This window comes from Enterococcus sp. R12 (assembly GCF_058135755.1).
In genome coordinates, this window is sequence record NZ_CM176874.1 from 57,672 (window position 1) to 115,342 (window position 57,671).

Here is a 57,671-nt window from a genome sequence, read left to right on the forward strand (position 1 = left end):
GGATACGCAATGCGGTCTTTTCGCTATTGGGAAAGTCTTGCGCCGTTTCAAGGTACCTTTCACCTATGTCAAAAATTCTGATATTGATTCACCAGAATTTGCCCGCGGCTTGCAAGACTTTATCAAAGTCTGCAATGTCGTCAAGACCTTCAAACAAACACGAATCTTGCAAGTTGGCCCACGCCCCTTTGATTTTTGGACCGTGATCTGCAACGAAGGCGAACTATTGGAGCGTTTCAATATCTCGCTATCACCAGTACCGATCCAAGAAGTGGTGCAAGAAATCAAGAAAGTCAAAGAACAGCAGCCAGATAAATTGAAAGCAGTCATTGATTATTTCGAAACCAATACGGAAGTCCAAATTTCGGCGAAAGATTTGGAGATGGTGGCAGCCCTTAAAGTGGCCTTGCAAAACTTATGTGAAAGCTACGGCTGCAATGCAGGAGTCATCCAGTGTTGGACGGCCTTACAAGACGAAATCGGTATTTTACCGTATGCCTCCTTGTCGCTGTTACAAGAAGAAGGCTTGCCTTTTGTCTGTGAGACGGATGTCCATGGGGCGATCTCGGAACTGTTGGTCGAAGCCGCTTCGTTGGGGGAACACCGTGCGATCTTTGCGGATGTCAATTGCCGCCATCCAGAAAACGAGAATGGCGAATTGCTGCAGCACTTAGGAGTTTTTGCTTATTCCACCGCGGAGACCAAACCAATTTTGCCGCAACGACATTTTGTTTTTGACTATCCAGGATCAGTCGCTTTTCGGGCAATCAAAGACGAGTATACGCTGTGTCGCTTTGATGGGGACAACGGCGAGTACTCACTGCTGATGGGTACTGGTAAAGGGATCGATGGCCCATACAATCAAGGGACCTATCTCTACCTGGAATTTGCGAATTTGAATCGCTTGGAATTCAAACTCGTTGAAGGCCCTTATATTCATCATGTTGCGGCGGTCAGAAAAAATGTGGTGCCGATCTTGTACGAAGCGTGCAAATACATCGGTGTGCAGCCAGATTTTTATGATCCAATCGAAGAAGACGTCAAAGCATACTTGAGAGGGGATCAATCATGGAAATAAACGAGCTGGAGATGAAGGCTTTAACGATTCGAAAATCCGTGTTAGAGCTGATCTATCAAGCAAAAACGGGTCATACTGGTTCGGATCTTTCTTGTACCGATATTTTAGTGGCCTTGTATTATCGGATAATGAATGTCGATGCGAAAGATCCTCAAAAGCAAGATCGTGACCAGTATATCCAAAGTAAAGGACATGCTGCAGAAGTATTATGGGCCGTTTTAGCGGACAAAGGTTTTTTGCCGAAAGAAGAATTAGCCACCTTTTCGCAATTTGGTTCAAGACTGATCGGTCATCCAAACAATAAAGTAGCTGGTGTTGAGATGAATACTGGTTCGCTAGGTCACGGCTTACCCGTCGCAGTAGGGATCGCCTTGGCAGGCAAACTGGATCACCGCACGTATCAAACCTATACGTTGTTGGGAGATGGCGAATTAGCAGAAGGCTCGGTATGGGAAGGAGCCATGGCGGCTGCCAACTACCAGCTGGACAATTTGACCGCCATCATTGATCGCAACGGCTTGCAGATCACTGGAGCCTCGGAAGATGTGATGGCAGTGGAGCCGCTAGATGAAAAATGGCGTGCCTTTGGTTGGGATGTGCATATCGTTGATGGCAATGATATGGCTGCCTTGGTGGCTGCATTAGAAAAACCGCATCAGCCCAATCAACCGAAGCTGATCATTGCTAAAACCATCAAAGGCAAAGGCTATTCTGCAGCCGAAAATCAAGCGCAATGGCATCATAAAGTGCCAACGGCAGAAGAGCTTGCACAAGCCATTGCCGAACTTGATCAGCAAATGGAGGTTTTGACTCATGGGAAAAAATAATATTGCCAATCGCCAAGCGATGTGCGACGTATTGATTGAAGAAGGAAAAAAGAATCCTGCGATCACGGTGTTGACCAGTGATTCTCGTGGTTCCGCTTCGTTAGCACCTTTTGCCAAGGAATTACCGACACAATTGGTGGAAGTAGGGATCGCAGAGCAAAACATCGTCAGTATTGCGGCTGGCTTAGCCCATATGGGCAAACGCCCTTTCGTTGCCTCCCCTGCTTGTTTTCTCAGCATGCGCAGTATCGAGCAGATCAAAGTCGATGTCGCGTATTCGAATAAGAATGTCAAACTCGTAGGCATCAGCGGCGGTGTCAGTTATGGGGCATTAGGCATGAGTCATCATTCCTTGCAAGACATCGCAGTGGCACGAGCGATCCCTAATTTGCAAGTGCTGTTGCCAGCAGATCGCTTTGAAACGATCCAAATGTTTAAAACCTTAGCGGCATCTAATGAACCAGCCTATATCCGTCTCGGTCGCAATCCTGTTGAAGATTGCTATGATTCTGCAGATTATCCTTTTGAGATCGGCAAAGCCATTGAGCTGAGAAGCGGCCAAGATGTCGCATTGATCGCCACCGGTGAAACCGTGCGCCAAGCGTTGGATGCTGCTGAGCTATTGGAAAAACAAGGTATCACTGCTACCGTTTTAAATGTTCATTCCTTGAAGCCTTTTGATTCAGAAACGGTCAAACGAGTGGCGAAAGAAACAGGCACCGTGATCACTGTGGAAGAACACAGCCAATACAACGGCTTAGGAGCTGCCGTGGCGGAAACACTGACAGAAGAAACGGACATTCGACAAAAAATCATTGCTTTTCCGGATGAAGCCTTGATTACTGGTTCTTCGTCAGAACTGTTTGCCCATTATGGATTAGACGGTGCCTCCATAGCGAAAACAGCGGTTGCGTTTCTAGGAGCTTAAGATGGACAAGACCTATCAGCTGGTTTTAGATCAGAGTACATCCGGTACCAAGCTCTTACTGTTTCAAGAAGGGAAAATCCTGCAGCGTTACGATAAAAAACATCGCCAAATTTATCCAAAAGTCGGGTGGGTCGAACATGATCCCCTCGAGATTTGGCAAAATGTCCAAGAATTGCTGGCACAAGTGTTTCAAGAACAAGCGATCACTGCAGGTCAAATCGTTTCCTTGTCCTTGACCAATCAGCGAGAAACGATCGTTGCATGGGACCGATTGACTGGTAATCCCTTGTACAATGCGATCGTGTGGCAATGCAACCGCAGCGCCGCGATTTGTGAAGAATTGACGGCACAAGGCTGGGAAAGGACGATCAATCAAAAGACCGGTTTACGCTTAGACCCGTATTTTTCTGGCACCAAAGTGAAATGGCTGGCACAAGAATTATCGGCTATCAAGGAAAAGTCGGGAACTGGCGAGTTGGCGATCGGTACGATGGACAGCTGGCTGTTGTGGAATTTAACGCAAGGGAAGGTATTTGCGACAGAAGCCAGCAACGCTTGCCGAACATTGTTTTACAATATTGAAGAGGGCCGTTGGGATGCAGAACTCGTCAAACTTTTTGGCATCCATTTAGCAGACTTGCCAGCGATCAAACCTGCTGATACGGTTTTCGGTAACTATCACGGAATCCCTATCAAAGGAATCTTAGCCGATTCACAAGCGGCATTATTCGGGGAAGGTTGTCAAAGCCTTGGGGATGTAAAAATCACGATGGGTACCGGTTGTTCGATCATGATGCAAGTGCAGCAGGAGCAGACGTTGCGAGATCGCCGCATTTTGACGACGGTCGGCTGGCAAACTAGCCAGGAAACAGCGTTTGCGCTAGAAGGCATCATCCGTTCCTGTGGTGACGCCATCAACTGGTTCAGTGAGCAAGTGGCTCCGCTGCCAGATGTAGCTGAGATTTGTCAAGAAGTGCTGACCAATGACAGTCAAGAAGACATCTATTTTATCCCAGCATTGCAAGGAATGGGTGCCCCTTTTTGGGATAATACGATGACTGCCAGCTTTGTCGGCATGAAACGCACAACGACGACTCATGAGCTGTTGAAAGCCGTTTTAGAAAGCATCATTTTTCAAATCAAAGCAGTGATCGATGTGATGGAAGAAGTCGCTGAACGACTGATCAATCAAGTAATGATCGATGGCGGTGTTTCGAAAAACCGCGCCTTGATGAGCTTATTGGCGACTTTGATCAATAAACCCGTCATCGTCAGCGAAGTCGAAGAATTTTCAGCCATCGGCACGATGCTTGTTGCTAATCCAACTATGAATGAACCAGCTATTCAGCAAACCACGATCGTTCCGCAAGCCGAACAGGCCGTGATCCGTTTGAAATATGAAAAATGGAAACGGTTCATTGAGAAGTCAGCTGCTTTTAGTGAAGGATAAAGGAAAATTATAGGAACAGGATGCCTCGTTTTGCTTTTTCGAAATGAACAGGATGGCTGAATTTTTAATAAAGCAAGACACTATTTTTGTAAGAAAAGGAGATGATAACAATGAATAACAAAGCCAGAACAATTATAACAACCGACGGTGAAGTCGATGATATGAATTCATTTTTACGCTATTTACTTTATAGCGACTGTTTTGATACCGAGGGGATTGTCCTGACAAGTTCAGTTTATCATTATGCGGGCGATCCAGCTAAAGACATTGAACCGTATCGGTGGACAGGAACTGAGTGGATCAATGAATTTATTGATCTTTATGCTAAGGTATATCCGAACTTGAAAATACACGCTGCGGATTATCCTTCTCCCGAATACTTAAAAAGTATTTACTATATCGGCAACATTGATTCACCGGGAGAAATGACCAAAGAAACCGAAGGCTCCAAATTCATTGAGGATTATTTGATGAATGATGAGGATCCACGCAAACTATACATTCAAACGTGGGGAGGAACGAATACAACGGCTAGGGCATTGAAGTCAATTGAGGAAAAATATGCCCATCAGCCAGATTGGCAGGCAATCAAAGAGCGAATTGAAAAAAAGGTGATTATTTATATCATTTTAGATCAGGATGTCACCTATAGCGAATACATTGAGAAAAATTGGTCGATTGAAGTCATCAATGATCGTTTCAATTTCTGGTATTTTGCCTATGCTTGGAAAATGGTTGAGTCTCAGCTAGCTACACGGTTACAGCCTAAATGGCAATTGAATCTAAGAGACAATCACGGTCCGCTATTAAAAAAATATGCATTGATCGGAGATGGCAATGTTTTAGAAGGCGAGCTTGAAGAAGAACAGCGTGGGATCGATCGCTATTTAGAAAAAAATCCAGACTATGCGCGCTTTGATTTTATCTCAGAAGGAGATTCCCCTTCTTACTTCTATTTCTTAAACAATGGGCTGCGAAATAGTGATGATCCTAGCTATGGCGGTTGGGGCGGCCGCTTTGAAAAAGTGGCTGGTGCCCGCAAGTACATCAATAGTGCAATGGACTATAATCCTTATAACCAAAGGTATGAAGCACAATATACCTTAACGAGATGGTTCGATGACATTCAAGATGATTTTAAAGGTCGGGCAGCCTGGTGTGTTGCCAAAACGTATGATGAAGCGGCCCACTATCCGATTGTATCTATTAAAAAGGGGAACGATCAACAAGTTACTCCCGGAGAAACCGTCCAGATTCAAGCAAAAGCATTTGATCCAAATCAGCGAGATTTAGCGTTTAAATGGTGGCATTACTTTGAGGCATCAACCTATCAAACGGCACCTGTTCCCACAGGCGCTGAATTTGAATCAATGGGCTTATTGTTTGGCAAAGTATCTGAAAAGCTTGCTAAACCACCCGTTGATCCAATTAAGCTTGTTCGAGAAAACACAGAAACCGTCGAAGTGAAAATTCCAGAAAATATCCAATCTGGTCAAACAATTCATTTGATTTTAGAGGTAACGAATGGCACTTTGACAACGTATCAGCGAGTTATTTTAATCGCAAAATAAAATGATGGAGTGATAATTATGCAAACAAATAGAAAATCTGAACACTTCATGTTCAAAGTAGCCCTTCTTTCCTTATCATTGATGTTGACAACGAGTGGCGCAATTGCAGCAACTGTTAGCTTGATGCAAGAATCGTTTGTCGATCAAAGTGCAACGGCGGTAGAAGCATTAGTAACTGCCTCCAACTTCACAGTAATGATTTTCGTGTTGCTTAGTTCCTTTTTTGTTCGAATGATTGGGACACGAAAAACAGTGTTATTGGGATTGATTTTATCTTTTCTTGCAGGAATATTTCCTGTCTTTTCCAGCAGCTATTCATTGATCTATATCTCCCGTTTGGTCCTAGGTGCGGGCTTTGGTTTGTTCAATTCCCTAGCCGTTAGCTTGATTGGTGAATATTATGAAGGTGAAGAAAAAGCGCGCCTGATCGGCTTACAAAGTGCCGTTCAGAGTGCTGGACAAACAGCAGTTACCTTTTTGATCGGTATCCTGATGTTTAGCGGTTGGCAAATTGCTTTTGCTGCCAACTTTGTCGGAATCATTCCTTTAGTGCTTTATTTTATCTGGGGACCTCGAGATGATGAACCAAAACTTACTGATATCGTCGCGTCAGAGGAAGAAATTGGGAACAAAACAAAGCAATCCGTCAATTTACCAGTTATTTTACAAGCGATCGCATTACTGATCAGTTTTGCATTTTTGATGGTCTTTTTCCTAAAATCAAGTATCTTCGTCGCAGAAGAAAACTTTGCCAATCCCTCGTTCATTGGTATCGTCATGTCGATCTACACGTTTGTTTCGATCATTGCCAATCTGTTTTACAGTAAACTCGTCAAACATACAAAACATTTTTCTTTACCAATTAGCTATCTATTTCTGGGACTTGGGTTTATCTTTCTGAGTCAGACTACGAATTTTGTTACATTTACTCTGATCGTTGTTTTCTTAGGCTTTGGCGGATCCTTGCTACTGCCTTATTCATGGGGATTGATCATGAGTAAAGCACCAAAAGGATCGATCAATTTGGCGATTTCAATAGCAATGGTCGGCACAAATCTGGGTTCTTTTCTAGCCCCATATTTCGGTTCGTTACCGACGATCATGTTTGGCAATGAGCGTGCTGCTTTTGCTTTTATCTTTGCTGGAACTGTCATGCTGGTTTTTGCGGTGATTTATTTGTTGATTGGCAAACGGTTGACATTAGATTAATGAGTCGCAAATAAAAATAGAAATTAGAGGAACGTAATGAAATATTTAAGTATAGATGTTGGGGGCACGTTTATTAAATATGGTGTTGTAGATGATTCTGGACGCTTATCTGCCTGTGACAAACAAAAAACGCCTCAAAGCTTGCAGGATTTTCTTGAAGTAGTCCGAACGATTGTTCAGCCATTCAAAACCGAAATTGCAGGTGTAGGTCTTAGTCTACCAGGAAAAGTAGATACAGAAGGAGGAATCGTTTATTTTGGGGGTTCCTTGGGTTATCTCCATGAGGTCCCGATAAAAGTATTGATCGAAAAAGCTTGTGGCATACAGTGTGAGCTGACAAATGATGGGAAAGCAGCTGCGCTTGCTGAGCAGTGGCTGGGAAATTTGCAAGGTGTAAAAAACGGTGCAGCGATCATTTTAGGGACTGGTGTTGGTGGTGGTTTGATTTTAAATCATACATTATTCGAAGGCAGTCATTTTCAAGCCGGTGAATTAAGCTTCATGATTCAGGCTCCTTCATTGATGAATGTCTCAGATGTGACTGGTTTTACGCATTCGGCGGTTGAATTTGTGAAGCAAGGTACCGCATTGTTAGGGCTTGAAGATGAAAATGACGGACCAGCTGTTTTTGAAGCAATCCAACAAGAAACTAATTGCGAATTAACACTGCTTTTTGAAAACTATTGTGAACGTATTGCAACGCTGATCATCAATCTGCAAGCGGTCATCGATATAGAAACCGTCGTGATTGGGGGAGGGATCAGTCGACAAAGTATTTTGATCGATCAAGTTCAATCGAAGTATCAGGAGTTGCGTGACCGAGTGGATTTGATCGATTTGATGTTAGCCCCACTGAAGATCAAAGGTTGTAAGTTTCAAAGTGAAGCGAATCTTCTAGGTGCAATCACGCCATTTCTCAGGAGGGGGAAGGAGGCTCTTTAAAAAAAGAGCAGACAAAGCAATTGTATTTGCCATACGAGAAGGACAACCGACTTATGTCCTGACATCTAGATAGAAGAGCCTTACAAAATATAGAAACAACGATTGAGAAGAGTATGAATTCGATTAGGGTGATTATGTTTATTCTTACACCGTTGGTTCAAGTGTTAAATGAATACAAGGACCTTCAACGGGGGAAACGGTTTAAAAGAAACCGATTTTATGATGACAAGCCAACGAGTTAGTGCTATAGTTAAAGAAAGAAAACCCACGTGGATTGTTACTGACTCGATCAGGCAAGACCTAAATAAGAAAGCGCTCTTCTCGTTTTAGCAGCGGCTCTTATTTAGGTTTTTTGTTTTTATCGGGGATTTTTCAGTAACCAGCTAGGTAGGTTTATCAAAAGAAAACAAAAGGAGAACGAGCAAATGGCAAAATTTCCAGAAAATTTCTTATGGGGCGGCGCGACCGCAGCGAATCAATTAGAAGGGGCGTTCGATCGCGATGGCAAAGGCTTGTCAGTGGCGGATGCAATGCCTGGCGGCAAACAGCGTTTAGCGATTTTAGGTAGTGATACGTTTGATTGGACGATCGATGAGGACAAATACACCTACCCAAATCATCGCGGGATCGACCATTATGACCGTTTCAAAGAAGACATTGCGTTGTTTGCAGAAATGGGCTTCAAGAGCTATCGTTTTTCTATCGCATGGACACGTATCTTTCCAAATGGCGATGAAACGACACCAAACGAAGCTGGGCTAGCATTTTACGATGCGCTGATCGATGAATGTTTGAAATACGGGATCGAGCCAGTGGTTACGATCTCTCACTATGAAATGCCTTTGCATTTAGCCAAAGAATACGGTGGCTGGAAAAATCGAGCATTGATCGATTTCTATGAACGTTTTGCAAAAGTTGTCTTGGAACGGTTCCACAGCAAAGTCAAATACTGGATGACCTTCAATGAGATCAACTCTGCTTTCCATTTCTCCGCATTGAGTCAAGGAATGGTCAACAGCACAGGTGCCAGCGACTTTACAAACGTGATCCAAGCGTGGCACAACCAATTTGTTGCCAGCAGTAAAGCAGTCAAAATCGGCCATGAATTAAACCCAGAGTTACAGATCGGTTGTATGATCATTTATGCAACGACTTACAGCATTGATGCGAACCCAGTCAACCAAGTGGCGACGATGATCCATAATCAAGCCTTCAACTACTACTGTGCCGACGTGCAGGTACGTGGAAAATACCCATCCTTTACGGATCGTTTGTACAAAGAACACGGCGTCAATAAAGAGGATCTTGAGATTACCGAAGAAGACTTAGCCTTGATTGCTGAACATACTGTTGACTATGTTGGCTTCAGCTACTACATGTCTTCTGCCGTGGATATCACCACAGAAGAAGCCGATGAAGTGCAAGGAAACTTGTTAGGCGGCGTCCGCAATCCATTCTTAGAAGCAAGTGAATGGGGCTGGCAAATCGACCCAGAAGGGCTGCGCATCGCGTTGAATGAATTGTATGATCGTTATCAAAAACCGTTGTTTATCGTGGAAAACGGCTTAGGAGCCATTGATACCTTTAACGAAGAAGGTAAGATCGAAGATGACTATCGTATCGATTACTTGCGCCGCCACATTGAAGCAATGGGGGAAGCGATCGCTGATGGCGTAGACTTGATCGGTTACACGCCATGGGGCTGTATCGACCTTGTCAGTGCTTCAACAGGCGAAATGAGCAAACGCTATGGCTTTATTTATGTTGACTTTGATGACGAAGGCAACGGCACGATGGATCGTTCCAAGAAAAAATCCTTCGATTGGTACAAACAAGTCATTGCAACAAACGGAGAAGAGTTGGCCTAAGTGTTTCGTTAGACTCACGGATGACACAGGATCCGTTATAAAAGAAAACCGATCAACGGTGCTCCTATATAGGCGCATCGTTGATCGGTTTTTTGGTGATATTTGGGTTTAACGGGTACGCTCATAGCTGTCTCGTAACAAAGATTGGAGTTGTTTTTCTGATACAGAGCCATCTAGTAATGCGGTGAGCCAATGGTTTTTATTCATGTGATAAGCGGGTAAATAGCCGCGGCTTTGATTGATGATCGAAACCATTTCGGACGCTGCTTTGACATCTAAAATCTCGATCATTCCCGTTTCTTCTAGGCCTAATTTTTGCTTTTCTACAGTCATCAGCAAGCCAAACCATTTGCCGCTTTTGCGGTGCCGCAAGACTTGGTACTCGGGAAACTTTGCAAATGGATGGTCGACCTGAACATCATTAAAGGTCTGAGCGAAGGCGATCAGCCGGTTTTTAAGATCCATGGGTATCCCTGCCTTTTTATAATAGAAAACTACTTATATTATACCATTGATTCCTTTTACCTAGCGTAACCGTTTCTGATAAAGCATCCGTGCCAAGAACCAGCTCACCACTACGATACCGCCACACCAGCTAAAGGCACTGATCAAGGTGGTATCTTTCAAGTTTAACAAAAGCCCGCGCAAAGAATGGATGATCGGCGACATTGGTTGGTATTCAGCAAAAACGGCTAATGGGCGCGGCATGGTTTCCGTAGGGACGAAACCAGAGCTTAAGTAGGGCAAAAGGGTGATCAAGACAGTAAACAAGGTCGCTGTCTCGGGGCTTTTGGCGATGAGACCAACCAGAACGGAGACCCAAGTAAAGGCGAAGGTGAAGCAAAAGATCAATAGGAAAGCGAGTCCCCAGCCAGCAACTGTGGCTTGAGGGCGAAAACCGATGACCATGGCAACGATCAACACGACCAAGGTGCTGATCAAGCTCCGAAGAGTCGCGGCGAAGACATGGCCGTTTAAAAAGGCTGAGTTAGAGATGTTCAAGGTCATCAGCCGTTCCACCATGCCGGATTTCAAATCTTCCGTCACCGTTACCCCAACGGAGGAGGCGCTTTGGGCGATACATTGGACGAGAACACCAGGAACGACAAAATCGACATAAGAGGTATCGCCGACGTTCATGGCTCCCCCAAAAACATAGACGAAGAGGATCATTAAAATCGCTGGGGTCAAAATCCCACTTAGCAAAGTCTCCATACTGCGAATCGATAGCAAGAGATTGCGTTTGAATAAGGTGTTGGTTTCTATAATTGCTTTCATTGGTTTCCTCCTTGGACAAGTGTTAGAAAAATATCTTCTAACGAAGCATTCTTTTGATTAAAACTGGTTATAGTGATCGGTAGTTGATTGAGTTCCTGCAACAGCGTGAAGGAATGCTGGAAGTCTTGACTGACGGGAAATGCCAGAGAGAGACTGGACTCATTGACTTGCAGCGGAAAGTCAGACAGATGCTGTCGCACGGTCTGCAAGTGTTCTTTCGTCAATACGCTGATTTCCATCGTTTGTGAAGGATGCAGTGCTTTGACTTCCGTTGGTGTTCCTTGCAAGATGATTTTCCCTTCATGCAAGATGGCGACTTGATCTGCTAAAAATTCAGCTTCTTCGAGGTATTGAGTCGTCAGGAAAATCGTTCGTCCTTGAGCGGCGATCTCTTTGATCATGTGCCATGTGGCTAAGCGGTTTTGCGGGTCTAACCCGGTCGTTGGTTCATCCAAGAAGAGCAGGTCAGGTTCGCCGATAAAACTCATGGCGATGTCTAAGCGTCGTCGCATGCCACCAGAATAATTTTTGACTAGTCGGTTGCTGGCATCCACCAAATCAAAACGCTCTAACAAATGTTGGACGATAAACTGTTTGTTTTTGACATGGCGCAAGGCAGCAATCATCAGCAAGTTTTCTCGCCCGGTCAGTTCTTGATCGACGGCGGAAAATTGCCCCGTCAGACTGATTTTCTCGCGAATCGTTGCTGGATCTTTGGTCAAGTCGATCCCGTCGATCAGCGCGGTTCCTTGGTCAAAAGGTAGGATAGTGGACAAAATTTTGACTAAAGTGGTTTTTCCAGCGCCGTTTGATCCTAGTAAGACAAATACTTCGCCAGGAGTGACGTCAAAAGTGACCTCTTTCAAAACGGTTTTGTCTTTGAAGCTTTTTTGTAAATGTTTCACGTGAAGCATTTTCTTTTTTATATGGGTATCCATAGCTTTTCCCTCGTTTCTATAAGATAATTCAACTATAAAGGCTCTTTGGGAAAAGCAACTGCTTATTTCAATATATTGAAAAAGAAGGTGAAAAAATGAACAATTATGGTGCGACAGTGAAAGAGCTTCGCAAAAGCAAAGGCTTGTTGTTGAAGGAATTAGTGGATGAACAATTGTCGATGTCTTTGTTATCGCAATTTGAAAATGGCAAAACGACGATTTCCTGCGAACGATTTCATCGTTTGCTAGATAAACTAGAAGTGAGTTTTGCCGAATTTCAGCTGCTGCATACGGGGGAGCATCATTCGGAGGCTCAAAAGCTAATGGTTGACTATGTCCGTTCGATGGGGATCGAATCCATTGATGAAGTACCTAAATTAAAAAAGAAATATCAAAAGCTGACCACGTACTTTCAACAGCATTACTCCTTGGAGCTGGACCACTTCTTACAACTGATCCGTTTTGACTACTTGATGAAAGAGGAGCTTTTTAAAGGGGTGCCCATCGAGGAGGCTTACCTGAAACACAATTACTGTTTGGACTCTGCCAAGCATTACTTGCTGAATACCGATACATGGGGTGTTTATGAGCTGCGGCTGTTTGCCCGCGTAGCAATTTCGATGGAGCCAGCTTTGCTTTGGCGCTGCTTGACGATCGCCATCAAAAAGAGTCAGCGCTTTGCAAAAATTCCTGGCAATGAAGATATTTTGTACAACACGTTTGAGACGGTATTTTCTGTCTTTGCTGTTTTCGACGAGGCGAATTATGCGGAAAAGACCTTTCATTTATGGCGAGATCATGTTTATGAAAAAGAACACATTGAACAAGCGATCTTTATGCCGTTTTTTGAAGGCTGGACGCATCTATTAAAACAAAATAAGGCACAAGCGGCGGACTTGATGCAGCAAACGTTAGATCAGCTGGAAAGATTAGGGATGAAGAACACGTTTGCTATGTATCAATTATTAAGCACATCTGTATTGAAAGAAGAGTTTCCGGGGATTTTATTGAGTGATCCATTGCTTTCTGAAGGAACCCGTTTTGGCTGGGAGTAGCTAGAATAAGCTGTATTCCGCTGATGAAAGCGCCTTATGTTTAAGAATCGGAGAGGAAGTGATTAAAAATCAGTAAATGCAAGCAATTTGCTTCTTTTTTACTGATTAGAGGAGTATATTCGAAGTTGGAATTTTTCTTTATTTAGAATTATTTTAATGTACTTTTTTATGAAATAGGAGGATGTAGGATGGATATTGTGACACTAGCGCGAATCCAGTTTGCGATGACGACGATTTTTCACTTTTTCTTTGTACCGTTTTCGATCGGAACTGGTGTCGTCGTTGCAATTATGGAGACACTTTATGTGATCAAAAAAGATGAAAAATATCGCCGGATGACGAAGTTTTGGGGGAATATTTTTCTATTGAGTTTTGCTGTCGGGGTCGTGACAGGGATCATTCAAGAATTTCAATTTGGGATGAACTGGTCAGACTATTCTCGTTTTGTCGGGGATATTTTTGGTGCGCCCTTGGCTTTAGAAGCTTTGTTGGCGTTCTTCTTAGAATCGACGTTCTTAGGATTGTGGATCTTTACATGGGATCGGGTCAGTCCTAAGCTGCACGCCACCTTTTTCTGGTTGGTGACGCTTGGTTCGATGCTATCGGCGTTTTGGATCTTAGCTGCCAATAGTTTTATGCAGCATCCAGTGGGGTATACCTTGAACAATGGCCGGGCAGAAATGACTGACTTCGGTGCATTATTGGCAAATCCACAAGTGTGGTATGAGTTTTTACACGTGATCACCGCAGCCATCACGATGGGCGGAATCATTGTTGCTGGCTTATCAGCCTTTCGTCTATTGAAGAAAGACAAAGACATTGACCGCGATTTCTTCAAAAAATCAATGCGGATCGGTTTTGCGGTGGCATTGTTCGGTTCATTCACCGTCTTGCTAGCCGGGGATGAACAAATGAAATACTTGGTTGAAGAACAACCAATGAAATTTGCCGCAATGGAAGGAACTTATGAAGATACCGGGAGTCCTGCGGCTTGGACTGTCGTTGCTTGGGCGAATGAAGCGGAACATCACCAAGTCTTCGGTATTTCGATTCCATATATGTTGAGTATCTTAGCCTTCAATGAACCCTTCGGCTCAATCGATGGGATGGATACGGTCAATCAGCAATTGATTGAAACCTACGGCGACCGTAATTACTACCCGCCGGTCAACACACTCTTTTGGAGCTTCCGGATCATGGCTGGTTTTGGTGCCTTGATGCTGTTGGTTTCTGGTCTGGGGTTGTATTTTACGCGTAAGAAGAAACCGTGGCTCTTTGAAAAACGCTGGCTGCTTTGGGTAGTGGCGATCACTTTGTTCACCCCATTTATTGCCAATACAGCTGGTTGGTTGATCACGGAGTTAGGACGTTACCCATGGACGGTTTACGGCTTGTTTACGATCGAAGATAGTGTGTCACCAAACGTTTCCGTGACCTCACTCTTGATCTCAAACATCGTTTACTTCCTCTTGTTCTCTGGCTTAGGTGGAACGATGGTCTATCTGGTGAAACGGGAAATGGATCATGGACCTGAAAAAGAGGCCTTCGGTGAAATCAGCCAAGGAGACAACCAAGAAGGGTACGAAGACCCATTTGATAAGGAGGCGTTTGAAGGATGACCGGTCTGCAATTACTATGGTTCACGTTGATTGGGCTTTTATTTTCTGGCTTCTTCTTCTTAGAAGGGTTTGACTTTGGTGTGGGGATGTCTGTGCAGACATTGGCTCACAATGAAGAGGAAAAAGACCAGATCGTTAAAACGATCGGGCCTGTCTGGGATGGCAATGAAGTGTGGCTATTGACCGCCGGCGGAGCGATGTTCGCCTCGTTTCCATACTGGTATGCTTCTTTGTTCAGCGGTTTTTATTTGATTTTGTTATTGATCTTAGTCGGGTTGATCATTCGCGGTGTTTCCTTTGAGTTTCGAGCGAACTTCCCGAAAGAACACAAAAACATTTGGAACTGGACGTTGACGATCGGCAGTACGATCGTACCGTTTTTCTTCGGTCTGATGTTTGTCAGCATGATCCAAGGAATGCCTTTGGGTGAAGATGGCAACATGACGGCAACCTTTACGGATTACGTCAATCCCTTTTCAATCGTTGGCGGTATCGCGTTGACTTTGTTGTGCTACTTGCACGGATTAAACTATATCGCTTTGAAAACGGAAGGTCCGATTCGGGCACGGGCACGCAACTATGCAAGTATTTTTTATGGCATCTTATATGCAGGCTTAGTCGTCTTTGCTGTGATGCTTTACTTCCAAACGGATTTCTTCGAAAATCATTTTGCGACAACGCTTGGTTTGTTGCTCGTGATCGTTGTACTGACACTGATTGCAAATATCGGCGTCTTTAAAGGCAAAGAAATGATGGCTTTCATTGCGAGCGGCTTGACGTTGATCGCTTTGGTGGCATTGATCTTCACAGGGTTATTCCCAAGAGTCTTGATCAGTTCGATCGATTCAAGCTATGACCTGTTGATCGCTGATGCGTCTTCAAGCCGCTACACATTGAAGATCATGAGTTATCTTTCACTGACGATCTTGCCTTTCGTCTTGGCCTATACGGCTTGGAGTTACTATATCTTCCGTAAACGGATCAGTCATACGGAGGCGTTGGAGGGGTATAAATGATTGATAAACAAATCATGAAGCTCCCAGGAATGAAACAACTTTTAGGGCTGCTTGCGGGACTTTCGTTCCTGCAGGCGCTCTTCATTATTGGGCAGGCGTATGGATTGGCACGTGCCATCACTGGCTTATGGGAAGGACGACCATTAGAGGAACAGTGGGGCTGGATTCTGCTGTTCTTTTGTTCGTTTATCGCCCGACAAGCCGTTATCTATTTCCGTTCCAAAAGACTCGATGATTACAGTTACCAGCAAGCCGCCGATCTGCGGGATCAATTGTTGGAGAAATTGTTTCGGGTCGGTCCTCAGATCGCACAACAGCAAGGGACGGGGAATGTAACAACGATGGTCTTGGAAGGGATCAACCAAGTCGAAAACTACTTGAAATTGATTCTTGCCAAAATCATGAATATGTCGATCATTCCTTGGGTCATTTTGGCACTCGTTTTTTATCTGGATTGGGAATCCGGCTTGGTCTTGCTGTTGGTGTTCCCCTTGATCATCATTTTTATGATCATCTTGGGCTATGCCGCGCAAAGCAAAGCGGAAAAACAATACCGAACGTTTCAATTACTGTCCAATCATTTCATCGACTCCCTGCGAGGGATCGACACGCTGAAATTGTTTGGGGTCAGTAAAAAATATGGCAAGAGTATCTTTGCTTCCAGCGAACGGTTTCGGAAAGCGACGATGGCTTCATTAAAAGTCGGTATTTTATCGACCTTCGCCTTAGACTTTTTCACGACCTTATCGATTGCCGTCGTGGCAGTCTTGCTAGGCTTGCGGCTGATCAATGAAGGAATCTTGCTGTTTCCAGCGTTAACCATCTTGATTTTAGCACCAGAATACTTCTTGCCGATCCGCGACTTTTCCAGTGATTACCATGCAACCTTAGACGGAAAAAATGCGATGACTGCGGTGACGGAAATCTTGCATCAGCCCGAAGCCCAAGTACCGGCAGTAACGGTGCCTCGTTGGCAGGAAGACGCCCAGTTAACGATCGATCAGCTGGCGTTTTCCTACGAGGAAAAAGCGGCTTTGACGGATATCAACTTGAACGTGACTGGCTTCAAAAAGATTGGGATCATCGGTCTGAGCGGTTCTGGCAAGTCTACCTTGATCAATACTTTGAGTGGCTTTCTCGTGCCAGACAGTGGCGAGATCACTCTCGGAGGGGCCAAGACCACGGCCTTTCGCCAAGCAAGCTGGCAAGAACAGCTGATTTATATTCCGCAAAATCCTTATATCTATCGGTTGACCTTGCAGGAAAATGTCGCGTTTTATCAGCCGACAGCTACCAAAGAAGCCGTACTGAAAGCCATTGAAGTGGCAGGCTTGACTGAGCTTTTAGCAGAGCTGCCGCAAGGGTTGGACACGATGTTAGGAGAAGGGGAACGGCATCTAAGTGGCGGACAAGCCCAACGGATCGCTCTAGCCCGTGCCTTTTTAGACCAGCAACGAAAGATTCTTTTGTTTGATGAACCAACGGCTCACTTGGATATTGAAACCGAAGTTGCCTTAAAGGAACGGATGCTACCGCTGATGGAAAACCGTTTAGTCTTTTTTGCAACCCATCGCTTGCACTGGATGGAAGAAATGGATGAAATCATCGTGATGGATCAAGGAAGAATCGTGGAACAAGGAACCTTGGCACAACTGCAGCAAAAGCAAGGTGCTTTTACAGAACTAGTCAATGGAATGAGGAGGGAACAGCTTGAATAAAATCGGCTTATTGCGCTCGTTGAAAACTGATACGTGGGTCAAGCCTTTCTTGTCAAAATACAAAAACGTTTTGGCGCTGGCCTTATTCCTAGGCTTCTTGACCTTTTTCTGTGGTGGGGCACTGATGTTTAATTCTGGGTACCTGATCAGCCGCTCGGCATCGATCCCAGAAAACATTCTATTGGTTTACATCCCCATCGTACTGACCCGAGCGTTTGGGATCGGCCGTCCAGTCTTTCGCTATTTGGAACGGTTGACCAGTCATAGCTGGGTCTTGCGCATGACCTCTAATTTACGATTGAAATTGTACAACGTAGTAGAAAAAGATGCGATCTTCTTTAAGCAAGCGCATCGCACAGGGGATATCTTGGGCTTATTGGCAGAAGATATCAACCATATACAAAACCTGTATTTGCGGACGATCTTTCCTACCGTGATCGCTTGGATCTTGTATGCGTTCTTGATCATTGGACTCGGCTATTTTTCTTGGTGGTTTGCTTTGGTGATGCTGCTGCTATTAGGGATCATCGTCTTTGTCTTGCCGCTTTGGTCGGTGATCATCAACGGCGCGCGGCAAGAAAAGCAAAAACACATGAAAAACAACTTGTATACGACACTGACGGATAATGTATTAGGGGTTTCTGATTGGGTCTTCTCTCAAAGAGGCAGCGAGTACGTGGCTGCCCATAAGGAACTGGAAACGCAGTTGCGGGCGGTGGATGAACAGATGCTGTCCTTTGATCGCCGGCGTGATTTTCTTTTACAAAGCATCTTTGGAGTGATCGCTGTCGCATTGCTGCTTTGGACCAGCATTCGCTTTCCAGGTAACCACGGAGGAGCAGCCAACTGGATCGCTGCCTTTGTCCTGTGTGTCTTTCCTTTAGTTGATGCATTTGCGCCATTACCGTCTGCTGCTCAAGAAACCAATCGCTACAAAGACTCTATCGATCGCTTCAATGCATTGCCAGAAGAAAATCGCCAAGTCTCCATGGAGCAACCGTCAGTACCTGAAGTGACGGGCCTCGTGTCGATCACAGCCAAGGACTTGCATTTTCAGTATCCTGAAGGCAAAGAAGTGCTTCATGGGCTGGATCTAACGATTCCTGCGCATCAAAAACTAGCTATCCTTGGTCGCAGCGGTTCTGGGAAAAGTACATTTGCCTCCTTGTTGCGAGGCGATCTGCAACCGACGCAAGGGTCGATCACCTTAAACGACGTGCCTGTGACGGCATTGAGTGAGTCGATCAGTGACTTGATCGGTGTCATCAATCAAAGTCCCTATCTTTTCCATACGACCGTCTTGAATAATATTCGGCTAGGCAATGAGTCGGCTTCGGAAGAAGAAGTCTGGCGCGTACTGGAGCAAGTCGGGTTGAAAGAAATGGTGGCAGCTTTGCCTAACGGCTTGGCGACGATGGTGGATGAAGCCGGCTTGCGTTTTTCTGGTGGAGAACGGCATCGTTTGGCATTGGCGCGGATCTTGCTAAAAGACACTCCGATCATCTTATTGGATGAGCCAACCGTCGGCTTAGACCCGATCACGGAGCAAGGTGTGCTCGAAACCTTTTTCCAAGTGCTGGAGAACAAAACGATCATTTGGATCACCCACCACTTGCAAGGAATTTCGATGATGGACCGTGTGCTCTTTATTGAAGATGGTCAGTTGACCATGAGCGGAACACCTGCCGAATTGGCAGCAGAAAACAAACATTTTCAACACTTATTGGCCATTGACCAAGGACGACGATAAAAAAGAGCGTCCATCAATCAGTGATGGACGCTTTTCTTCTCATTGCTCTATGGCTCAGTAATTGCGCTGCAAGAGCAGTTCAGTTAATGAACGAATTTTGGCTTTGCTAGGTGCTTCGGGCAGCAGATCGATGTCGTCTAAGGCTTTTTGCGTGTAGGTGACCGCGAAAGCGCGCGCTTTTTCGACACCGCCGTAACGAACGACAAGATCCGCAACTTCTTGGGCTTCTGCCAAGGAGAGTGCTGCTTTTTTATTCAAATAAGGAGCGAATGCTGCAGGTGCCTGTTCTTTGGCAAATAGCAGCGGTAAGGTATAGACCCCTTGCGCCAAATCTTCTAGAATCGGTTTTTTCAAAGTGCCGCTATCAGAGGTGTAGTCGAGAATATCGTCGAATACTTGAAAGGCGATCCCGATGTTGCGACCGATCTCACCCGCCCGCTCTTGGTTTTCTGTGTCGAGGCCGCCAAAATGAGCGCCTTCGAGACAAGCGAGCCAAAACAGTTCAGCGGTTTTGCCGTTGATGCTTTGCAGATAGTCGTCAATCGATTCATGGATGTTGTAGCGAGTGTGCATTTGATCAAGTTCACCTAAAAGGAGTCGTTTCATGGCTTGTGCGTTGGTTTTTAAAAACGGGGAGCCATTCATACTTTCGATCAAAAGCTCAAAAAATTGGGTGAACAAAAGATCACCCGTGTAGACCGCGATATCCTTGCCGTATTTGGCTTGAACAGTGACTTGACTGCGCCGCAGCGGCGAATCGTCAATGATGTCGTCGTGGATCAAAGTGGCCATGTGTAAAATTTCTAGAGAAGCAGCAATTTTTGTTAATTGGTCGGTTTTTTTATAATGGGGATCGCCTAAGTCAGCAAACAAAAAAAAGAGCGCTGGCCGCAGCATTTTTCCACCTGAATAAGTAAAGTCGATCAAAACATCTTGTATCTCTTTGTTACGAACAGTAACGTGTTCTTCAATGATGGAACATACGGTTTTCAATCGTTGTTCGATCGTCGGATAATCGATCCAAAAGTCAAACATAGTATAACCCTTTCTAACAGTCATTCAGCCCTTATTCTAGCGTAAAGGGGCGTGATTGACTAGTTTAATGCACTCACTAAAGGAGGTGAAGTTGTGACGCTACCTGTATTTTTAGAACTCGTCGAATTTAAAGCAAAAACCGCCAGTATTTTGCCATTTTTCATTGGTGTCTGCTACAGCTGGTACAATTATCAAACGATTCATCTTGGCTATGTCCTATTGTATTTCATTGCCATGCTGATCTTCAATATGGCGGTGGATATTTTAGATAACTACAACGATTACCATCATGCCACAGAAGGGCATGATTACAAAGAAAAAACCAATATCATTGGTCGGGAACAGTTGTCTGTCAAATTGGTTTTTTGGTTGATGGTCTCCATGATCATCGTTTCCGCCGCCATGGGAATCGCCTTGGCAATGGTGGTTGGTTGGCCGCTCTTTTGGATGGGGCTGTATTGTTACCTAGTCGGGATCTTTTATTCCTCTGGTCCACGGCCGCTTTCTAGTTTGCCTTTAGGCGAGTTCTTTTCTGGCTTTACGATGGGCTTTATGATCTCGTTGATCTGTGTCTACCTTAATGCCTATCAAACCTTTGAATGGAACATTGCCACGATTGGCAGTATTTTCTTGATCTCATTACCCAACACATTATGGATCGCCAACTTGATGCTGGCAAACAACATTTGTGATCTGGAAGAGGATGAAAAAAATGAGCGCTATACGCTGGTGCATTACCTTGGTAAAGCCCGTGCGTTGAAATTATTTATCACGATGAACGTCTTGGCGTTTGTTGCGATCATTGCCTCAGTTGCCCTCAACATTGCGCCTTGGTCACTGGTTCTGACCTTTTTCGCGGCGCCCTTTGTCTGGCAGCAGACAAAACGATTTATGCAAAAACAAATCAAAAGAGAGACCTTCATTTGTGCCGTTCGGATCCTTGCGGTCGGAGCATGCGTACAAGTGCTGAGTTTTGCGATTGGTTTGATTTTATAATTTTTACAGCAAAGAAAGGAAGTAAGGAAACATGAAGGAAGTTGTCATTTTAGGAGCAGGGTATGCTGGATTGCGAGCATTGCACGTACTGCAAGGAGCAAAAGAAGCGTTTCACATCACATTGATCGACAAAAACGATTATCATTATGAGGCAACCGATCTTCATGAAGTTGCGGCCGGTACGCAACCAAGAGACCGCATTTGCTATCCCATCAATGATGTCGTTCGTCCCCAAAAGACTACCTTTGTTCAAAAGGAAGTGGCGTCGATCGATCGTAACCAACAAGTGATCGTTTTTAAAGATCAATCCACGTGCACCTATGATTATTTGATCGTGGCGTTAGGCTTTGAATCAGAATCATTTGGGATCCCTGGTGTCGAGGAGCATGCGTTGGAAATGGTGGATGTCGACTCCGCAGAAAACATCTATCATCATTTGTTGAAACAAATGAAGGCATACAAAGAAACACAAAATCCTGACTACTTAAAAATCGTTGTCTGCGGTGCTGGTTTCACGGGAATCGAATTGCTAGGTTCATTGGTGGAAAACCGTAAAACCTTCGCGAAAGCAGCAGGTGTCAAACCAGAAGACATCAAACTGTACTGTGTCGAAGCAGTGACTCGTTTATTACCGATGTTTGATGAAAAACTATCGGATTACGGGATCAAAAATCTCGTTAAATGGGGCGTAAACTTCCTGACTGGTAAACCCATCAAAGCAATCAAACCAGGTGTCGTTGTCTATCAAAATGATGCCGATACAGGAGCAACAGCAGAATTATCAGCCAAAACCATCGTTTGGACCACAGGCGTCAGCGGCAGCCATGTGATGGCTGAATCAGACTTTTCTGCTCGTCGTGGTCGCGTGATGGTCAATCAAGACCTAACAGACCCTGATCATAGTAACGTCTATGTTGTCGGTGATGTTTCAGCAGTCATGGACCCAGCGACCAATCGCCCGTATCCAACAACGGCTCAAATCGCTTTGAAGATGGGGCAGCATGCGGGTAAAAACATCTTACGTCAAATGAACGGGGAAAAACCAGCAGATTTCCACTTTGAATCATTAGGTTCAGTGGCATCGATCGGCAATACCCATGCCTTTGGCTTAGTAGGGAAAATGGGCATCAAAGGCTATCCCGCTTCCGTGGTGAAAAAAGCCATTATGGACCGTTCCTTGTACCAAACCGGTGGGGTCAAAGAAGTATTGGCGAAAGGCCGCTTCGACTTTTATCATTGAGCAATAGAAACAGCAGACTGCGAGGGTGACCTCGCAGTTTTTTTTCAAAAAAAAGCAGCAGCGGTATCCCGCAGACTACTTTTTTCTCCCAGAAACTGCTATGATAGCCAAAAGAACAGAACAAAGGAGCAAGGACAATGCCAGAATGCCAACGAGTGTTACAGGGAATGGGAACGGTGATCACGATTTGGGTGCAGCATGAAACCCCAGAAGCGATCTTAGAGGAAGCAGCCAAAAGAGCTGCGGCCTTTGAACAGCGTTTTAGTGCCAATGACCCGACGTCGGAGTTGATGCAGATCAATCAGCAGGCAGGACAAGGAGCGATCGCTGCCACACAGGAATTGTTTGAATTGATCGCACGAGGGAAAGCCCATAGCGTACCCAAAGATAGCTACTTAAATATTGCCATCGGTCCTTTGGTGCAGGAATGGCGGATCGGGTTCCAAGATGCCCATCTACCAACGCCTGAGAAAATCGCGGAGCTGCTGCCAAAGACTGATCCTGCCAAGATCATTTTGGATGAAACGCTGCAGACCGTCGGGTTAGCTGCTGGCATGAAGCTTGATCTAGGGGCTGTGGCAAAAGGATATTTTGCTGATTTGTTGATGACCTATTTCAAACAGGTTGGTGTCACAGCCGCTTTGATCGATCTTGGAGGCAATGTGGTGACTTACGGCGATGCCCCGAGCCACCAAGATGGCTATTGGCGGATCGGGATCCAAAACCCTTTCTTACCAAGAGGAAATTTTGTCGCAGCGTTGAAGGTTCGTAATCAATCAGTCGTTACATCAGGGATCTATGAACGAACCTATCAGGTAGCGGGCAAGACCTATCATCATATTTTTGATCGAGAAACGGGCTATCCGTTAGAGTCAGCCATTGCCAGTGTCACGATTCTCTCCGACCAATCGGTTGATGGAGAGATTTGGACGACCCGCTTGTTCGGCAAAGAGCCACAAGCCATCTTGCAGGAGCTGGCGCCGTTAGAAGGGATCACTGGGTTAGTCATTACCAAACAAGGAGAACTGATCTATCCGCAAGAATTAGCCCGTTTGATCGAAACGCCAACAGCAGAATGAAAACAAGCAGCGATCACCTAGGAATATAGGTGGTCGCTGCTTGTTTTTTTGTAAAAAAGAAAGCTAGACGTGTTGCAAAAAGGTCTCGATCAAGTCGGCTTCGCTGTTTGACAATGCCCGTTCGGCTTGATGGGCAATAAAATAGGTGAGGGACAAGAGTTCCTCTGGCATCGGATAAAGATTAAAAGGAGTCGCAGTCGCTGCTTGCAGCACGCTTTCTGGTACGATCGCAATCCCAAGGTTGTTTTCTGCCAATGCTGCTGCTGTATAAATATTGCTGCTTTCTATGAGAACGGTCGCCTCTACTTTGTATTTTTGCAGCAATTGATCGATTTGGCGCCGAATCGCCGAGCCGCTGGCAGTCAAAATCAACTGACTTTGCAGCAAGTCTTTGACTGCCAATGAATCAGGTGCTAAATACCGCTTCTCTGGTTGATACAGGGGAGAACAAGGCGGAATGATCGCTAGATACCGTTCTTGATTGGTACTGTGGACTGTTAGATTCGGTGCGATCGTCTCAGGATTTTGTCCGATAAAAAAGTCCAGCTGCCCATTCAAAAGTCGTTTTTCATTGTGCTTCGGCAGGTCTTCCCGTAAGAAAAAGTGTACGTTGGGATAGTGTTCATAATATGCAGGCAAAAAGAGTGGCAGCACATAGGAACCAAGGCTAGGCAAGATGCCTAAGCGCAAAGAACGCTTCTCGGTCGCGGTATACCAAGACAGCCGACTTTTCAATTTGGCAGACTCTGTTTCCAAGGTTTCCAGATATTGATAATAGATTTTACCAGCTTCCGTCAGTTGAAAATGACCCGGCTGCCGATTGATGATGGGGGTCCCTAGCTCTTGTTCGGCACGTTTCACGGTTTGTGTCAAGTAAGGCTGTGAGATGTAGAGGTCTTTGGCGGCTTTGGTATAGTTGCTATGCTTTAACAAGGTATCGAGGTATTGCAGCATCAGATGGGAATCTTTAAGTGCCATTGCGTGGTCCTCCTAGTCATTTTTTTCATTATAACAAATTTGTTATCGATAGATAGTTAAATAAATATTTCACAAATAAAGAATTCAGTCGTACACTAAATGGGTACTTGGGGAAGATTTTTTTGTTTAGAAAGAAGCCTTTCATCTCAGTAGGTCTTAAAAACCAACTTGAGAAACGATTGAAAAAAGAAATCAAAGCCAATGGTCAAAAACTTTTTATTTATTGTTAAATGTTAAATTATTCACAATTAGGAGAGATGATAATGAAATTGATTGGAATCGTAGGAACCAACTCGACGCGTTCGACCAACCGTCGCTTACTGCAATTTATTCAAAGCCATTTTAGTGACCAAGCGGAGATCGAACTTTGCGAAATCAGTGATCTGCCAGCATTTAATGAACCAGAAGATCGGACGGCACCAGCGGCAGTCCAAGCCTTGTCAGAGAAGATCGAAGCAGCAGATGGGGTGATCATCAGTACACCAGAATACGATCACTCGATCCCAGCGGTGCTAAAAAGCATGATTGAATGGCTTTCTTATACGACGCGGCCTTTGATCGATAAACCAGTGATGATCACGGGTGCTTCTCTTGGTGCATTAGGTTCATCGAGAGCCCAAGCCCACTTGCGTCAGATCTTAGATGCACCAGAAGTAAAAGCTCGAATCATGCCGAGTGCGGAATTTTTATTAGGGCACTCCATGCAAGCCTTCGATGAACAAGGAAACTTGATCGATAGCGAAAAAGTTGCCGAACTAGAAGATTGTTTCAATGAATTTGTCTTGTTTGTCGAAATCACGAACCGTCTGGTCAGTGAATATTCAACGGCTAAAGAACGAGCAAAGAAATTTTCGTGGGAACAAGCATAAGAAAGAGAGGAACCAGTCATGAAATTTGTCGGCCTAATCGGAACGAACGCCAAAAAATCCACCAATCGCCAATTAGTGGCGTTTATGCAGCGAGAATTTGCTGCCCTAGCAGAAATTGAACTACTGGAAATCAAGGATGTCCCAATGTTCAATGAAACACAAGATCAAACCAATAGTGAAGTGATTCAACGGTTAAATAGCAAGATTTTAGCAGCCGATGGGGTGATCATTGCGACACCAGAGCATAACCATTCGATTCCTTCCGCATTGAAAAGCGTCTTGGAATGGCTCTCCTTCAATCTCCATCCCTTTGATGGCAAACCGGTAATGATCGTCGGTGCATCCTACGATGTACAAGGCTCTTCGCGAGCACAGCTTCATTTGCGCCAAATCCTTGATGCACCGGGTGTCAATGCGACAGTCATGCCAGGAAATGAGTTCTTGCTGGGACGTGCCCATCAAGCCTTTGATGAACAAGGCAATTTAAAAGATCAACGAACGGTCGATTTTTTGGAAAGCTGTTTCCGCAAGTTCGTTCGGTTTACGGAAGTCGCTAATTTGTTGAACGTACCAGAAGAAGTCGTTTATGAGCCTGGCGAATACACCGTCACAGCACCAGGACATAATGGGGATCTACCAATGGTCGTCAAATTGAGCGAAGAACGGATCGAAGCTATCGATATCGATACTTCTGGTGAATCCGAAGGGATCGCTGATGTCGTTTTCGTACGGATTCCTCAAGAGATCATTGAAGGGCAAACCTTAAATGTCGATGCGATCTCTGGTGCTTCGGTTACTAGTAACGGTGTCGTTGATGGCGTAGCAAAAGCCGTGAAAATGGCTGGTGCGAACCCAGATGTCTTGCGCAAACGGCCAAAAGCCGCCAGTGCTTTGCAAACAGAAGATGAAACGTATACCACCGATGTCGTTGTCGTAGGTGGCGGCGGTGCGGGTCTGAGTGCAGCTGCCAGTGTGCTGCAAGCCAATAAAGATGTGATCTTAGTAGAAAAATTCCCAGCGATCGGTGGCAATACTGTACGTACTGGCGGACCGATGAATGCCGCGGATCCAAAATGGCAAAACGGCTTTTCCGCATTGCCTGGCGAACGCAGTGCTTTAGAAGAAGTGCTGACGATCGATGAGCAAGAGATCGATACAGAATACTTACCAGACTTCAAAGCTTTGAAGGCACAAATCACTGCGTATCTTTCAGAAACGACGCCAGAAAAAGAATACTTGTTTGATTCTGCTTTGTGGCATCGAATTCAAACCTATTTAGGCGGAAAACGCAAAGATTTGAATGGTCAACCGATCTATGGGAAATACGAGCTAGTGAAGATCTTGACGGATCAAGCATTGGACTCAGTGAAATGGCTAGAAGAAATCGGCGTAGAATTTGATATGAACAATGTCGATATGCCAGTAGGAGCGAAATGGCGCCGAGGACATAAACCAGTCAAAAACGAAGGGTATGCCTTTGTCTCTGCTTTGCATCAATTCGTGAAAGAACATGGGGGAACGATCTTAACCGATACGCCTGTCAAAGAATTATTGATCGAAGATGGCAAGGTTACTGGAATCATCGGGGAAGGCCGTAACGGTCAAAAAGTCACGATCCATGCCAAAGCAGTGATTTTAGCTTCTGGTGGGTTCGGAGCGAATACGAAAATGTTGAAACAATACAATACCTATTGGACAGAGATCGAAGACGATATCAAAACGTCAAATTCACCAGCGATCACTGGTGACGGGATCAAACTAGGGGAAAGTGCTGGCGCGGACCTTGTTGGCATGGGCTTTTCGCAAATGATGCCCGTATCTGATCCAAACACAGGGGCTTTGTTCAGTGGCCTGCAAGTGCCACCTGCTAACTTTGTGATGGTCAATCAAAAGGGTGAACGCTTTGTCAATGAATACGAAAGTCGCGATGTATTGACCCAAGCGGCGATCGATAATGGCGGATTGTTCTATTTGATCGCGGATGAAGAGATCAAGAAAACCGCTTATAACACGAGCCAAGAAAAAATCGATAAGCAAGTAGCTGCTGGTACGCTGTTCCGCAGTGAGACCTTGGCTGGTCTGGCAGAGCAGATCAATGTTGATCCAGCCGTCTTAGAGGCGACCGTTGCGAAATACAACAGCTATGTGGATGCTGGGAAGGACCCAGAGTTTGGCAAGGATGTCTTCGACTTGAAAGTGGAAAAAGCACCTTTCTATGCCACACCAAGAAAACCAGCGGTTCACCACACGATGGGGGGATTGAAGATCGATCCGCAAACCCATGTGTTGACGAAGGAAGATCAAATCATTGAAGGGCTGTATGCAGCAGGGGAAGTTGCTGGGGGGATCCATGCTGGCAATCGCTTAGGCGGCAACTCGTTGACAGATATCTTTACTTTTGGCCGAATTGCTGGAAAAACAGCAGTCGCAGAACATCTCGAATAAAAAGCCTTGCGCGTTGTGTTTCGTCACGCGCGCTAGCTTTTGAAAAAACATGTGAATAAAGTAACATGCTTAAAGCAAAGGAGAGAAAAAATGGAAACAAAAATCAATCGCTGGCTGATTCTGATCGCTTCGACCGCGGTATTGCTGTGTACGGGCGCTGTTTACGCCTTTAGTGTTTTTGCAGGACCTCTTAGTCAATTAAAAGGCTGGTCCATGGAAGAGATCATGTTAGCCTTTACCATCAATGCCGCAGTTGGCCCGATTACCATGATTTTGGGTGGTTTGCTGACAGACCGAGGAGCCGCTAGATGGGTCATCGCTGGTGGAGGCGTGTTGTTCGGAGCGGGCTTCTTCTTGACGGGATTGGTCAACTCACCCGCCATGTTGTACCTGACTTATGGAGTCTTTGCTGGTTTAGGGCAAGGCTTTGCCTATTCGGCTTGTTTAAGCAATACGATTCGGCTATTCCCGGATAAACGGGGACTGGCGTCGGGCTTGATCACAGCAGGTATGGGTGGGGCAGCGATTATTGCCGCACCGATTGCGAATCGTTTGATCGAATCACAAGATGTACTAGCAGCGTTTCGGATTTTAGGGATCGCCTATATCGTGATCGTCTTAGTGGCTAGTCTGTTTATTCGCAAGGCACCAGAAGATTATCGCCCAGCAGGTTGGCAACCAGCTGCGCAAGGGAAAAATGGCCCACAAATCAATCTGAATTGGTTGGACATGCTAAAGACCCCAACCTTCTACTTGATTATCGTTATGTTAGGGGCAGGGGCTTTCTCAGGTTTGATGATTGCTTCTAACGCATCAGTGATCGGGCAAAGTATGTTCGGTTTGACGGCAGCCGCCGCTGCTTTTTATGTCAGCTTGTACTCATTGAGCAACTGTTTTGGTCGTGTCCTTTGGGGCACCGTTTCTGATAAAATTGGTCGGACGAATACGTTGATGATCATCTATGGCGTGGTGGCATTGTCCTTATTCTTATTAACGCTTGGTCAAACAACCGTGATCTTCACTGTCGGGATCATCGGTTTAGGACTGTGCTTCGGGGGCGTGATGGGGGTTTTCCCATCGATCGTTATGGAAAATTACGGACCGATCAATCAAGGAGTCAACTATGGAATCGTCTTTATTGGTTATTCTACGGCGGCATTCTTTGGGCCTAGAGTGGCAGCAGCAATCGCTGAAAGTAACCAAGGAGATTATACAAAAGCCTTTTATACAGCAATTTTCTTGGCGGTTTTTGGGCTCGTTCTCAACATTGGCTATGCGATGCTGAAAAAAGCCAAAAAGCCCGCACCTGTTATTAAATAACAATTCAACCAAAGCAGTCTTTTTGATAAAGGCTGCTTTTTTGGTGCCAAAACCACTCTTTTTTCTTTTTTTAAAACAGAGGATTGGCGGATGAAGCAAAAGAGAGAACTGTTTCATAGCAAGAAATTATCTCGTTGATTTCACTGTTTTTTCATCTTAACCCCCCATTTTTTAATAAATCGTGTTACAATAAAAAAAGGCTAATACGACGGAGGGATTAAATGACAATTCGTAAAGAACGACGCCGCTTAGAAAAGCGCTTGAAGCGCACACAATATACCCAAAAAAGTATTACGATGGCTACTACTTTAGTAGCGGGATCAACGTTTATCCCGACCTTAGGGCATGCGGCTGAAACGGCAACGACAGAAACTAGCAATGACCTCAAGGTCGTTGAACAAACAACAAACACTACACCAGAAACCGACAGCACACCGGTTGAGGAAACGACAGCATCGACGACAGCACCTGTTGTGACCGAAGAAACTTCGGAAACGACGGAGGAGTCAGGGACGGAAGTAGTCACTGAGGGATCAGAAACAGCGACGACAGAAAGCACAACAGTCGCTAGTGATGAAGTCTTAGAAGCAGATGAAGTACCATCAGCCCTTTCGGATTTGACCAGTCGGGCATTATTTTCACGGGCAACGATCGATCCGGCTGCCTTTATCAGTCAGATTTGCGGCTATGCAACGGAAGTAGCGGCAGCAAACGATCTGTATGCCTCTGTCATGATGGCACAAGCGATTTTGGAATCTGGCTGGGGCGCATCAACTTTGACGACCACGGCCAACAATATGTTTGGGATCAAAGGTAGCTATAATGGCCAATACGTGACAATGGATACGTATGAAGATGATGGTTCAGGCAATTATTATTTGATCAGCGCCAAGTTTCGGAAATACCCATCATTAAAAGAGTCTTTTGAAGACAATGCGTATGTGTTGCGCAACACGAGTTTTTCTAGCGGCAACTACTATTACAGCGGTGCGTGGAAAAGCAATACGACCTCTTACACGCAAGCGACCGCTTGGCTGCAAGGGCGGTATGCAACCGATACTTCTTATGCCAGCAAATTAAACAATTTGATCAGTACGTATAATTTAACGCAATATGACACTGGCAGCTCAAATGCAGGCGGCGGCAATAGCAATGAAACGATCGTCAGTGATGAAACAGCGATCAATCAGCAAATGAAAACCACGTCATCCATGAATATTCGTTCGGATGCCTCCACCAGTGCCTCTATTACTGGTTCGTTAGCAGCCAATACGACGTTTACGGCAACGGCGACCAAAACGGGCACCAGCGTCAACGGCAACACCACGTGGTATAAAATTTCTGGCAAAGGCTGGGTCAGCGGTGCATATTTGACGAAGGTTTCGACCGATTCTTCAAATAACAATAGCGGATCAGGCAACACCGGTTCTGACAATAGCAATTCTGGCACGACGATCAACAAAAAAATGAAGACGACGGAAGCGATGAATATTCGTTCCAGCGCTTCTACTAGCGGATCAGTGGTAGGATCACTTAGCAAAGGCACGACCTTTACAGCCACTTCTATGAAAACCGGCACATCAGTCAACGGCAACAAAAATTGGTACTATGTCTCTGGCAAAGGTTGGGTCAGCGGTGCCTACCTTACTGAAGTGACCAACAATAATGCTTCTGAAGCAGAAAAAGAAGACAACAGTTCAAGCATCAATCAAAAAATGAAGACGACGGCCGCATTGAATGTCCGCTCGGATGCTTCTACCAGCAGCCGTGTCGTGACGACGCTTGGTCAAGGGGTGACCGTTACCGTGACAGCGAAAAAGAACGGCACTTCAGTGGAAGGCAATAAAACGTGGTACTACGTTTCTGGCAAAGGTTGGGTCAGTGGTGCCTACTTGACAACAACCAGCAGCTCTTCCAATAACAGCGGTTCAACGACGACAAATCAGAAAATGAAAACCACCGATATTTTAAATGTTCGTTCCGATGCTTCTACCAGCAGCAGTATTACTGGTTCTTTAAGTAAAGGGGCAACCGTCACGGTTACCGCAACAAAAACCGGGACGACCGTCAATGGCACGAACAAATGGTATTATGTTTCTGGCAAAGGCTGGGTCAGCGGTGCCTACTTGACAGCTGCTAGCAGTGGGTCTTCTAATACGAATACCAGCAGTAGTTCAACGAAGACGCACACGGTGAAATCAGGTGACAGCCTATGGTCACTGGCACAAAAATACAACACCAGCATCAGCCAAATCGCATCATGGAACAAGATCAACAGCAGCTATACGATCTATGTCGGGCAAAAGTTGATCGTTTCCAAATAATAAGCAAAAGCAACCGCGTGTATGCCATTGGCTCACGCGGTTTTTTATGCTGGATCAAGCGTTCACTAAGCTGCTAGCGGTTTATCAAGAAACTACTTGTTTTTCGTAAGCGCAATCAAACTATTTGGTCAATCAGGGAACCCTGCGTTAGAATGAAAGAAGCAATAGAAATTGCTAGTTTTAAAAGAATTGCTTCAGAACCAGAACAATCGAAGCGTACACAAAATAAGGAGGATTTCACATGCACAACAGAAACCTAACGATTATTGGCAGTTACGACACTCGAACAGAAGTATTACCGGTTATTGAGCAATTGACAAACGAAGGCTATGGCAAAGACGATATCGTGCTGTATGCGAATCAAACAGTCATCGATCAATTTGGGTTAGAATCCATCGATGATGTGGAAGTGGAGCATGCTGCTAGTGAAGACGAAGATCGTTCGCTTTGGGAAAAAATCAAAGATGCGTTTTCTTTTGGCGATTCAGATCACAGAGACGATGAACATGATCCATTATACGGCTACCGAGATGACATCGAACGAGACAAACTCGTTGTCGGCGTCTACGATTATCAGCCGATGGACAAAATAACGGATCGTGATGCAGATACTGAGCCAATCATCGATCAACCGTTACCAGGTGAAACAGCGATGCCCGATGAGTCCGTTCATCCAACACCGCGCATGGGAGACAGTGATATTGAAGCACCGATCCATGACCCGAATCATCTGCGAAACTTATAAGTAAAAGAATTTCTTAAGTAAAGGAACCATTAAAGCCAGAGGAACGAGCATCCGTCGCACCTGCCAACCCTTAGTGAAGGGATGGGCCCGCAGGTGATCGACCGTCGCCCTCGGTTTTTTTTGTTGCGCAACGGGCATTCATGTCTTTGTCATCTTTGAAAATAAAACTTAATTTGTTGACGATTGCTTTTTTTTGTATAATATAAGAATGAGATAGATCATTGACGGAAGGTCCAACCATATTTTTGGGAAAGGATGGGGAGTGCGATGAAATTCAAGTTCAATATGCAGTCGGCATTAGTCAGTTGTTTTGTTGCGGTTTTTTTGAGTGTGGCGATCAATCAAGATGCCAATGCCTTTGTTGCCGCGCCCTTTGTTCGAGATTCTTCCAGTAGTTCCTCCGAGCCACCTTACCAGACCGCAAGCAGCAGTATCGAAGAAACCTCTGATTCCAGTCAGATTTTTTATGAAGCCAGTGTTAGTTCGTATACACCGTCTTCAACGACTAGTCGCTCGATCGAAGCGTCGACAAATGAAGGCACGTCTGTTTCTGTAAGCGAAGTAGAGACAGAGCCTAGCGTCAGTACTTCTGCAAGTAGCGAAAGCAGTTCGAGTACCGCGCCGAGTGGCGGCTCAACGACCACCAGCGATACCTCCAGCAGTAGCGCTAGCAGCAGTTCTTCAAGCTCTTCGTCTACGAGTTCGACCAGTACTACAACAAGCAGCTCCAGCAGTGAAACGACTGAACCGTCTTCGGAAACCTCCAATAGCGATGACGAAGCTGCGGAAGATACGAGTGAAAACGTTGATCTAACAGTCGAAGGAGTCAACTGATCCCAGTTTATAAGGAAAACCAGTCCAATCCAAAGGCACCATTTCAGCTAGGCTTTATGCCTAGCTTTTTTATTTGCTTGTGTGAAGGAGGTCACGCCCGGCCATTGCTATAAACAGGCTTTTTCGTTGCTGTGTTTCCGTAAAGTCGCAGAAAGCAGCTATCCCTTTTGACTAGTGAAAAAAGCGACTACCCTCAGTCCTGCGTGTTTATTTTCTTCCTTCCTAAAAAAAGCTGCACTTGCAAGCATATCGTAAAGTGATTTTGAACAGTTTCGCTATAATAAGTGCGAGGAGGGGTGTTATGGGAAAGTATTTTAAGCACTTCGAAAAAATGATTAGTGTGATTGTTGATATTATGTTAGGACTGTTGGTTCTGTTGGTTTTGGTGGTGATGGCGGAAGCGATCTATAAAATCGTTGTCCATGTGATCCCGCTGCATGAAGTCAGTGATCTTTCCTTATTGATCGAAGAGATCGCGACATTGTTTATTTTACTGGAAATTATTTTGATGTTATTGCGTTACGTAAAAGAAGGTCACCATATTCCGGTGCGTTACTTGATTTTGATCAGTATTACAGCAATTTTAAGAGAGCTGCTTTTGGCACAAGGAAAAGGGTTAGAAACGCTCTTTTTGGCCTTAGCGATCTTGGTCTTGATCATTGTGCTGCAGGCGTTGGAAAAACTCAAAGCCTTTCATAGTTCTAAAGGACTGTAAAAAAAATCATCCGATTGGTTGACGAATGACTCGTCAAGGGATCGGATGATTTTTTAATTCTTCAAAAAGCACTCGGCTTTCTTGCTGCAGCCGCTTGCCGATATCTGTTTGCCCTACCGTTGTTCTTTCCGTTTGCCGCACGACGATTTTTTTCTGAGTGACGATGTCACGTCGCTGCTGGATGGCTTGCTGGCGATCTGTAAAGGGTTGATGGGCTGCTAAGGTCATGCCGAAGGAATTTGACAACAGCGTGTAACCAGCAATGCCTGTGACGGATTGATAGGAGCGAGAGAGTCCGCCATCGATCACCAATAAACGACCATTTGCCTTGATGGGCGTCTCACCTTTACGCACTTTCACAGGGGTGTGGCCATTGATGATGTGGCCTGTCGGCGGCAGACCGAAGGCAGCTAGGACACGGCAGCAGAAGTCTTCGTTTTCCCTTAAAGAATAATAGGCATTTTTTTGTTCCGTATGGGTGTTGCGATCTGCTATAAAGTAGCGCTCAAAGGTTTTCATGGCTTTTTTGCCGAAGAGGGAAGAGCCTTCGCCGCACCAAAGATACCAGATCATATCGGTGGCAAGGTCTGTTTGCTTTTCTGGTTGGACAAAGCTTTCCTGCAAACATTGCTGAAAAAAGTCCATCAACGCTTTGCCTGCTAAGGGCTGCTGCTGGAAAGTAAAGGCCAGGAAATCGCCGTTTTCCTGACAAGGCAGGCAGCCGTGATACAGCAGGTTGTCGTTGAAGCGCTGGTACAATGTGCCATGCTCAACTAAAAAGCGCATATGCGCAGCTAAGCGGGGCGAGCGTTGAAATTGGCTCAGCAAATCTTGCAGTACCTCATGTTCTTCTGCTGTCAAACGGTAAGGATCATCGGGATCTACTAGTTGAAAACAGCCGTTGATCAAAGGATAGGTCTGGTCTAGCTGGATTTGTTGCCGATCTTGAGACAAGCGATGCAACAAGCAGCGCTCTGCCATCGCAAATGCTGGTCGCCGCTGGATCACGGCTGCTTCGACTTTGAATTGGATGATGGCAAACGCCTGTTGCAAAAGCATGGCTGCTTTTTTTTGCTGGCTTGATAAAGGGTCCACTGTTTTTTGCGGATAAAAGCCTTCATTTTCTGTGTAATATTTTTGGCTAAAAGCCAGTGCTTTTGATAGATCGATCCCATAACCATCTTGTAATAATGCCAGATTGCCGTAGCGAGCAGCGATGCGGATCGTATTGGCCAAACAGGGCAGCGAGCCGCAAAAGCTGCCGATCCACAAAATATCATGGTTGCCTAGCTGAATATCCAGTGAGGGCAAAGTCATCAAGCGATCGAAGATTTTGTCTGGCGCTGGTCCGCGATCATAAATATCGCCTAAGACGTGGAGATGATCCACTACGAAGCGCTGAATCAAGTACGCCAGTTCTTGGCAAAAAAGCGGGGCTGCCTCTAATTCAATGATCTTATCAAAAATCGCCCGATAGTAAGCTTCTTTATTGAAGTCAGCATCATATTGGTACAACAGTTCTTCTAAGATATAAGCAAAAGAAGACGGCAGTGCTTTGCGTACCTTGGAGCGTGTGTATTTACTGGAAGTAAAGCGGGCAACTTTCACTAGCTGTGCCATCTTTAAGCGCCAATCGGCAGGGGTCCATGCCTGTTCTTGTAATAGCTCCTCTGGATAATAAATGACAAAACAAAGTTCGGTCTGTTCTTCTTTCGTCAAGACGCCAGTAAACAAAATCTCGACTTTTTCTCGGATACTGCCAGAACCATTCCGCAAAATATGGTCAAAGGCATCGTATTCACCATGCAGATCGCTGACAAAGTGCTCGGTGGCTTTCGGCAGCTGCTGGATGGCTTCCAAGTTGATGATCTCGGTCAGGTTTGCCAAGGCGTCTTTATTGAACATGGGCCTGTTCTTTGGCTTGTTCTTCAATCAGCATCGCGCTTTCTTCAATGGAGCGTTTGCTGACATCGATCACCGGAATGTTCAGCTTTTTGAACCATTCATTCGCGTAAGCTAATTCTGCTTCGATTCGTTCACAATTGGTGTAATGGGTCTCTTCTTTTAAGCCCAATGAATGCATTCGGGATCGCCGAATCTCGGTCAGAGATTCTGGATTCGTGGTCAAACCGACCATTTTTCGCGGGTCGACTTGGTGCACTTCGGCTGGCAAAGCAACTTCAGGAATCAAAGGCAGATTTGCCACTTTGTAGCCGCGGTTTGCCATGTATAAACTCAATGGTGTCTTCGAGGTTCGCGAAACCCCTAAGAGGACAAAGTCAGCATCGAGAAATCCCCGTGGGTCTTTGCCGTCGTCGTATTTCACCGCAAATTCCATCGCTGCCACCCGGCTGAAATATGCTTGGTTCAAGCGATGCAAGGCACCAGGCTCTTGGACGGCTTCTACACCGAATGTTTTTTCCAGCATCGTGGTCAAGGGCGACATAAAGTCGACATACTGCAAACCAGTCCGCTTGGCAAAGGCATCAACAAAGGCGACTAACTCTTTATTGACTAAGGTGGTAACGACGATCGATTTGTCTAGCAAGGCATCTTTGAGGATCTCGCCTAAGCTCTCTTCATCATTAGTAAAGGGAAAGAGCTGGATGTCTGAAAGGTCGATCGTGGGAAACTGCGCGGAAACGGCTGCGATCAGCTTTTGTGCCGTTTCGCCTACGGAATCTGAAATCAAATATATTCGAACGTTCTTCATTGTTTTTGCCCCCTAAAAGTGTGTGTTGTCACTGTCATTGCCTGCTTGAATAAAGTAATTCATCAGCCGTGTCTTCGTGATTTTGCCGATGACTTTTTTTGGTTCCTGCGGATCGACCACAGGCAAGGTATCGACTTCATGTCGCCCTAACAACGTACCAGCCGTCAAAATCGTTTCTTCGGGTGTGATGGTCACGATGTTTGGCATGCGAGTCATGATCATCGCTACAGGTGTTTTTTCTGGTGCGGCATTGCTGATCGCAAAGCGCAGTAGGTCTTTGCGGGAGAGGACCCCAATCAGCTCGTCTTGGTCATTTTTGACATAGAGGGAACCGACATCGTACATAAACAAAGTCGTGACCGCTTCATAAACGGAGACCGTTTGTGAGATCAGCAACGGTGGGATCATGATTTCTGCAACTTTGGTATGATAGAGTTTTTCGAAAAGCAAAGGCTCAACGGTTTGTCCTGTATAGAAATAGCCGACTTTCGGTCGGGCGTCTAATAAACCGGTCATGGTCAAAATCGATAAGTCATTCCTCAAGGTTGCGCGGCTCAAGCCCAACTGCTTCGCAATGGTCTCCCCACTGATCGGCTGATGCTCTTTGACGATCTCAATGATTTTCATTTGTCTTTGGCTTAATTCCAATGTGTCACCTTCTTTCTTTTATGTGCTATGCTATTAATTATATGATTTTCCGAATAAAAAGGCAATCCTTCTCTTTTAAAAAGGATAAATCCCTTAAAAGTTTTCTTTTTTCAGCTTGACGATTAAATGTGTCATACTATATACTGCTAATTAATCGAAATAGTATATAACATTTAAAAGGAGGAACATGATGGAAAAAGCAGTCGTATGGTTTTCAGAAGGCACAAAAGAGCAAAAAGCACTATTAGGCGGGAAAGGGGCAAATCTTGCGGAGATGACCAATTTGGGTTTGCCTGTTCCCCAGGGATTTATCGTCCCTGCGACTATTTGCCTGACCTATTTAGAAGAACAGGTTCTTCCTGAGGCGATCATCAAGCAAGTCAAAGCTGCCATCGAAGAATTGGCAGTCCGCAGGAACAAAACATTTGGCGGACTGCAGTCGCCGTTGTTGGTTTCTGTCCGCAGTGGGGCTAAGTTTTCCATGCCAGGGATGATGGATACGATCTTAAACCTTGGGTTGAATGATGAAACCGTCCAAGGCTTGGCTCAGCAGACGGGGGACCCCGTTTTTGCTTATGATTGTTACCGCCGTTTGATCCAAATGTATGGGGATGTGGTGAAAGGTGTAGCAAAAGAGCACTTTGAAGCCTACTTGACAGATTATAAGAAACAGCAGAATTATGCGTCAGACCAAATGATGACCGGCAATGATTGGCAAATGATCTGCCGCGTGTTTCAAAGTATTTATATGGAACATACTCAAGAAGCGTTTCCGCAAGACCCGTTTCAGCAATTGTTGGCAGCCATCACGGCGGTTTTTCGCTCATGGAACAACCCACGGGCAAAGACCTACCGATCTCTCCATCGCATCCCTGACGATCTAGGGACTGCCGTAACGATTCAAGAAATGGTGTTTGGTAACAGCGGGATAAATAGCGGGACGGGTGTCGCCTTCACCCGCAATCCAGCAACCGGGGAACCGGGACTTTTCGGCGAATTTTTAGTGTGTGCCCAAGGGGAAGATGTGGTTGCAGGGATTCGTACACCGCAACCGATCCAAGCGTTGGCACAGCAGCATCCCATGATCTATCAGGAATTAAAGCAACTGGCTGAGCGTTTGGAGGATCACTATCAAGACATGCAAGACATTGAGTTTACCATCGATGACGGCCAGCTGTTTGTCTTGCAAACGAGAAACGGCAAACGAACCGCCGCTGCCGCAGCGCAAATCGCAACGGATATGGTCGCAGAAGGTCGGATCACTATTAGGCAAGCACTAGATCGCATCACACCAGAAATGATCGATCAATTGCTGCACCCGTTATTTGCCCCCGAAGCCTTACAGCAAGCCAAAGCCTTTGCGCAGGGCTTGCCGGCTAGTCCAGGAGCAGCTTCAGGACATGTCTATTTCACTGCAGAGGCGGCGGAAAAAGCCAACCGCGCAGGAGAAAAAGTCCTGCTGCTGCGGCAGGAAACCTCACCTGAAGATATTGAAGGCATGGTGGTGAGTGAAGCGATCATTACCGCTCGTGGGGGGATGACTTCGCATGCGGCGGTGGTCGCCCGTGGTCTGGGGGTCTGCTGTGTGGTAGGGTGCGAGGCATTAAGTGTCGATGTATTTTTGAAGCAGGCTCGCTGTGGTGAGCTGCTGATTGAAGAAGGTGACGTGCTTTCGGTAGACGGCAGCACTGGCAAACTGTATCAAGGGCAGCTGCCTATGACCAGTGTCCAGGAGCGGGTCTTGCTGGATCAGCTTTTGACGTGGGCACAAGCCCAGGCAGATCTAAAGGTTTACGCAAATGCGGAAACAAAAAATGACATTGAGGCTGCGCTGGCCTTTGAGGCAGCGGGCATCGGTCTGGCACGGACGGAGCATATGTTTTTTGGGGAAGAGCGTTTGTGGAAAATGCGGGAAGTCATTTTGGCAGAAACGAAGGCGGAACGATTGAAGGCGTTGGCTGAGATCAAGGCTTATCAAAAAGCCGATTTCCAAGAAATGCTGCAGGCCGCGCAAGGAAAGAAGTGCACGATTCGTTTATTAGATCCGCCACTTCATGAATTTTTGCCCCATGAGCATGAACGCCTTGAAATGGCTCGCCGCAGTCAAAAATCATTGGCAGTGATCGAGCGGCGAATTGCCGAGCTGCAAGAGGTCAATCCCATGATGGGGCATCGCGGCAGCCGTTTAGGACTGAGCTATCCAGAAATTTATGAAATGCAAACAGCGGCGATTTGTGAAGCGGCTGTGGAATTACGGCAGCAAGGAGTCGAGGTAGAGGCGGCGATTTTATTGCCCCTGATCAGTTTGCCCGCAGAGCTGCAGGTGTTGAAAGCGACGTTGACGCAGGTGATCGCTCAAGCAGAAGCAACCCTGCAGCAACCGTTGCACATCGAGATCGGCATGATGATCGAGACACCTAGAGCGTGCTTGATCGCTGGGGAGTGTGCTGAAGATGCTGCGTTCTTTAGTTTTGGTACCAATGACTTGACCCAAATGACCTTTGGCTTTTCGCGGGATGATGCAGGCAGCTTTATTCAAGCCTATTTGCAGTCGGGGATCTTACAAGAAGATCCTTACCAGCACTTAGATCAGGCGGGTGTTGGCACGTTGATGCGCCAAGCGATCACTGGCGTAAGAGATCGTCAGCCAGAGCACTCGATCGGTGTTTGTGGCGAAGTCGGTAGTGATCCCTATTCCATTGCATTTTTGCGAGAGATCGGCATCGACTATGTTTCTTGCTCCCCATACCGAATCCCTGCTGCCTGGTTAGCGATCGCCCAATCCGCCCCCATCATCGAAGAGGCGTCAGTGGGCTCCCGCTAAAATAGGAGAAAAAAATACACCGCAGTCCACTAGCAAGGCTCGCCTGCTTGGTGGATTACGGTGTGTTCGTGCAGCGTCGTTCTTACAGGGGCTGATCCGTTTTTTGAATCGCGGGTTTGCGTCCTTTTAAATACCAAGTGATCCCAATGACATGGGCGAGGTAGATGGCAGCGAGGACGAAACGTACCAGCAGATTAGGGATCAATAGTGCAGGAATTGCAAAGACTACCAGCATCATGGCAAACATCCGAACCATTCCCTTGGTGCTCAGCTGTTTTTGTACGAGTGGTTTTTCAATGTATTTTTGATAATTTTCTGATTGAACCAAGCGTTGATAATAGGTATCGGAACTCCGCAGCCAGAAATAAGCCGTCAGCAAGTAAAAGACCGTTGTGGGTAAGAAAGGTAAAAAGATTCCTAAAGTACCTAGACCGAATGTCAGTGATCCACAAAGAAAAAATAGTGTTTTTTTCAAAAGTAACCCTCCTTATTTGGGTGTTTCGTGTCTTACCCTCAGTATAACGGAGGAGGGGCAGCTTGAACATGCGTTTTGTGTTTTTCCCCGTTTTTTAGCGGCAATAAGAGTTTTTCTTCCCCTTACTCCTGCTTTTTTGATAGACTAGAAACAACACAAAGGGGGAAGCAGCATGGAAACGATTGAATTGAATACCGGCATTCAGATTCCAGTGATCGGCAGTGGGACGAATACATTTGGGAAAGAAAACCGAGAATACCAAGGTGCGATCAATGATGATACGACAGAGCTGTTGACTGCCATCAAGCTTGGGTATCGGCATTTTGATACGGCGATTTCTTACCGCAACGAAGCCGTGGTTGGCAAAGCCATCAAGGAAAGCGGGATCGACCGCAGCGAATTTTTCCTGACTTCTAAGATTCCTGGCAAACCAGAGCATACGCAAGATGCAGCTGCCGTGAAAGCGTCTGTCGAAGCGAGTTTAGCAGCCTTGCAGACGGAATCGATCGATCTTTATTTGATCCATCATCCGTGGGACAACTTGGCAGAGATCGCAGCTGTCTGGGCGGTTCTTGAGGCTTATGTCGATAAAGGAGTCTTAAAAGCGATCGGGGTGTCCAATTTCCAAGAAGAAGAACTTAGCTATTTATTGGCAAACAGTCGGATCAAACCAGCGGTCAATCAAATCGAATCGCATCCAGGCAAGTGGAACGATGCGATCATCGCCTATTCCTTAGCCAATCAGGTAGTTCCAGAAGCCTGGGGGCCACTTTCACGGATTTCAGAAGCGGCACGGGAAACCTTGACCCAAATCGGTGAAGCGTATCAAAAAACCTGGAGCCAAGTGGTCTTGCGTTACCAAATCGAGCGTGGGGTGATCGTGATTCCGAAATCCCATTCAGAAAAACATCAAGCCGAAAATTTAGCGCTCTTTGATTTCGCTTTAACTGCGGAAGAAAAAGCCGTCATCAAAGAATTATAGGCAATAAAAAGCAGTCCCATTAAAGGGAACCTGAAGCCAGTGCGGAAACTTCCGTGCTGGCTATTTTTATGCAGTCGCAACGCTCCTTCATGACTGAGGAGTTTTTCTATTCGTTAGATCAGCAACCGTAAGCCTTAGCAAAAAAAGAAAATGCGCTTGCAGCCGTTTCTGCCAATGAACCCTCTTAATCATTCAAAGAAATAACCGATTATCCTTACTAAGGGTCGTCTACGGACGAGTCTTCATTGGATCGTGTGAAATTGGAAATGAAGGAGTGGCACAGTTGTGAAAAAAAGAAAAAAGACGATAGGAATTTATGTGATGATCACCTTGATGCTGGTTGCGGGGATCCCGATCATTGTCATGCTGACAAGTTCCTATTTAACCACCAAGAACTTATTGATTGAACGAAATGATTTGAACAAAGAAAGTGCCGTCAATTTGATCTTGGCGGAAGAAAAGAGTTTGCGCCGATCGACGGAAAGCAAATTGAAGTCAATGGCTGAACTGCCAGCGATGAAAACAGAATTCAGCATGGGGCGCATCCGTTCAGATCTTTCTTTAGCGATTGCTGGGAGCAACAGCTTCTTAGCGGTGACTTTTGGGACAGAAGATGATGAGTATGTGACCTTCAATCCCTTACCAGATGATTATAAACCTACGATTCGGCCATGGTACAAAGGGGCCGTAAAAGCCGAAGGAGAAGTGTATTGGACAGCACCTTATTTAGATACGGTGTCGAATCAATTTGTGACGTCGGCTTCGATCAGGGTCAAAAATTCCCATAATCAAGTGGGGGTTTTAAGCGTCGATGTTTCCTATGAAAGCATTCAAAACATCTTGTCTTCCTTTACCGTAGGGCGGACTGGGAATGTCACCTTAGTTTCAGAATCTGGGGTCATCGTGACCTCAAAAAACACCAAACAAATCGGTAAGAATATCAAAGAAGAAGAAGTGTTCCAAAAAATCAAAGAAGCCAAAGATCCGACAGGCATGGTTGGTTTAGGCGACTCGAATAAAGTCAACGATGTGTTGTATGACAAGTCTGCTGATTCCAATGTTTGGGCGTACTCCGAAGTCAAAGCTAGTGATCTAGACAAAGAGTTAGGGGCGTTAGTCCGCACCACCATTATCGTTACGATCTTGATGCTGCTCTTTGTAGGACTGGTTTCTTATGCCGCGATCAAAGTAGTCGCAGCGATCATCGATTGCTTCAATCGTTACTTTAGAAAAGTCGGTGAAGGCAAACTAGAGAAGATGAGCAAAACCAAAAGAGCCAAAGGCGAAAAATGGACATGGGATCAATTGGCACGCCGAGTTGTATATCCAGACAAAGCAGGCAATGAGATCCAGCAAATGGCGGACAATTACAATGTGATGATCGAAGGCACGGGTGCATTGATCCAAAAAGTACAAAAAGAAAGCAACAGTGTCGCAGGAATGTCGGATTCTTTATTAGAATTGTCAAAACAAACCAATATTGCGACAGAAGAAGTCTCTCAAACCATTACGGGGATTGCTGAAGTGACCGGTGCGCAAGCCCAAGAAACAGAATACAGCGTGTCACAAATGCAAAACCTCTCGCAGGTCGTGAAAGAATTACGAGAAAATGTTGGCGGCATGAGCAGCAAGTCGCAAGAATCTACGAAGATCAATCAAGAAAACTTAACGATCATGGATCAAGTCGATGACAGCTGGCGACAAGAGTTGGCACAGATGGAGCGTTTGATGTCGAACATGACGGGAATGAATGATAGTATCCAAAACATCAACTCGATCATTGGGGTCATCAACGATATTTCTTACCAAACCAACTTGCTAGCCTTGAATGCATCGATCGAAGCCGCAAGTGCAGGTGAGTCGGGCAAAGGCTTTGCCGTCGTGGCTGCTGAGATCCGTAAATTGGCGGAACAAAGCAAGGCTTCTACCAAAGAGATCGAAGCGATCATTGAAGAAATTCGTGAGCAGTCTAGTCAAATGGTCAAACAAACGTCGGCGTCTGTCAAAGGCGGCGTTCGCCAAACCAACTTGATCAAAGAAGCGATCTCGTCTTCAAAAGAAGTTTTCCAACGCAGCAGCTATATGATCGAAGGCATCCATCATATTGAAGCAGCCAGTGCCCGTATCGAAAACATTCAAAACAGTGTACTGGAAAACTTAGAAAACATTTCCGCATCAACGGAAGAAAATGCCGCTGGTACACAAGAAGTTTCCGCAAATGCAGAAGAAGTCTTGGCAACCATGGATGAATTTACCAACCATGTGGCAGATCTCAGAGACATTGCAGAAGAGTTGAAGCGATTGACCAATCGGTTTGAAGTGGAAAAATAAATGATTGATTAGCGAGAGCTGATCATCCCCCCATTCCCAATAAATTCGTTGGTAATGGGGGTTTTTTGATGTGTATGGTTAAATCAGAATTGTCCAACTGCAAAAAAAGAAGGTCAGTTAGGAAACCGTAGGGTGAGGCATGAAGCATCTGTTATAATGAGAAGAAGCAACCAATGGCTGTCGACTTTTGCCAAGCAGCAACATCAGACAGGTGAACTGTGATTGCTCATTAAGAAGCGTACACTTTAAGTTGAGAAAAGGAGGGGTACGGTTGCTGAAGATTTTTGGAAAAGAATACCAATTGATTCGTCTCGCCTCTTGGCTGATGCTAGTTATGGGTATCATCATTTTAGGCTTAAAAGGGTTGCTTTTTATGGTTTTTGAGGTTCCTTTTATTGACCGTTCCACATTGGTGGGCATTGTCATCATTTGTTACGGCTACTACAATTTATTTATAGATAAAAAAAACGATCGCCTTTGAAAGGGGATCGTTTTTTTAATTGGAAAAGGTTATTTATTGAGCAGCTGCCGTTTCAGTCCGCTGAATGATCATCTCCACGCGGCGGTTTTCCGAGCGGCCTTGGGGGGTGTTGTTATCGGCTTTCGGTTCGGTATCGGCAAAGGCTTGGATGGCAGCATTTTTTTCTAAAACGGCGCCTTTGCTGATGAAGTACTCCATAACGGTAATGGCCCGAGCGGAACTAAGATCCCAGTTAGATTGGTAGCGGCCATTGCCTTTTTCAGGTACGTTATCGGTATGCCCAGCGATCACGATTTTGTTGGCTTTTAATTTTTTTAGTGAGTCCGATAGCAGATCCAGTGACTGACGAGTGGTGTCCGTGATCTCGGCGCTGCCAGAGGCAAACAAGATGCTGCTGGCAAGCGTGATATGCAAGCCATCGGATTCCAAGCGGACTTCTGTCTGCTCTTTTAAGCCAGAAGCTGCCAGCTCTTGTGCCAGCTGGTCGCTGATTTTTTCTAGTTGCTGATTTTCTAGTTGGGTCCGAACCGCTGCTTCTTGCGCTTGTGCTTCGGCAGAAGTGGCGGCTTTTTTTCGCGGCGTGGTCTCGCCCATATCGATCACCGACCCAATCACAGATGAATTGCTGTGGTGGCTGGAAAGGATGGTGCCAAATTCGCTTTTGATTTCTTGGAACTTCTCATCATCGACTTTCGCCATGGCAAACATGACGATGAACAAAGCCAGCAGCAAGGTCAACATATCCGAGTAAGGCAAAAGCCACGCTTCGTCTACATGTTCTTCATGTTTCTTTTTTCGCTTCATGTCGCTTCACCCTTTATAATTGTTCTTGCCGTTTTTTCGGATCGATCAAGCTGTATAATTTTTTCTCAATGCTTTTCGGCGATTGTCCGGCTTGGATCGCTAAGACCCCTTCCACGATGATCGACATCATTTGGACCTCTTGCTCCGATTTCAAGGTCAGGCGTGAGCTAAAGGGAATGAACAGGACATAGCCGAAGAAAATACCATAAAGGGTCGCCACGAAGGCCGCCGAGATCATGTGCCCCAGTGCCTCTACATCCTCTAAATTACCTAGCGCCCCAATCAGCCCGATCACGGCTCCTAACACCCCTAAGGTCGGGGAACTCGTTCCGGCGGTTTTAAAAATAGCCGAGCCGATGCGATGCCGTTCTTCGATCCCATAGATCTCATTCTCCATGATTTCTTGGATCTGTTCGGCAGCGATGCCATCAACCACCATTTCCAAGCCCTTTTTTAAAAAAGGATCTTCTAAGTTTTGGATGGCACCTTCAAGAGATAACAAACCGTCGCGCCGGGCTTGGTTGGCTAATTCAACGATGGTATTGATGGTTGTTTTTAAGTCGTATTCTTTATTTTTCAGCAGAACGCCGAAGATCTTCGGGATTTTTTTGATATCACTGCTGGGAAATGAATTGATAACGGCTGCGATCACACCAACGAAAATGATGATCGCGGCTGCCGGATTGATCAAAACGGCCACATTGGCACCTTTTACAATCATCCCAACCACCACAGATATCAATCCTAAAATAATACCGATCAGCAAGAAAAAATCCATTTGTTGCGTCCTCCTAAATTCTATTTCCAGGTTTTAAACCCTCATTTATTTTATCGGTGAATTAAAATCATTCTTAATAGCAAAAAAAAATAATCCTAAAAATAACTAAAATAAATTTTCAGCTTCTTCTTTTTTTGTTGTTTTTTGGACAAGTTGCGGCAAATTTTTGAAATGGTACAGCTTGCAATTTTTGTGAATATTTATAGATGGTACCGTTTTTTTTCGTGAATCGTTTCTCAGGGTTTGTCATGTCATTCAGCACAAATGAAAATGTTTTAATCAATTTTTCGAATAATGCTTGTTTTTTTATCAAAAAACTGATTTTGATCAAAAGGCATAGATATGCTTGTAAAACGCTTTATATCGATCGTTTACTTTTTATAACTGGGGACGAAATTGCGATGAAACAGTGTTTAACAAATAACATAACATGGTTGTAACTTAAATGTCATACCCGTAAAGTTGCAAAAATCAAATTGTAAAATAAAAATAATTCTACTATAATGACATCACGTCTTCTTGTTTTTTTAATCTATAACAAAAAAATAAATAAATATATTTGTTTCTGTTCCATCGCTGAAAAAAACGTTTGGTACAGAAGGTGGAAGGAGCAATTATTGTTGGATACCTATGATTTATTAAAAACAGCCATGAACGTTTCTGCCCAACGCGCAGAATTGATTTCGTCTAATATCGCCAATGTCAACACGGATGGGTACAAAGCCAAACGCATCGTGTTTGAAAGCGAATTAAAGCAGGCACTCGCTTCATCAGGGACGGACGCTGCAACCGAAGCGTCAGTTTCTCAAGTAAAACCGAAAATCACTGAAAATGCAACTACCAGCATCAAAGACAACGGCAATAACGTGGATCTTGAAGTGGAGATGTTGGATCAAGCAGCCAATGGGTTATATTACAGTGCATTGACCGCACAAGTCAACGGTCGCTTGCAAATGATGAACCTTGTATTGAGTAATTGATAGAAAGCGCAGGAAAAACAAATGGGTATGTTTAATGGACTAACGATCAACGCGAGCGGTCTAGCATTGGAACGGTTAAAACTAGATACGATCTCCAGCAATATCGCAAATGTAAATACGAATCAAACACAAACAACCGCTGCTTATCAAAAAAAGAGTATTCTTTTTTCAGAAAATTTAAAAAATAGTCGCGAAGGAACACCGGCTACATACGGTGTCAAAGTGACGGGGATCGCTGCCGATGAGACGGAAAAACTGACCTATGATCCTACCAATCCCGCTGCGAATGATGAGGGATATGTCGGTCAATCAAATGTGGATATTGCCGATGAAATGGTGGCAATGTTGCAAGCGGTTCGAACGTACGAAGCCAATGTTTCTGCTTCAGAAATGAATAAAACGATCTTGAAAAAAGCATTAGAAATATCAAAGGGGTAACGAGAAAATGGATGGACTTTTAACGACAGGATTAACGGACTACCAAAACGTTTTGCGGACACTAGGCACGGGGGCTGCTTCAAACGAGACCAGTGTTGCAGGCGCCGAGGAAAATCAGTTTTCTTCTTACTTGACCCATGCGGTCGATCAGTTGAATCAAAAAACGGCGGTCATGGATCAAGATACTGTAAATTTGATCACCGGCGATGAAAGCGATCTAGGGAATGTGATGATTCGCATGACGGAGGCGCAATTGGCGCTACAAACAGCCGTTCAAGTACGAAACAAGTGTTTAGAAGCTTACAATGACGTGAAAAATATGCAGTTTTAGCAGTGGGTGAGGGAATAAGGATAAATGATGGATAAAGTGAAAGAATGGACAGAACAACTCAAAGACCGTTGGCAAATGCAAAGCTCTTTAAAGAAAATGATCGTTGTTCTTTCCGTTATCAGCGTTCTCGGAATCACAGCAGCTGTGTATTATTTAAATACGCGAATTGAATACGGTATCTTGTTTACGGATCTAAGCGATGCCGATGCGGGAACGATCAGCAAGGATTTGGAGGAACAGCAGATCGCCTACAAATTAGCCGACAATGGGACGACTATTTTGATCGACAAGGACCAAGTCGATGAATACCGCATCAATCTTGCCGTGGACAATAAATTACCAAATACCAGTACAGGCTTTGAATTATTTGATGATGCCAACATGATGACAACCGACGAAGACCGCAAGATCATGTATCAGCGGGCAGTAACGGGCGAACTGCAACGGGCGATCGAGTCGATCGATGCGGTCAAATCCGCCAAAGTTTTACTCGTGATGCCAGAAGAAAGTGTCTTTTCTTCTGAGGAAAGTGCGCCAACTGCTTCTATCGTGTTGACCTTGAAAAATCAGCAGATTGCAGACGAGTCCGTGCAAGGGATCGTTACCTTGACTTCAGGGGCAGTGGAAAAGCTGAAGCCAGAAAATGTAAAAGTCGTTGATAGTGCGGGCAATACCTTGACGAGAACCGAAGATGAAGCCAGTCAATTAAGTGGCCTGAACAATAAATACATTGCCATCAAAGATTCCTACGAAAAAACGCTAGAAGAAAAAGTAGCGAAGCTGCTGACACCGATCTATGGTGCAGACAAATTCCAAGTGTCGATCAATTTAGACTTGAATTTTGACTCGATCGAGCGGAAGAAAGTCACTTATGATGACCCAGAGATCAAGAGTGAGACAGTGCAGGCTGCTGGTTCGCAAGGCACCGTCCAAGAAGCCCAAACAGGGACGGTGGATGACAATGTCTCCAATGTGACGGGTACGGATGGAGAGGGAAACAATTCCTATAGCCGTTCGGTGGAAAACGAATTGGATACCGAGACCACCACGACCATTACGGCCCCTGGCATGATCGAACGAATGACCAGCTCGATCGTGATCAATGCGAACCTTTCGCAAGCGGATCAAGCAGAATTGCAGCAGTTGATTGCTAGTGCCGTCGGCTATGACAATGACCGTGGTGATCAAATCGCGATCCAAGGATTTGACTTTGCCCAAGCAGAGGTTGATCCAGCCGTTGATCCGCAAGGGAATGAACCGATTGCAGCTGCCAAAGGTTATCTCAAGTATGCCATCATCGGCGGCATCGTGTTGACCTTGTTCTTAGTGATTTTAATGATCGTTGGCGTGATCCGACGTCGTCGTAAAGAAGACGAGCTGGAAGTCGATGTGACGGAGGAAATGGTCACTTTTGCACAACCGTCAGCAGTTAGCACTGGTACAAGTCCGTCAGTTGCACAAGAAGTCGTTTTTGGCGGTGTCGGCAATCGGTCTGCTGAAACGAAACCAGCGGTGCCAGAAGCATCCACACAAGAAGCCGCAGCAGAACATTCAGGAGAACCAACATTGGATCAAACGGCTAGAAATTATGCCGAAAGCAATCCTGAAGTAGCGGCGGAATTGATCAAAGCTTGGATGAAAGAAAAATAAGGGGGCAGCCATGGATACAATAGACGGGGTAAAAAAAGCAGCGATTCTTCTGATCTCTCTAGGATCAGATACCTCTGCAAAGATCATGAAGCTGCTGCCAGAATCATTTATACAAAAAGTGAGCTATGAGATCGCCAACATCGACTTTGTCAGTCCCGAAGAGCGGGATCAAGTATTGGAGGAATTTTCTCATACCGCAACGGCCCGCAAATATGTCTTAGACGGCGGGATCGATTATGCCAAAAATTTGCTGAACCAAGCATTAGGCCCTCAAAAAGCCAAAGAAGTCATTGACGTATTGACTCAGATCCAGCTGCGGGAACGGCCCTTTAATATCGCTCGCAAAGCCGATGTTCAACAGTTGACCAATCTGTTGATCGGCGAACATCCACAAACGGTAGCGTTGATTTTGTGCTACATGCAGCCGGACAAAGCGGCCAGCGTCTTGTCACAGTTTCCCGATCATTTGCAAGTGGAGATCGCTGAACGGATCGGGACGATCTCCAGTACGTCGCCTTTGGTGATCGAACGGATCGAAAAAGTGATCGAGAACAAATTCTCGAATTACATTGAGAACGATACGGAAAATGTCGGTGGTGTGCACACACTGGTAGAAATCTTGAACTCAGTCAGCCGCAGCACCGAAAAGAACATTTTGAACGACTTAGAAAAGCGGCAACCGGAACTATCCAACGAAGTGAAATCCAGCTTGTTTACTTTCGAGGATATCGTGACCCTCGATCGCTTGGATGTTCAAAAAGTCTTGCGAGATGTTCAAAACGATGTCTTAGTCTTAGCGCTTAAAGGCACGACCGATGACATCAAGAACTTTATTTTCTCCAACCTCTCATCACGGGCGGTGGAAAATCTGCAAGAAGAAATTCAATTTATGGGTCCTACCCGCTTATCTGCTGTAGAAGAAGCCCAACAAAGTGTGGTGGCTGTGATTCGACGGCTAGATGAAACCGGTGAGATCTACATCGGAAGGGGCGACCAAGATGCAGTGGTCAAATAGCAGTTTATTGAAGCAGCAGGCGGTCAAAACGACCGAAGCTGCGCGCAGTATTTTGACGGATACGACCATCAAAGCGCCGATTGAGAAACCAAGCTTAGATCCAGAACTGCAAGCGGCTAGACGTGCACGCCAGTTGGAGCAGGAACGGCATCTGCAGCAAATGGAAGCCTTGAAGCAGCAGATTTTGACCGATGCACAAGAACAAGCGGCGCAAATTCTAGCAGAAGCGAGAACGGAAGGCTTTCAAGCAGGACAAGCAGACGGCTTTCAACAAGGCTATCAAGAAGGAATCAATGCCAGCAAAGAAGCCGCGCAAGCATTGATGGCACAAGCCCAAGCCAATGTCGCTGAAGTCGTTTCTGAGATCAACACCTTTCGCTCAGAGAAAAAGCAAGAAATGATCGCTTACGGCACGGCAATCGCTGAAGCCTTGATTAATCAACGTTTTACAGATGAGCAAGCAGGCTTCCTGCCTTTTGTGGAGTCTGTGCTATGGCAATTTGAACAACCCGATCAATTTGTGACTGTTCGCAGCCAAGAGCAGCATCTTGCAGGGGTGCGAGAATTGTTGGAAACCAAAAAGCAGACGATCAGCGGGTTTCGCTATTTACTCATGGCAGATGACAGCTTGGCGGAACACGATTTTTGTATCGAATCTGAAAATGCCTTGGTGGTTTTTGAACTGAGGAAAGAAATCGCTCGCTTTTTGAGCCAATTTCTAGAAAGCAGTGTGAAGGAATGACGTTTGAATTACCGATCACAGCGCTGCGCAAAACGGCGCAAGCACAGCCGTTTTTTACCACCTACGGCAAAGTCAGCGAAGTCGTAGGTCTGCTGATCAAAGTCGAAGGGCTGGCGGTTTTCATAGGGGAAATCTGTGAAGTCGCATTGCAAAACAAGACACATACAGCCTTAGCTGAAGTCGTAGGCTTTGTAAAAAAAACCGTGCTCCTGATGCCCCTTGATCAGCTAGAAGGCATCGGACCGGGCTGTTTGGTGCGGCCAACTGGCAAATCGTTGACGGTAAAAATCGATGATACACTGCTAGGGCACACCTTAGATGGACTAGGGCGACCGTTAGATATGGCGCTGGAGCTGGAAAGTGCGCCAGAATATCCAGTTAGTCAAGATTCTCCTGACCCCTTTCGCCGTCAAAAAATCGCTGAGATCATGCCGACAGGTGTCCGGGCGATCGATGGTCTTTTGACCGTCGGCCTTGGCCAACGGATCGGCATTTTTGCCGGCAGCGGGGTCGGTAAGAGTACCTTATTGGGGATGTTGGCTCGTTATTGCGAAGCCGATGTCATCGTGATCGGCTTGATCGGCGAGCGGGGACGAGAAGTCAAAGAATTTATTGAAAATGATCTAGGCCCAGAAGGTTACCGCAAGTCGGTCGTTGTCTGTGCTACCTCCGATATGCCGCCTCTCGTACGATTAAAAGGGGCTCATGTGGCAACAGCGATCGCTGAGTATTACCGCGATCAAGGGAAGAAAGTCGTATTGATGATGGATTCGGTGACCCGTTTTGCGATGGCGCAGCGGGAGATCGGTCTATCGACTGGCGAGCCGCCGACGACCAAAGGTTATACCCCTTCTGTGTTTACAGCTTTACCGAAGTTGTTAGAACGCAGTGGGATGTCGGACAAAGGCTCGATCACGGCCTTTTATACTGTCTTGGTAGAAGGGGATGACATGAATGAACCGATCGCTGATGCGGTGCGGGGAATTCTTGATGGACATATTCTGTTGTCCCGAAAAATTGCCGCTCAAAATCATTATCCTGCCATCGATATTCAAAACAGCCTCAGCCGCTTGATGAAGACCCTTGTTTCTGAGGAACAGCATAAACATGCGGGGGAACTAAAAGAAAACATGGCCGTTTATGCAGAGGCCAAGGATTTGATCGATATCGGTGCCTACAAAAGCGGCAGCAATGCGTTGACCGACCAAGCGATCGCGCTGCATCACCCCATCCTGCGGTTTTTACAGCAAAAAGTGGATGAGCGGATCCCATTTGAACAAACGATTTTTGAACTGGCGCATTTGTTCAGTGAAGAAGCGCTGATCGAGCGCCAGCGTTCGACCATGTAAAACAGATCATAAAGGAGCAGCTATGCAAGCATTTCACTTTTCCTTAGAAAAAGTATTGGATCACCGAAAAACCATTGAGCAAGAAGCCAAACGCGCTTACGCCCAAAAACAACAGTTGTTGATTCAGCAAGAACAGCACCTGAATACGCTGACACAGGAAAAAGCCCAGCTTTTTGATGTCAATGAGATGACCATTGGGCGGATGCAAGTGCAACAACGCTATTTGCTTGCGTTGAATGCCACCATCGATGAGGTTCAGAACAAAATGTTTCACGTGAAGCAAGAATTGGCAGAGTCTTTATCGGTGGTGGTAGAAGCGCAGCAGGAACGCAAGATCGTGGAAAAGCTGCGAGAAAAACAATTCGCTGAATACACCTATGGACAGCAATTGGAAGAGCAAAAACAATTGGATGAGTTCGGCAATCGCGCCATATTTTCTTAAAGCACTAATGGTTTTAGTGATGAGACGACCTTGGTTTCAAAGCATCAGCTGAGAGGAGGTGAACAATGAAAGAGATCACAACAAGTGCCGCAACCGCTGTACCTGTCGGTAGCAAATCAAAAAAGACGGAGGCGTCACCAGAAGTCTTCAGTTTGCTGATGCAACAGCTGACGGAACAGACAGTAAGCAATCTGCCAGCATCCTTCGAACCATCAGGTATGACGGAGCAAACCGCCACCGCACCAGAAATGGGGATTGCCAGCAGTAGGGAACATCTGCCACAGGAGCCAGAAATCACTCCAGCAGTCGAACAACCTGCAACGACACAAGCGCCAGAAATGAGCCAGATCAGCCAGGCACCTTTTGCAGGCTTGGTTCAAGAAGCGCCACAGGCATCAATGGCAACGACGGAGCAGAACCAAACGAGCGCCACAGCAGCTTCTCTCGACAGTGTTTCAGCAGCTTTTCCAGCACCAATAGACGTAGCCACCACAGTCGTCAACCCCTCCGAGCCTGCGCTTGAAGGTCTAGCTTTGATGACAAATGACAGAAGTGAAGCCGCAGCAACAACGCTTGAAACACCTTTGCCAGAAGACTTAGTAGGCGAGGAGCAGACCACGGCAAAAGGAATCGCTCCTTTCAAGGAAATCAAGGAAGTCGATTCAGTAACACAAGCCGCGATTGCGCAAACGACAGAAGCACAGCTGAAACAGTCCACCGAAGGGACCGCGCAATTGGGCCAAACGGGACCATTAAATCAAGTGTCGCCAGTGACCAACCAAGCGACGGATACGACTAGCACCTTGCAACGCACGAATGAAACAGTCGCCAAAAAAGCGGAAGCTGTTTCTGCACAAGCCATTGCTTCTTCAGCAGTAACTGACAATGAAATGGCGGCACCAGCACTGCAGCTGCTTGATGTTTCTCCCCTTTTGACCAAGCAAGGACCAACGCCAACAAAAGCGAATATGGAACAAGCGGTCCTGCCCTTAGCAAAAGCGACTGCCCAACTTGTCCAAACGAGCAGCACGGCAAGCGAGAAAAAAATCACGCTGCAATTCGTTCCCGAAAAATTAGGCACGATCCAGCTTTCCCTAGAAACGAATGCCCAAGGCAGCCGCTTAGAACTGACCGTTCAGCAGCCGCAAGCCAAAGAATTATTGCTGTCCATCAAGCATGAGCTAGAGCAAGTTTTGCAAAAGCAAGAGCAGCCGATCCTAGCGATCAAAGAACCTACGTTAGCTTCTGTCCAGCAGGCTAGTCCGCTGGCAAATCAATCCTTTGCCGGCAGTATGATGGCAAGTGACAGTCAGTTAAGCCAACAGCGGTTTTTACAGGCTCAAAAAGGACAAAGCAAAAAGCCGTTTCATCAAAGCAATACGGCTGAAGAAGAGCCGCAATTAGCACCGATCGATCATGCGATCAGTATTTTAGTGTAAAGGAGGAGACCTATGGCAGATGAAATTACAGCAGCTGCGGCCGGTATTGCCAATACATCGGCATTAACGCAAACAAAAAAATCTTCAGATATCTCCATGGATGATTTTTTGAAGATCTTAGCCGCATCTATGAGCAACCCATCGATGGGAGGCAGCGATTCTTCTGGTGGTGGTAGCACCGACTATATCTCGCAACTGGTTCAATTTACGACCTTAGAGAGCTTGAATGAATTGAGCGAAACATTGACGACCTCGGTGATTTTACAGCAACAGCAGCAAGCTTTTAGCTTGATCAATAAACAAGTCACTCTGATGGACGGCACAGAAACATTGTCAGGAACCATCGAAAAAGTCCGCTTTGCCAATGGCTACGCCACGATCGTCGTAAATGGCAAAGAATACAGTATGAGTGCGATCCAAGAGATTGGCGGCGAAGCAAAATGAGTTTGACGATTCAACAGGGGCTGCAAAAAGTTGCCGGGGAGCCTTATCAACATCCCCGCAAAGGCGTGGACAAACAAGCCTTTTCTGCAATGCTTGAACAAAAACAAAGCGACATCAAAGTCTCCCATCATGCGCAAAAGCGTTTGACCGCAAGAGAATTGACCTTACAAGACGAGGATTATCAATCCCTTTCAACGGCGCTTAGTGAGCTCGCGGAAAAAGGCAGCAAAGAATCACTGCTTGTTTACAAAGATATGGGCTTGATCGCCGATGTCTATTCACGAACCATCATTACGGCGATGGGGATGAATGAGCTTCACACCGTCACCAATATTGACAGCGCCACATTTATCAAATAGCAGCTGGACTGAAAAGGGGCTGCAAGTATTTTCTGAATGACAGAGGAAAATACGCCAACCATAAGGAGGAAAACAAGCATGTTACGATCATTATATTCAGGTGTTAGTGGAATGAAAAATCTTCAAACGAAAATGGACGTGGTTTCCAATAATATCGCCAACGTCAATACGGTTGGATTCAAATCAAGTCGAGTACTTTTCCAAGACATGATGAGCCAAACGATGTCTAACGCAACTGCGCCAGGCAATGGCTTAGGCGGGATCAACGCAACGCAGATCGGTTTAGGGGTTCAGACGGGCTCCATCGATACTATCAATACAGTCGGTGCCCCGCAATCGACAGGTCGCAGCATGGATTTTTATATCAGCGGACAGGGCTACTTTATGGTACAAGGACCAGGAGCAAATGGCGAAACCTATTACACACGAGATGGCGCATTCGTGCGCGACAGCAACGGAACCTTGACCAATAGTGATGGGATGCAAGTCCTAGGTCGTTCAGTCAATGGCGGTCAACCAGTTGTCTATGATGACAACTTTGATGAAAACACGGCATTGAGCGGACAAGATGCGGTATCTCCCTTGTCGATCCCAAGCACACTGACCGTCAATGGGGAAACCTTGACCTATAACTCCATGGCGATCGATGCCAATGGCTTAGTGTTGGCAAAATACGGCAATCAAACCTTTGTGATGGGAAAAGTCGGTGTCGCAACCTTCAATAACCCAGAAGGCTTAGAAAAAGTCGGCGGCAACAACTATATCCAAACCAGCAACTCAGGGAATCCGATCGTTGCAGGACCTGGCAACAATGGCGCAGGAACGCTGCAAGCAGGTGCCTTGGAAATGTCCAATGTCGATCTTTCGACAGAATTTACCGAAATGATCATTGCGAGCCGTGCCTATCAAGCAAATTCAAGAAGTATTACAACTTCTGATGAAATGCTGCAAGAATTATTGAATCTAAAACGTTAAGAACGTGACGCTTCATCATTGAGAGGAGTTTGACCATGATTCTAGTGACAGCATTGAATGGCAAGCCATTCTATTTAAATCCAACATTGATTTATCGGATCGAAGAAATGCCGGATACATTGATCACACTGACAGACGGCAAAACATTAGTGGTGACGGAAGCTGCGCAAGAAGTTGCGCAGCGGGTGATCGAGTATCATACGGTGATCCATTCGAACCAAGTGAAAACGTAAGGGTGGGAAAGATGGCAAAAGAAGAAAAAGCACCAAAAGCAGAAAAAGAGAAAAAAGGCTTGAGTATGGTTGTTTTACTGCCGATCCTCTTGATCGTGGTAGTCGGCGGCAGTATCGGCGGGACCTTAGTGACGAATCACTTTTTGACGGGGGAAAAAACAGCAGCTGCTGAAACAGCAAAAGACAGCAGCAAAATCTCCTCAGACGAAGCGATCGTGGCATTGGATGAATTTTTAGTCAATCTGGCCAAAGAAGACAACCAAGAGCAGCAATACATGAAGGTCAATTTATCGATTTTAGTGGCGGATGAGGAAAAAAGCGCGGAAGCCACGAAAAATGTGGCCGTCATTCGTGACAGCGTCGTAAATTTATTGCGCCAACAAAAGGCCAGCGGTATTTTGAGCTCCGCCGAAAGTGTACCGAATTTAAAAAAAGCATTGAAAGAAACAATTAATCAGGAATACGGATCAGAAATCGCCAAGGATGTTTATGTGACGGATTTAGTGATCCAATAGAAAGAGGCATGTTGATGGAAACATTTTTATCGCTGGTCAAAATGATTGGGTTTTTGCTGCTTATTCTTTATTTGATCAACATCAGTTTGAAATATTTGAATCGTTACACGAACCAGCACAATCACCAGCTGCGTATTTTGCAAAAAATCGCCGTCAGCAAGTCGTCTTCGATCGGGATCGTCCAAATCATGGACAAATGTTATGTCATGAGCTTTTCTGAACAGCAAAACCAAATCATCAAAGAGTTGACGCCAGAAGAAACGGCCGCTTTTTTACAGCAAAGCCTAGAAAGCACCCAAGTGCAAGCTGGCAAAGACTTTTCTGAATGGCTCAACAAAGCCAAGGCGGAAATTGCTGGAAAACGAGGCAAGCAAAAATGAAGAGCAAAGGCAGAGATATCAAGATCATGGCTGCGGTCCTTTTCAGCAGTCTGATGCTTCCGCAGACGGCGTTTGCGCTAGACACGGAAGACGTCAGTTCCACCATCAACAATTTATTGTCGAATGGGAATGGCTCAAGTGATACGATCAATACCTTCTTGTTGCTGACGCTGCTTTCCCTTTTACCAGTCTTGCTGATCATGATGACTTCTTTTACTCGTATCATCATGGTCTTGTCCTTTGTGCGCAGTTCGTTAGGTACACAGCAAAACCCGCCCAATCAAGTGTTGATCGGGTTGGCCTTATTCTTGACATTTTTTATTATGAAACCTGTGTATACCGACGTCTACCAGCAAGCGATCGAACCGTTTGATCGACAAGAGATCAGCCAAGCCGAAGCCTTTGACCGCTCAGAAAAACGGATCAAGGCCTTTATGATGGTACAGACACGGGAAAAAGACATTGCCTTGTTTGCGGAAGCTGATGGGGAGACCGAAAAATATCATTCTTCTGACG

At 45.6% G+C, this 57,671-nt stretch carries 54 protein-coding genes (2 of these 54 cut by a window edge); 43 read left to right on the forward strand and 11 right to left on the reverse strand.

The window, feature by feature from the left end; all coding sequences use genetic code 11:
- The 8 genes from ACTW1R_RS00270 to ACTW1R_RS00305 all read left to right on the forward strand — a co-directional run.
- Positions 1 to 1,078, forward strand: partial view of an L-fucose/L-arabinose isomerase family protein gene (locus tag ACTW1R_RS00270; protein ID WP_074934330.1) — the 3' portion only. The gene continues 341 nt to the left of window position 1, outside the view; the window shows 1,078 of its 1,419 coding nt (coding positions 342-1,419); the start codon falls outside the window, past its left edge; the stop codon is at positions 1,076 to 1,078.
- Entirely contained in the window at positions 1,069 to 1,905 is an 837-nt protein-coding gene (locus ACTW1R_RS00275; RefSeq protein WP_005231740.1) for a transketolase, read from the forward strand. The genes ACTW1R_RS00270 and ACTW1R_RS00275 overlap by 10 nt, the downstream gene beginning before the upstream one ends.
- Positions 1,892 to 2,833, forward strand: coding sequence for a transketolase family protein (locus ACTW1R_RS00280; protein WP_349712867.1), 942 nt, complete (start codon positions 1,892 to 1,894; stop codon positions 2,831 to 2,833). Before ACTW1R_RS00275 ends, ACTW1R_RS00280 begins: the two co-directional genes overlap by 14 nt.
- 1 nt (position 2,834) lies before the next feature.
- A complete protein-coding gene (locus tag ACTW1R_RS00285) occupies positions 2,835 to 4,283 on the forward strand; it encodes an FGGY-family carbohydrate kinase (RefSeq protein WP_195961381.1) in 1,449 nt (482 codons plus the stop codon).
- A gap of 110 nt (positions 4,284 to 4,393) precedes the next feature.
- On the forward strand, positions 4,394 to 5,854 hold the full coding sequence (locus tag ACTW1R_RS00290; protein ID WP_349712865.1) for a DUF1593 domain-containing protein: 1,461 nt from the start codon (positions 4,394 to 4,396) through the stop codon (positions 5,852 to 5,854).
- Between the two features lie 18 nt (positions 5,855 to 5,872).
- Entirely contained in the window at positions 5,873 to 7,063 is a 1,191-nt protein-coding gene (locus tag ACTW1R_RS00295) for an MFS transporter (protein WP_081116689.1), read from the forward strand.
- Positions 7,064 to 7,099: 36 nt separating this feature from the next.
- Positions 7,100 to 8,005: an ROK family protein gene (locus tag ACTW1R_RS00300; RefSeq protein ID WP_195961383.1), complete on the forward strand. Its 906-nt coding sequence runs from the start codon at positions 7,100 to 7,102 to the stop codon at positions 8,003 to 8,005.
- Between the two features lie 425 nt (positions 8,006 to 8,430).
- The gene (locus ACTW1R_RS00305) at positions 8,431 to 9,873 is read left to right on the forward strand and encodes a glycoside hydrolase family 1 protein (RefSeq protein WP_087626695.1); all 1,443 of its coding nucleotides are present in this window, start codon (positions 8,431 to 8,433) and stop codon (positions 9,871 to 9,873) included.
- Between the two features lie 108 nt (positions 9,874 to 9,981).
- On the opposite strand, the gene ACTW1R_RS00310 is transcribed toward ACTW1R_RS00305, so the two are convergent.
- The 3 genes from ACTW1R_RS00310 to ACTW1R_RS00320 are packed head-to-tail and all read right to left on the reverse strand — an operon-like array spanning position 9,982 to position 12,089.
- Complete coding sequence (locus tag ACTW1R_RS00310) at positions 9,982 to 10,338, reverse strand: MmcQ/YjbR family DNA-binding protein (RefSeq protein WP_005226519.1); 357 nt, start codon at positions 10,336 to 10,338, stop codon at positions 9,982 to 9,984.
- A 60-nt stretch (positions 10,339 to 10,398) separates the two neighbouring features.
- Complete coding sequence (locus ACTW1R_RS00315; protein WP_005226521.1) at positions 10,399 to 11,151, reverse strand: ABC transporter permease; 753 nt, start codon at positions 11,149 to 11,151, stop codon at positions 10,399 to 10,401.
- On the reverse strand, positions 11,148 to 12,089 hold the full coding sequence (locus ACTW1R_RS00320) for an ABC transporter ATP-binding protein (protein ID WP_489927368.1): 942 nt from the start codon (positions 12,087 to 12,089) through the stop codon (positions 11,148 to 11,150). Before ACTW1R_RS00320 ends, ACTW1R_RS00315 begins: the two co-directional genes overlap by 4 nt.
- 95 nt (positions 12,090 to 12,184) lie before the next feature.
- Between ACTW1R_RS00320 and ACTW1R_RS00325 the strand changes: the two genes are divergently transcribed.
- From ACTW1R_RS00325 to cydC, 5 genes are all read left to right on the forward strand, one after another.
- Positions 12,185 to 13,144 carry a helix-turn-helix domain-containing protein gene (locus ACTW1R_RS00325; protein WP_005226525.1) on the forward strand — a complete coding sequence of 320 codons (960 nt, stop codon included), beginning with the start codon at positions 12,185 to 12,187 and terminating at the stop codon, positions 13,142 to 13,144.
- A gap of 188 nt (positions 13,145 to 13,332) precedes the next feature.
- The gene (locus tag ACTW1R_RS00330) at positions 13,333 to 14,763 is read left to right on the forward strand and encodes a cytochrome ubiquinol oxidase subunit I (protein WP_005226527.1); all 1,431 of its coding nucleotides are present in this window, start codon (positions 13,333 to 13,335) and stop codon (positions 14,761 to 14,763) included.
- Positions 14,760 to 15,779, forward strand: coding sequence for a cytochrome d ubiquinol oxidase subunit II (gene cydB / locus ACTW1R_RS00335; protein WP_005226530.1), 1,020 nt, complete (start codon positions 14,760 to 14,762; stop codon positions 15,777 to 15,779). The genes ACTW1R_RS00330 and cydB overlap by 4 nt, the downstream gene beginning before the upstream one ends.
- The gene (gene cydD, locus ACTW1R_RS00340; protein ID WP_005226535.1) at positions 15,776 to 17,497 is read left to right on the forward strand and encodes a thiol reductant ABC exporter subunit CydD; all 1,722 of its coding nucleotides are present in this window, start codon (positions 15,776 to 15,778) and stop codon (positions 17,495 to 17,497) included. Before cydB ends, cydD begins: the two co-directional genes overlap by 4 nt.
- Positions 17,490 to 19,247, forward strand: coding sequence for a thiol reductant ABC exporter subunit CydC (cydC, locus tag ACTW1R_RS00345; protein WP_005226537.1), 1,758 nt, complete (start codon positions 17,490 to 17,492; stop codon positions 19,245 to 19,247). Before cydD ends, cydC begins: the two co-directional genes overlap by 8 nt.
- A 54-nt stretch (positions 19,248 to 19,301) precedes the next feature.
- Here cydC and ACTW1R_RS00350 read toward each other — a convergent pair whose 3' ends face one another.
- Positions 19,302 to 20,282, reverse strand: a complete 981-nt coding sequence (locus ACTW1R_RS00350; protein ID WP_005226544.1) for a polyprenyl synthetase family protein — start codon at positions 20,280 to 20,282, stop codon at positions 19,302 to 19,304.
- Positions 20,283 to 20,375: 93 nt separating this feature from the next.
- Here ACTW1R_RS00350 and ACTW1R_RS00355 point away from each other — a divergent pair, with 93 nt between their 5' ends.
- The 3 genes from ACTW1R_RS00355 to ACTW1R_RS00365 all read left to right on the forward strand — a co-directional run bounded on the left by ACTW1R_RS00355 (position 20,376) and on the right by ACTW1R_RS00365 (position 23,597).
- Positions 20,376 to 21,278 carry a prenyltransferase gene (locus ACTW1R_RS00355; RefSeq protein ID WP_005226546.1) on the forward strand — a complete coding sequence of 301 codons (903 nt, stop codon included), beginning with the start codon at positions 20,376 to 20,378 and terminating at the stop codon, positions 21,276 to 21,278.
- Between the two features lie 31 nt (positions 21,279 to 21,309).
- The gene (locus ACTW1R_RS00360; protein ID WP_005226547.1) at positions 21,310 to 22,518 is read left to right on the forward strand and encodes an NAD(P)/FAD-dependent oxidoreductase; all 1,209 of its coding nucleotides are present in this window, start codon (positions 21,310 to 21,312) and stop codon (positions 22,516 to 22,518) included.
- 137 nt (positions 22,519 to 22,655) lie between these two features.
- Complete coding sequence (locus ACTW1R_RS00365) at positions 22,656 to 23,597, forward strand: FAD:protein FMN transferase (RefSeq protein WP_005226548.1); 942 nt, start codon at positions 22,656 to 22,658, stop codon at positions 23,595 to 23,597.
- Positions 23,598 to 23,660: 63 nt separating this feature from the next.
- Here ACTW1R_RS00365 and ACTW1R_RS00370 read toward each other — a convergent pair whose 3' ends face one another.
- Complete coding sequence (locus ACTW1R_RS00370; protein ID WP_489927370.1) at positions 23,661 to 24,575, reverse strand: LysR family transcriptional regulator; 915 nt, start codon at positions 24,573 to 24,575, stop codon at positions 23,661 to 23,663.
- Positions 24,576 to 24,838: 263 nt separating this feature from the next.
- Here ACTW1R_RS00370 and ACTW1R_RS00375 point away from each other — a divergent pair, with 263 nt between their 5' ends.
- The 7 genes from ACTW1R_RS00375 (at position 24,839) to ACTW1R_RS00405 (ending at position 33,827) form a co-directional block, all read left to right on the forward strand.
- Complete coding sequence (locus tag ACTW1R_RS00375; RefSeq protein ID WP_005226550.1) at positions 24,839 to 25,444, forward strand: NADPH-dependent FMN reductase; 606 nt, start codon at positions 24,839 to 24,841, stop codon at positions 25,442 to 25,444.
- An 18-nt stretch (positions 25,445 to 25,462) separates the two neighbouring features.
- Positions 25,463 to 27,889 (forward strand): flavocytochrome c, encoded by a 2,427-nt coding sequence (locus ACTW1R_RS00380; protein ID WP_270276466.1) that lies wholly within the window; start codon positions 25,463 to 25,465, stop codon positions 27,887 to 27,889.
- Positions 27,890 to 27,979: 90 nt separating this feature from the next.
- Complete coding sequence (locus tag ACTW1R_RS00385) at positions 27,980 to 29,209, forward strand: L-lactate MFS transporter (protein ID WP_005226552.1); 1,230 nt, start codon at positions 27,980 to 27,982, stop codon at positions 29,207 to 29,209.
- A 221-nt stretch (positions 29,210 to 29,430) separates the two neighbouring features.
- On the forward strand, positions 29,431 to 31,533 hold the full coding sequence (locus ACTW1R_RS00390) for an SH3 domain-containing protein (protein WP_123833493.1): 2,103 nt from the start codon (positions 29,431 to 29,433) through the stop codon (positions 31,531 to 31,533).
- 241 nt (positions 31,534 to 31,774) lie between these two features.
- Positions 31,775 to 32,278, forward strand: a complete 504-nt coding sequence (locus ACTW1R_RS00395) for a general stress protein (protein WP_005226556.1) — start codon at positions 31,775 to 31,777, stop codon at positions 32,276 to 32,278.
- Positions 32,279 to 32,545: 267 nt separating this feature from the next.
- Positions 32,546 to 33,112, forward strand: a complete 567-nt coding sequence (locus tag ACTW1R_RS00400) for a hypothetical protein (RefSeq protein WP_015508723.1) — start codon at positions 32,546 to 32,548, stop codon at positions 33,110 to 33,112.
- Positions 33,113 to 33,413: 301 nt separating this feature from the next.
- Positions 33,414 to 33,827: a phosphate-starvation-inducible PsiE family protein gene (locus ACTW1R_RS00405; RefSeq protein ID WP_010748527.1), complete on the forward strand. Its 414-nt coding sequence runs from the start codon at positions 33,414 to 33,416 to the stop codon at positions 33,825 to 33,827.
- Positions 33,828 to 33,860: 33 nt separating this feature from the next.
- Here the strand turns inward: ACTW1R_RS00405 and ACTW1R_RS00410 are convergent, their stop codons facing one another.
- The 3 genes from ACTW1R_RS00410 to ccpN are packed head-to-tail and all read right to left on the reverse strand — an operon-like array spanning position 33,861 to position 37,188.
- Positions 33,861 to 35,732, reverse strand: a complete 1,872-nt coding sequence (locus tag ACTW1R_RS00410; RefSeq protein WP_489927371.1) for a fructose-1,6-bisphosphatase — start codon at positions 35,730 to 35,732, stop codon at positions 33,861 to 33,863.
- Complete coding sequence (locus tag ACTW1R_RS00415) at positions 35,722 to 36,540, reverse strand: pyruvate, water dikinase regulatory protein (RefSeq protein WP_005226564.1); 819 nt, start codon at positions 36,538 to 36,540, stop codon at positions 35,722 to 35,724. Before ACTW1R_RS00415 ends, ACTW1R_RS00410 begins: the two co-directional genes overlap by 11 nt.
- Positions 36,541 to 36,552: 12 nt before the next feature.
- Positions 36,553 to 37,188 carry a transcriptional regulator CcpN gene (gene ccpN / locus ACTW1R_RS00420; protein ID WP_005226566.1) on the reverse strand — a complete coding sequence of 212 codons (636 nt, stop codon included), beginning with the start codon at positions 37,186 to 37,188 and terminating at the stop codon, positions 36,553 to 36,555.
- A gap of 190 nt (positions 37,189 to 37,378) precedes the next feature.
- On the opposite strand from ccpN, the gene ppdK reads away from it, so the two are divergent.
- On the forward strand, positions 37,379 to 40,012 hold the full coding sequence (gene ppdK, locus ACTW1R_RS00425; protein WP_121260404.1) for a pyruvate, phosphate dikinase: 2,634 nt from the start codon (positions 37,379 to 37,381) through the stop codon (positions 40,010 to 40,012).
- A gap of 82 nt (positions 40,013 to 40,094) precedes the next feature.
- Here ppdK and ACTW1R_RS00430 read toward each other — a convergent pair whose 3' ends face one another.
- The gene (locus ACTW1R_RS00430; protein ID WP_005226569.1) at positions 40,095 to 40,487 is read right to left on the reverse strand and encodes a YbaN family protein; all 393 of its coding nucleotides are present in this window, start codon (positions 40,485 to 40,487) and stop codon (positions 40,095 to 40,097) included.
- Positions 40,488 to 40,659: 172 nt separating this feature from the next.
- On the opposite strand from ACTW1R_RS00430, the gene ACTW1R_RS00435 reads away from it, so the two are divergent.
- The 3 genes from ACTW1R_RS00435 (at position 40,660) to ACTW1R_RS00445 (ending at position 44,281) form a co-directional block, all read left to right on the forward strand.
- Positions 40,660 to 41,469: an aldo/keto reductase family protein gene (locus ACTW1R_RS00435; protein WP_005226570.1), complete on the forward strand. Its 810-nt coding sequence runs from the start codon at positions 40,660 to 40,662 to the stop codon at positions 41,467 to 41,469.
- A 285-nt stretch (positions 41,470 to 41,754) separates the two neighbouring features.
- Positions 41,755 to 43,800, forward strand: a complete 2,046-nt coding sequence (locus ACTW1R_RS00440; RefSeq protein WP_142424501.1) for a methyl-accepting chemotaxis protein — start codon at positions 41,755 to 41,757, stop codon at positions 43,798 to 43,800.
- Between the two features lie 271 nt (positions 43,801 to 44,071).
- Positions 44,072 to 44,281, forward strand: coding sequence for a hypothetical protein (locus ACTW1R_RS00445; protein WP_128489218.1), 210 nt, complete (start codon positions 44,072 to 44,074; stop codon positions 44,279 to 44,281).
- Positions 44,282 to 44,314: 33 nt separating this feature from the next.
- Here the strand turns inward: ACTW1R_RS00445 and ACTW1R_RS00450 are convergent, their stop codons facing one another.
- Together ACTW1R_RS00450 and motA are read right to left on the reverse strand one after the other, a co-directional pair.
- Positions 44,315 to 45,085, reverse strand: a complete 771-nt coding sequence (locus tag ACTW1R_RS00450) for an OmpA/MotB family protein (RefSeq protein ID WP_115231520.1) — start codon at positions 45,083 to 45,085, stop codon at positions 44,315 to 44,317.
- A 13-nt stretch (positions 45,086 to 45,098) separates the two neighbouring features.
- On the reverse strand, positions 45,099 to 45,863 hold the full coding sequence (gene motA, locus ACTW1R_RS00455) for a flagellar motor stator protein MotA (RefSeq protein WP_005232810.1): 765 nt from the start codon (positions 45,861 to 45,863) through the stop codon (positions 45,099 to 45,101).
- A 620-nt stretch (positions 45,864 to 46,483) separates the two neighbouring features.
- Here motA and flgB point away from each other — a divergent pair.
- From flgB to fliP, 16 genes are all read left to right on the forward strand, one after another.
- The gene (flgB, locus tag ACTW1R_RS00460; protein ID WP_017144455.1) at positions 46,484 to 46,843 is read left to right on the forward strand and encodes a flagellar basal body rod protein FlgB; all 360 of its coding nucleotides are present in this window, start codon (positions 46,484 to 46,486) and stop codon (positions 46,841 to 46,843) included.
- A gap of 21 nt (positions 46,844 to 46,864) precedes the next feature.
- Positions 46,865 to 47,281: a flagellar basal body rod protein FlgC gene (gene flgC, locus ACTW1R_RS00465; RefSeq protein WP_003129038.1), complete on the forward strand. Its 417-nt coding sequence runs from the start codon at positions 46,865 to 46,867 to the stop codon at positions 47,279 to 47,281.
- A gap of 7 nt (positions 47,282 to 47,288) precedes the next feature.
- Entirely contained in the window at positions 47,289 to 47,612 is a 324-nt protein-coding gene (gene fliE / locus ACTW1R_RS00470) for a flagellar hook-basal body complex protein FliE (RefSeq protein WP_016608997.1), read from the forward strand.
- A 27-nt stretch (positions 47,613 to 47,639) separates the two neighbouring features.
- Positions 47,640 to 49,262 (forward strand): flagellar basal-body MS-ring/collar protein FliF, encoded by a 1,623-nt coding sequence (gene fliF, locus ACTW1R_RS00475; RefSeq protein ID WP_438755044.1) that lies wholly within the window; start codon positions 47,640 to 47,642, stop codon positions 49,260 to 49,262.
- 10 nt (positions 49,263 to 49,272) lie between these two features.
- Positions 49,273 to 50,277 (forward strand): flagellar motor switch protein FliG, encoded by a 1,005-nt coding sequence (gene fliG / locus ACTW1R_RS00480; protein ID WP_005226586.1) that lies wholly within the window; start codon positions 49,273 to 49,275, stop codon positions 50,275 to 50,277.
- A complete protein-coding gene (locus ACTW1R_RS00485; protein ID WP_270289969.1) occupies positions 50,261 to 51,019 on the forward strand; it encodes a FliH/SctL family protein in 759 nt (252 codons plus the stop codon). The genes fliG and ACTW1R_RS00485 overlap by 17 nt, the downstream gene beginning before the upstream one ends.
- Positions 51,016 to 52,368, forward strand: a complete 1,353-nt coding sequence (gene fliI, locus ACTW1R_RS00490; RefSeq protein WP_005226590.1) for a flagellar protein export ATPase FliI — start codon at positions 51,016 to 51,018, stop codon at positions 52,366 to 52,368. The genes ACTW1R_RS00485 and fliI overlap by 4 nt, the downstream gene beginning before the upstream one ends.
- A gap of 22 nt (positions 52,369 to 52,390) precedes the next feature.
- A complete protein-coding gene (gene fliJ, locus ACTW1R_RS00495) occupies positions 52,391 to 52,810 on the forward strand; it encodes a flagellar export protein FliJ (RefSeq protein WP_270289970.1) in 420 nt (139 codons plus the stop codon).
- A gap of 65 nt (positions 52,811 to 52,875) precedes the next feature.
- The gene (locus ACTW1R_RS00500; protein ID WP_489927372.1) at positions 52,876 to 54,249 is read left to right on the forward strand and encodes a flagellar hook-length control protein FliK; all 1,374 of its coding nucleotides are present in this window, start codon (positions 52,876 to 52,878) and stop codon (positions 54,247 to 54,249) included.
- Between the two features lie 12 nt (positions 54,250 to 54,261).
- Complete coding sequence (locus ACTW1R_RS00505) at positions 54,262 to 54,693, forward strand: flagellar hook capping FlgD N-terminal domain-containing protein (RefSeq protein ID WP_003129052.1); 432 nt, start codon at positions 54,262 to 54,264, stop codon at positions 54,691 to 54,693.
- Positions 54,690 to 55,052, forward strand: a complete 363-nt coding sequence (locus ACTW1R_RS00510) for a flagellar protein (RefSeq protein WP_489927373.1) — start codon at positions 54,690 to 54,692, stop codon at positions 55,050 to 55,052. The genes ACTW1R_RS00505 and ACTW1R_RS00510 overlap by 4 nt, the downstream gene beginning before the upstream one ends.
- A 78-nt stretch (positions 55,053 to 55,130) precedes the next feature.
- Positions 55,131 to 56,027 (forward strand): flagellar hook-basal body complex protein, encoded by an 897-nt coding sequence (locus ACTW1R_RS00515; protein WP_010748537.1) that lies wholly within the window; start codon positions 55,131 to 55,133, stop codon positions 56,025 to 56,027.
- 35 nt (positions 56,028 to 56,062) lie between these two features.
- Positions 56,063 to 56,260: a flagellar FlbD family protein gene (locus ACTW1R_RS00520; RefSeq protein WP_005226609.1), complete on the forward strand. Its 198-nt coding sequence runs from the start codon at positions 56,063 to 56,065 to the stop codon at positions 56,258 to 56,260.
- Between the two features lie 11 nt (positions 56,261 to 56,271).
- Positions 56,272 to 56,775 carry a flagellar basal body-associated FliL family protein gene (locus ACTW1R_RS00525; RefSeq protein WP_005472968.1) on the forward strand — a complete coding sequence of 168 codons (504 nt, stop codon included), beginning with the start codon at positions 56,272 to 56,274 and terminating at the stop codon, positions 56,773 to 56,775.
- 14 nt (positions 56,776 to 56,789) lie between these two features.
- A complete protein-coding gene (locus tag ACTW1R_RS00530) occupies positions 56,790 to 57,155 on the forward strand; it encodes a flagellar biosynthetic protein FliO (protein ID WP_005231716.1) in 366 nt (121 codons plus the stop codon).
- Positions 57,152 to 57,671, forward strand: partial view of a flagellar type III secretion system pore protein FliP gene (fliP, locus tag ACTW1R_RS00535; RefSeq protein ID WP_081117652.1) — the 5' portion only. It continues 245 nt past the right edge of the window; only the first 520 of its 765 coding nucleotides appear in the window; the start codon lies at positions 57,152 to 57,154; the stop codon falls past the right edge of the window. Before ACTW1R_RS00530 ends, fliP begins: the two co-directional genes overlap by 4 nt.

Coding starts and splice junctions, on each gene's coding strand:
- ACTW1R_RS00350 (WP_005226544.1), bottom strand. CDS start 20,282: ATGTTTGACTTTTGGATCGATTATCCGACGATCGAACAACGATTGAAA.
- ACTW1R_RS00360 (WP_005226547.1), top strand. CDS start 21,310: ATGAAGGAAGTTGTCATTTTAGGAGCAGGGTATGCTGGATTGCGAGCA.
- ACTW1R_RS00500 (WP_489927372.1), top strand. CDS start 52,876: ATGAAAGAGATCACAACAAGTGCCGCAACCGCTGTACCTGTCGGTAGC.
- fliI (WP_005226590.1), top strand. CDS start 51,016: ATGACGTTTGAATTACCGATCACAGCGCTGCGCAAAACGGCGCAAGCA.
- ACTW1R_RS00310 (WP_005226519.1), bottom strand. CDS start 10,338: ATGGATCTTAAAAACCGGCTGATCGCCTTCGCTCAGACCTTTAATGAT.
- ACTW1R_RS00370 (WP_489927370.1), bottom strand. CDS start 24,575: ATGGCACTTAAAGATTCCCATCTGATGCTGCAATACCTCGATACCTTG.
- ACTW1R_RS00290 (WP_349712865.1), top strand. CDS start 4,394: ATGAATAACAAAGCCAGAACAATTATAACAACCGACGGTGAAGTCGAT.
- ppdK (WP_121260404.1), top strand. CDS start 37,379: ATGGAAAAAGCAGTCGTATGGTTTTCAGAAGGCACAAAAGAGCAAAAA.
- ACTW1R_RS00365 (WP_005226548.1), top strand. CDS start 22,656: ATGCCAGAATGCCAACGAGTGTTACAGGGAATGGGAACGGTGATCACG.
- ACTW1R_RS00380 (WP_270276466.1), top strand. CDS start 25,463: ATGAAATTTGTCGGCCTAATCGGAACGAACGCCAAAAAATCCACCAAT.
- ACTW1R_RS00485 (WP_270289969.1), top strand. CDS start 50,261: ATGCAGTGGTCAAATAGCAGTTTATTGAAGCAGCAGGCGGTCAAAACG.
- ACTW1R_RS00395 (WP_005226556.1), top strand. CDS start 31,775: ATGCACAACAGAAACCTAACGATTATTGGCAGTTACGACACTCGAACA.
- fliE (WP_016608997.1), top strand. CDS start 47,289: ATGGATGGACTTTTAACGACAGGATTAACGGACTACCAAAACGTTTTG.
- ACTW1R_RS00530 (WP_005231716.1), top strand. CDS start 56,790: ATGGAAACATTTTTATCGCTGGTCAAAATGATTGGGTTTTTGCTGCTT.
- ACTW1R_RS00325 (WP_005226525.1), top strand. CDS start 12,185: ATGAACAATTATGGTGCGACAGTGAAAGAGCTTCGCAAAAGCAAAGGC.
- ACTW1R_RS00330 (WP_005226527.1), top strand. CDS start 13,333: ATGGATATTGTGACACTAGCGCGAATCCAGTTTGCGATGACGACGATT.
- ACTW1R_RS00400 (WP_015508723.1), top strand. CDS start 32,546: ATGAAATTCAAGTTCAATATGCAGTCGGCATTAGTCAGTTGTTTTGTT.
- ACTW1R_RS00450 (WP_115231520.1), bottom strand. CDS start 45,085: ATGAAGCGAAAAAAGAAACATGAAGAACATGTAGACGAAGCGTGGCTT.
- ACTW1R_RS00275 (WP_005231740.1), top strand. CDS start 1,069: ATGGAAATAAACGAGCTGGAGATGAAGGCTTTAACGATTCGAAAATCC.
- ACTW1R_RS00375 (WP_005226550.1), top strand. CDS start 24,839: ATGAAATTGATTGGAATCGTAGGAACCAACTCGACGCGTTCGACCAAC.
- ACTW1R_RS00320 (WP_489927368.1), bottom strand. CDS start 12,089: ATGGATACCCATATAAAAAAGAAAATGCTTCACGTGAAACATTTACAA.
- ACTW1R_RS00505 (WP_003129052.1), top strand. CDS start 54,262: ATGGCAGATGAAATTACAGCAGCTGCGGCCGGTATTGCCAATACATCG.
- fliG (WP_005226586.1), top strand. CDS start 49,273: ATGGATACAATAGACGGGGTAAAAAAAGCAGCGATTCTTCTGATCTCT.
- cydD (WP_005226535.1), top strand. CDS start 15,776: ATGATTGATAAACAAATCATGAAGCTCCCAGGAATGAAACAACTTTTA.
- flgC (WP_003129038.1), top strand. CDS start 46,865: ATGGGTATGTTTAATGGACTAACGATCAACGCGAGCGGTCTAGCATTG.
- ACTW1R_RS00280 (WP_349712867.1), top strand. CDS start 1,892: ATGGGAAAAAATAATATTGCCAATCGCCAAGCGATGTGCGACGTATTG.
- ACTW1R_RS00405 (WP_010748527.1), top strand. CDS start 33,414: ATGGGAAAGTATTTTAAGCACTTCGAAAAAATGATTAGTGTGATTGTT.
- ACTW1R_RS00435 (WP_005226570.1), top strand. CDS start 40,660: ATGGAAACGATTGAATTGAATACCGGCATTCAGATTCCAGTGATCGGC.
- ACTW1R_RS00300 (WP_195961383.1), top strand. CDS start 7,100: ATGAAATATTTAAGTATAGATGTTGGGGGCACGTTTATTAAATATGGT.
- ACTW1R_RS00525 (WP_005472968.1), top strand. CDS start 56,272: ATGGCAAAAGAAGAAAAAGCACCAAAAGCAGAAAAAGAGAAAAAAGGC.
- ACTW1R_RS00510 (WP_489927373.1), top strand. CDS start 54,690: ATGAGTTTGACGATTCAACAGGGGCTGCAAAAAGTTGCCGGGGAGCCT.
- ACTW1R_RS00415 (WP_005226564.1), bottom strand. CDS start 36,540: ATGAAGAACGTTCGAATATATTTGATTTCAGATTCCGTAGGCGAAACG.
- ACTW1R_RS00295 (WP_081116689.1), top strand. CDS start 5,873: ATGCAAACAAATAGAAAATCTGAACACTTCATGTTCAAAGTAGCCCTT.
- ACTW1R_RS00315 (WP_005226521.1), bottom strand. CDS start 11,151: ATGAAAGCAATTATAGAAACCAACACCTTATTCAAACGCAATCTCTTG.
- ACTW1R_RS00515 (WP_010748537.1), top strand. CDS start 55,131: ATGTTACGATCATTATATTCAGGTGTTAGTGGAATGAAAAATCTTCAA.
- ACTW1R_RS00305 (WP_087626695.1), top strand. CDS start 8,431: ATGGCAAAATTTCCAGAAAATTTCTTATGGGGCGGCGCGACCGCAGCG.
- ACTW1R_RS00390 (WP_123833493.1), top strand. CDS start 29,431: ATGACAATTCGTAAAGAACGACGCCGCTTAGAAAAGCGCTTGAAGCGC.
- ACTW1R_RS00385 (WP_005226552.1), top strand. CDS start 27,980: ATGGAAACAAAAATCAATCGCTGGCTGATTCTGATCGCTTCGACCGCG.
- cydB (WP_005226530.1), top strand. CDS start 14,760: ATGACCGGTCTGCAATTACTATGGTTCACGTTGATTGGGCTTTTATTT.
- motA (WP_005232810.1), bottom strand. CDS start 45,863: ATGGATTTTTTCTTGCTGATCGGTATTATTTTAGGATTGATATCTGTG.
- ACTW1R_RS00520 (WP_005226609.1), top strand. CDS start 56,063: ATGATTCTAGTGACAGCATTGAATGGCAAGCCATTCTATTTAAATCCA.
- ACTW1R_RS00285 (WP_195961381.1), top strand. CDS start 2,835: ATGGACAAGACCTATCAGCTGGTTTTAGATCAGAGTACATCCGGTACC.
- fliF (WP_438755044.1), top strand. CDS start 47,640: ATGGATAAAGTGAAAGAATGGACAGAACAACTCAAAGACCGTTGGCAA.
- fliJ (WP_270289970.1), top strand. CDS start 52,391: ATGCAAGCATTTCACTTTTCCTTAGAAAAAGTATTGGATCACCGAAAA.
- ACTW1R_RS00410 (WP_489927371.1), bottom strand. CDS start 35,732: ATGTTCAATAAAGACGCCTTGGCAAACCTGACCGAGATCATCAACTTG.